The organism is Paenibacillus sp. GbtcB18, assembly GCF_019091125.1.
Lineage (GTDB): Bacteria > Bacillota > Bacilli > Paenibacillales > NBRC-103111 > Paenibacillus_F > Paenibacillus_F chitinolyticus.
In genome coordinates this window covers 57672-114314 of the sequence record NZ_JAGXJX010000011.1, presented here as the reverse complement: position 1 = coordinate 114314, position 56643 = coordinate 57672, and the positions used below count along the sequence as shown (strand labels likewise).

56 protein-coding genes and 1 riboswitch (2 of these 57 running past the window's edge) are annotated in these 56643 nt (G+C 54.9%); of the genes, 24 read left to right on the top strand and 32 right to left on the bottom strand.

Going from position 1 to position 56643, the window contains the following annotated elements; genetic code table 11:
• From KVT34_RS25585 to KVT34_RS25565, 5 genes are all read right to left on the bottom strand, one after another.
• Positions 1 to 1634, bottom strand: partial view of a leucyl aminopeptidase gene (locus tag KVT34_RS25585; protein WP_217562391.1) — the 5' portion only. The gene continues 109 nt to the left of window position 1, outside the view; 1634 of the gene's 1743 nt are visible here — the first part of the coding sequence; its start codon is at positions 1632 to 1634; the stop codon falls past the left edge of the window.
• A 169-nt stretch (positions 1635 to 1803) separates the two neighbouring features.
• Entirely contained in the window at positions 1804 to 3162 is a 1359-nt protein-coding gene (locus KVT34_RS25580; RefSeq protein WP_217562389.1) for an ATP-binding protein, read from the bottom strand.
• 354 nt (positions 3163 to 3516) lie between these two features.
• Positions 3517 to 4827, bottom strand: coding sequence for an anti-sigma factor domain-containing protein (locus KVT34_RS25575; protein ID WP_217562387.1), 1311 nt, complete (start codon positions 4825 to 4827; stop codon positions 3517 to 3519).
• On the bottom strand, positions 4820 to 5641 hold the full coding sequence (gene sigI, locus KVT34_RS25570) for an RNA polymerase sigma factor SigI (RefSeq protein WP_009672036.1): 822 nt from the start codon (positions 5639 to 5641) through the stop codon (positions 4820 to 4822). Before sigI ends, KVT34_RS25575 begins: the two co-directional genes overlap by 8 nt.
• Positions 5642 to 6012: 371 nt before the next feature.
• On the bottom strand, positions 6013 to 6438 hold the full coding sequence (locus tag KVT34_RS25565; protein WP_217562385.1) for a hypothetical protein: 426 nt from the start codon (positions 6436 to 6438) through the stop codon (positions 6013 to 6015).
• Positions 6439 to 6756: 318 nt separating this feature from the next.
• On the opposite strand from KVT34_RS25565, the gene KVT34_RS25560 reads away from it, so the two are divergent.
• The 4 genes from KVT34_RS25560 to KVT34_RS25545 all read left to right on the top strand — a co-directional run bounded on the left by KVT34_RS25560 (position 6757) and on the right by KVT34_RS25545 (position 13234).
• Positions 6757 to 6972: a hypothetical protein gene (locus KVT34_RS25560; RefSeq protein ID WP_217562383.1), complete on the top strand. Its 216-nt coding sequence runs from the start codon at positions 6757 to 6759 to the stop codon at positions 6970 to 6972.
• A 244-nt stretch (positions 6973 to 7216) separates the two neighbouring features.
• Entirely contained in the window at positions 7217 to 7666 is a 450-nt protein-coding gene (locus tag KVT34_RS25555; RefSeq protein ID WP_217562381.1) for a DUF4912 domain-containing protein, read from the top strand.
• Positions 7663 to 11196: a 1,4-alpha-glucan branching protein domain-containing protein gene (locus tag KVT34_RS25550; RefSeq protein ID WP_217562379.1), complete on the top strand. Its 3534-nt coding sequence runs from the start codon at positions 7663 to 7665 to the stop codon at positions 11194 to 11196. Before KVT34_RS25555 ends, KVT34_RS25550 begins: the two co-directional genes overlap by 4 nt.
• A gap of 73 nt (positions 11197 to 11269) precedes the next feature.
• Positions 11270 to 13234 (top strand): glycoside hydrolase family 15 protein, encoded by a 1965-nt coding sequence (locus KVT34_RS25545; RefSeq protein ID WP_217562377.1) that lies wholly within the window; start codon positions 11270 to 11272, stop codon positions 13232 to 13234.
• Between the two features lie 333 nt (positions 13235 to 13567).
• On the opposite strand, the gene gcvH is transcribed toward KVT34_RS25545, so the two are convergent.
• The 13 genes from gcvH to KVT34_RS25480 form a co-directional block, all read right to left on the bottom strand.
• Positions 13568 to 13954, bottom strand: coding sequence for a glycine cleavage system protein GcvH (gene gcvH / locus KVT34_RS25540; protein ID WP_217562375.1), 387 nt, complete (start codon positions 13952 to 13954; stop codon positions 13568 to 13570).
• A gap of 93 nt (positions 13955 to 14047) precedes the next feature.
• A complete protein-coding gene (locus tag KVT34_RS25535) occupies positions 14048 to 14596 on the bottom strand; it encodes a peroxiredoxin (protein ID WP_217562373.1) in 549 nt (182 codons plus the stop codon).
• A 305-nt stretch (positions 14597 to 14901) separates the two neighbouring features.
• Entirely contained in the window at positions 14902 to 15981 is a 1080-nt protein-coding gene (leuB, locus tag KVT34_RS25530) for a 3-isopropylmalate dehydrogenase (protein WP_103994369.1), read from the bottom strand.
• Between the two features lie 310 nt (positions 15982 to 16291).
• Positions 16292 to 17497 carry an aminotransferase-like domain-containing protein gene (locus KVT34_RS25525; protein WP_217562371.1) on the bottom strand — a complete coding sequence of 402 codons (1206 nt, stop codon included), beginning with the start codon at positions 17495 to 17497 and terminating at the stop codon, positions 16292 to 16294.
• A gap of 67 nt (positions 17498 to 17564) precedes the next feature.
• Complete coding sequence (locus KVT34_RS25520) at positions 17565 to 19112, bottom strand: 2-isopropylmalate synthase (RefSeq protein WP_217562369.1); 1548 nt, start codon at positions 19110 to 19112, stop codon at positions 17565 to 17567.
• A 50-nt stretch (positions 19113 to 19162) separates the two neighbouring features.
• A complete protein-coding gene (gene ilvC / locus KVT34_RS25515) occupies positions 19163 to 20155 on the bottom strand; it encodes a ketol-acid reductoisomerase (protein WP_009672081.1) in 993 nt (330 codons plus the stop codon).
• Between the two features lie 221 nt (positions 20156 to 20376).
• On the bottom strand, positions 20377 to 20865 hold the full coding sequence (gene ilvN / locus KVT34_RS25510; protein ID WP_042229780.1) for an acetolactate synthase small subunit: 489 nt from the start codon (positions 20863 to 20865) through the stop codon (positions 20377 to 20379).
• 1 nt (position 20866) lies between these two features.
• The gene (gene ilvB, locus KVT34_RS25505; RefSeq protein ID WP_217562368.1) at positions 20867 to 22609 is read right to left on the bottom strand and encodes a biosynthetic-type acetolactate synthase large subunit; all 1743 of its coding nucleotides are present in this window, start codon (positions 22607 to 22609) and stop codon (positions 20867 to 20869) included.
• Between the two features lie 565 nt (positions 22610 to 23174).
• On the bottom strand, positions 23175 to 23534 hold the full coding sequence (rplT, locus tag KVT34_RS25500) for a 50S ribosomal protein L20 (RefSeq protein WP_009672035.1): 360 nt from the start codon (positions 23532 to 23534) through the stop codon (positions 23175 to 23177).
• Between the two features lie 44 nt (positions 23535 to 23578).
• On the bottom strand, positions 23579 to 23779 hold the full coding sequence (rpmI, locus tag KVT34_RS25495; RefSeq protein WP_009672104.1) for a 50S ribosomal protein L35: 201 nt from the start codon (positions 23777 to 23779) through the stop codon (positions 23579 to 23581).
• Positions 23780 to 23838: 59 nt separating this feature from the next.
• A complete protein-coding gene (gene infC, locus KVT34_RS25490) occupies positions 23839 to 24339 on the bottom strand; it encodes a translation initiation factor IF-3 (RefSeq protein WP_217562506.1) in 501 nt (166 codons plus the stop codon).
• Positions 24340 to 24616: 277 nt separating this feature from the next.
• Entirely contained in the window at positions 24617 to 25846 is a 1230-nt protein-coding gene (locus KVT34_RS25485) for a glycosyltransferase family 2 protein (protein WP_217562366.1), read from the bottom strand.
• 412 nt (positions 25847 to 26258) lie between these two features.
• On the bottom strand, positions 26259 to 27431 hold the full coding sequence (locus tag KVT34_RS25480) for a glycosyltransferase family 4 protein (protein WP_217562364.1): 1173 nt from the start codon (positions 27429 to 27431) through the stop codon (positions 26259 to 26261).
• Positions 27432 to 27770: 339 nt separating this feature from the next.
• Between KVT34_RS25480 and KVT34_RS25475 the strand changes: the two genes are divergently transcribed.
• The gene (locus KVT34_RS25475; RefSeq protein ID WP_217562362.1) at positions 27771 to 28298 is read left to right on the top strand and encodes a phosphatase PAP2 family protein; all 528 of its coding nucleotides are present in this window, start codon (positions 27771 to 27773) and stop codon (positions 28296 to 28298) included.
• A gap of 55 nt (positions 28299 to 28353) precedes the next feature.
• Positions 28354 to 29490 carry an MGDG synthase family glycosyltransferase gene (locus KVT34_RS25470; protein ID WP_217562360.1) on the top strand — a complete coding sequence of 379 codons (1137 nt, stop codon included), beginning with the start codon at positions 28354 to 28356 and terminating at the stop codon, positions 29488 to 29490.
• Here KVT34_RS25470 and trmB read toward each other — a convergent pair.
• Complete coding sequence (gene trmB, locus KVT34_RS25465) at positions 29487 to 30218, bottom strand: tRNA (guanosine(46)-N7)-methyltransferase TrmB (RefSeq protein WP_042229790.1); 732 nt, start codon at positions 30216 to 30218, stop codon at positions 29487 to 29489. The two genes, KVT34_RS25470 and trmB, sit on opposite strands and share 4 nt — an antisense overlap.
• 345 nt (positions 30219 to 30563) lie before the next feature.
• The gene (locus tag KVT34_RS25460) at positions 30564 to 31160 is read right to left on the bottom strand and encodes a WGxxGxxG-CTERM domain-containing protein (RefSeq protein WP_217562358.1); all 597 of its coding nucleotides are present in this window, start codon (positions 31158 to 31160) and stop codon (positions 30564 to 30566) included.
• A 159-nt stretch (positions 31161 to 31319) separates the two neighbouring features.
• Between KVT34_RS25460 and mnmL the strand changes: the two genes are divergently transcribed.
• Genes mnmL through KVT34_RS25445 form a run of 3 tightly spaced genes read left to right on the top strand, consistent with a single transcriptional unit; the run spans position 31320 to position 33868 of the window.
• Positions 31320 to 32288 carry a tRNA modification radical SAM protein MnmL/YtqA gene (mnmL, locus tag KVT34_RS25455; protein ID WP_217562356.1) on the top strand — a complete coding sequence of 323 codons (969 nt, stop codon included), beginning with the start codon at positions 31320 to 31322 and terminating at the stop codon, positions 32286 to 32288.
• Between the two features lie 12 nt (positions 32289 to 32300).
• Complete coding sequence (gene mnmM, locus KVT34_RS25450; protein ID WP_217562354.1) at positions 32301 to 32906, top strand: tRNA 5-(aminomethyl)-2-thiouridylate-methyltransferase MnmM; 606 nt, start codon at positions 32301 to 32303, stop codon at positions 32904 to 32906.
• Positions 32903 to 33868: a type I phosphomannose isomerase catalytic subunit gene (locus tag KVT34_RS25445; protein WP_217562352.1), complete on the top strand. Its 966-nt coding sequence runs from the start codon at positions 32903 to 32905 to the stop codon at positions 33866 to 33868. The genes mnmM and KVT34_RS25445 overlap by 4 nt, the downstream gene beginning before the upstream one ends.
• A gap of 125 nt (positions 33869 to 33993) precedes the next feature.
• On the opposite strand, the gene KVT34_RS25440 is transcribed toward KVT34_RS25445, so the two are convergent.
• A complete protein-coding gene (locus KVT34_RS25440; protein ID WP_217562350.1) occupies positions 33994 to 34803 on the bottom strand; it encodes a Cof-type HAD-IIB family hydrolase in 810 nt (269 codons plus the stop codon).
• A gap of 237 nt (positions 34804 to 35040) precedes the next feature.
• On the opposite strand from KVT34_RS25440, the gene KVT34_RS25435 reads away from it, so the two are divergent.
• Complete coding sequence (locus KVT34_RS25435; protein ID WP_217562348.1) at positions 35041 to 36018, top strand: LacI family DNA-binding transcriptional regulator; 978 nt, start codon at positions 35041 to 35043, stop codon at positions 36016 to 36018.
• Positions 36019 to 36148: 130 nt separating this feature from the next.
• Here the strand turns inward: KVT34_RS25435 and KVT34_RS25430 are convergent, their stop codons facing one another.
• Together KVT34_RS25430 and KVT34_RS25425 are read right to left on the bottom strand one after the other, a co-directional pair.
• Positions 36149 to 37930, bottom strand: coding sequence for a B12-binding domain-containing radical SAM protein (locus KVT34_RS25430; RefSeq protein WP_217562346.1), 1782 nt, complete (start codon positions 37928 to 37930; stop codon positions 36149 to 36151).
• 103 nt (positions 37931 to 38033) lie between these two features.
• The gene (locus KVT34_RS25425; RefSeq protein ID WP_217562344.1) at positions 38034 to 38294 is read right to left on the bottom strand and encodes a hypothetical protein; all 261 of its coding nucleotides are present in this window, start codon (positions 38292 to 38294) and stop codon (positions 38034 to 38036) included.
• A gap of 216 nt (positions 38295 to 38510) precedes the next feature.
• Here KVT34_RS25425 and KVT34_RS25420 point away from each other — a divergent pair, with 216 nt between their 5' ends.
• Complete coding sequence (locus KVT34_RS25420) at positions 38511 to 39224, top strand: stalk domain-containing protein (protein ID WP_217562342.1); 714 nt, start codon at positions 38511 to 38513, stop codon at positions 39222 to 39224.
• Positions 39225 to 39314: 90 nt separating this feature from the next.
• Here KVT34_RS25420 and KVT34_RS25415 read toward each other — a convergent pair whose 3' ends face one another.
• Positions 39315 to 40415, bottom strand: coding sequence for an ABC transporter permease (locus KVT34_RS25415; RefSeq protein ID WP_217562340.1), 1101 nt, complete (start codon positions 40413 to 40415; stop codon positions 39315 to 39317).
• Complete coding sequence (locus tag KVT34_RS25410) at positions 40412 to 41383, bottom strand: ABC transporter ATP-binding protein (RefSeq protein ID WP_217562338.1); 972 nt, start codon at positions 41381 to 41383, stop codon at positions 40412 to 40414. The genes KVT34_RS25415 and KVT34_RS25410 overlap by 4 nt, the downstream gene beginning before the upstream one ends.
• A 206-nt stretch (positions 41384 to 41589) precedes the next feature.
• On the opposite strand from KVT34_RS25410, the gene KVT34_RS25405 reads away from it, so the two are divergent.
• From KVT34_RS25405 to KVT34_RS25385, 5 genes are all read left to right on the top strand, one after another.
• Complete coding sequence (locus KVT34_RS25405) at positions 41590 to 42543, top strand: RluA family pseudouridine synthase (protein ID WP_217562336.1); 954 nt, start codon at positions 41590 to 41592, stop codon at positions 42541 to 42543.
• A 12-nt stretch (positions 42544 to 42555) separates the two neighbouring features.
• On the top strand, positions 42556 to 42756 hold the full coding sequence (locus KVT34_RS25400) for a YwbE family protein (RefSeq protein ID WP_009672054.1): 201 nt from the start codon (positions 42556 to 42558) through the stop codon (positions 42754 to 42756).
• 67 nt (positions 42757 to 42823) lie between these two features.
• Positions 42824 to 43051, top strand: a complete 228-nt coding sequence (locus KVT34_RS25395; protein WP_217562334.1) for a hypothetical protein — start codon at positions 42824 to 42826, stop codon at positions 43049 to 43051.
• Positions 43052 to 43176: 125 nt separating this feature from the next.
• Entirely contained in the window at positions 43177 to 43569 is a 393-nt protein-coding gene (locus tag KVT34_RS25390) for a DnaJ family domain-containing protein (protein ID WP_217562332.1), read from the top strand.
• Between the two features lie 2 nt (positions 43570 to 43571).
• Positions 43572 to 43919: a cupin domain-containing protein gene (locus KVT34_RS25385; RefSeq protein WP_217562504.1), complete on the top strand. Its 348-nt coding sequence runs from the start codon at positions 43572 to 43574 to the stop codon at positions 43917 to 43919.
• A 156-nt stretch (positions 43920 to 44075) separates the two neighbouring features.
• On the opposite strand, the gene KVT34_RS25380 is transcribed toward KVT34_RS25385, so the two are convergent.
• Entirely contained in the window at positions 44076 to 44897 is an 822-nt protein-coding gene (locus KVT34_RS25380) for an SDR family oxidoreductase (RefSeq protein WP_254635138.1), read from the bottom strand.
• A gap of 244 nt (positions 44898 to 45141) precedes the next feature.
• Positions 45142 to 45185, top strand: a riboswitch (PreQ1 riboswitch).
• A 195-nt stretch (positions 45186 to 45380) separates the two neighbouring features.
• Here KVT34_RS25380 and queC point away from each other — a divergent pair.
• From queC to KVT34_RS25355, 5 genes are all read left to right on the top strand, one after another.
• Complete coding sequence (queC, locus tag KVT34_RS25375; RefSeq protein WP_217562330.1) at positions 45381 to 46046, top strand: 7-cyano-7-deazaguanine synthase QueC; 666 nt, start codon at positions 45381 to 45383, stop codon at positions 46044 to 46046.
• Complete coding sequence (gene queD / locus KVT34_RS25370) at positions 46043 to 46531, top strand: 6-carboxytetrahydropterin synthase QueD (RefSeq protein ID WP_217562328.1); 489 nt, start codon at positions 46043 to 46045, stop codon at positions 46529 to 46531. Before queC ends, queD begins: the two co-directional genes overlap by 4 nt.
• Entirely contained in the window at positions 46528 to 47355 is an 828-nt protein-coding gene (gene queE, locus KVT34_RS25365) for a 7-carboxy-7-deazaguanine synthase QueE (protein ID WP_254635137.1), read from the top strand. The genes queD and queE overlap by 4 nt, the downstream gene beginning before the upstream one ends.
• A 67-nt stretch (positions 47356 to 47422) precedes the next feature.
• Positions 47423 to 47917 carry a preQ(1) synthase gene (gene queF, locus KVT34_RS25360; RefSeq protein WP_217562326.1) on the top strand — a complete coding sequence of 165 codons (495 nt, stop codon included), beginning with the start codon at positions 47423 to 47425 and terminating at the stop codon, positions 47915 to 47917.
• Between the two features lie 219 nt (positions 47918 to 48136).
• A complete protein-coding gene (locus KVT34_RS25355; RefSeq protein ID WP_217562324.1) occupies positions 48137 to 49660 on the top strand; it encodes an ATP-binding protein in 1524 nt (507 codons plus the stop codon).
• A 422-nt stretch (positions 49661 to 50082) separates the two neighbouring features.
• Here KVT34_RS25355 and KVT34_RS25350 read toward each other — a convergent pair whose 3' ends face one another.
• Positions 50083 to 51582, bottom strand: coding sequence for a catalase (locus tag KVT34_RS25350; RefSeq protein ID WP_217562322.1), 1500 nt, complete (start codon positions 51580 to 51582; stop codon positions 50083 to 50085).
• 255 nt (positions 51583 to 51837) lie between these two features.
• On the opposite strand from KVT34_RS25350, the gene KVT34_RS25345 reads away from it, so the two are divergent.
• Together KVT34_RS25345 and KVT34_RS25340 are read left to right on the top strand one after the other, a co-directional pair.
• On the top strand, positions 51838 to 52854 hold the full coding sequence (locus KVT34_RS25345) for a glycosyltransferase family 2 protein (RefSeq protein ID WP_217562320.1): 1017 nt from the start codon (positions 51838 to 51840) through the stop codon (positions 52852 to 52854).
• A gap of 285 nt (positions 52855 to 53139) precedes the next feature.
• Complete coding sequence (locus KVT34_RS25340; RefSeq protein WP_217562318.1) at positions 53140 to 53430, top strand: alpha/beta-type small acid-soluble spore protein; 291 nt, start codon at positions 53140 to 53142, stop codon at positions 53428 to 53430.
• A gap of 77 nt (positions 53431 to 53507) precedes the next feature.
• Here KVT34_RS25340 and KVT34_RS25335 read toward each other — a convergent pair whose 3' ends face one another.
• From KVT34_RS25335 to KVT34_RS25325, 3 genes are all read right to left on the bottom strand, one after another.
• Entirely contained in the window at positions 53508 to 54194 is a 687-nt protein-coding gene (locus tag KVT34_RS25335; RefSeq protein WP_217562316.1) for a hypothetical protein, read from the bottom strand.
• 162 nt (positions 54195 to 54356) lie between these two features.
• Positions 54357 to 54644 carry a hypothetical protein gene (locus KVT34_RS25330; RefSeq protein WP_217562314.1) on the bottom strand — a complete coding sequence of 96 codons (288 nt, stop codon included), beginning with the start codon at positions 54642 to 54644 and terminating at the stop codon, positions 54357 to 54359.
• A gap of 238 nt (positions 54645 to 54882) precedes the next feature.
• On the bottom strand, positions 54883 to 55107 hold the full coding sequence (locus KVT34_RS25325; RefSeq protein WP_042229828.1) for a DUF1128 domain-containing protein: 225 nt from the start codon (positions 55105 to 55107) through the stop codon (positions 54883 to 54885).
• 204 nt (positions 55108 to 55311) lie between these two features.
• On the opposite strand from KVT34_RS25325, the gene KVT34_RS25320 reads away from it, so the two are divergent.
• Positions 55312 to 55713 carry a secondary thiamine-phosphate synthase enzyme YjbQ gene (locus tag KVT34_RS25320; protein WP_217562312.1) on the top strand — a complete coding sequence of 134 codons (402 nt, stop codon included), beginning with the start codon at positions 55312 to 55314 and terminating at the stop codon, positions 55711 to 55713.
• Here the strand turns inward: KVT34_RS25320 and KVT34_RS25315 are convergent.
• A complete protein-coding gene (locus tag KVT34_RS25315; protein WP_217562310.1) occupies positions 55694 to 56335 on the bottom strand; it encodes a TetR/AcrR family transcriptional regulator in 642 nt (213 codons plus the stop codon). The genes KVT34_RS25320 and KVT34_RS25315 overlap by 20 nt on opposite strands.
• 34 nt (positions 56336 to 56369) lie before the next feature.
• Positions 56370 to 56643, bottom strand: the 3' portion of a protein-coding gene (locus KVT34_RS25310) for a YigZ family protein (protein ID WP_217562308.1). 365 nt of this gene lie beyond the right edge of the window; 274 of the gene's 639 nt are visible here — the last part of the coding sequence; its start codon lies beyond the right edge, outside the window — the gene reads right to left on this strand; it ends in the stop codon at positions 56370 to 56372.

Here is a 56643-nt window from a genome sequence, read left to right as displayed (position 1 = left end):
CCCGTATCCAGATGAATCCACGGCTTATCTTCGATGAACGCCTCGATAAACGAGCCGCCCATAATCGCTCCCGCCCACTTATGAGCGGCAGCATTTTTGATATCGGCGACCGTACTGCGCAGCATTTCCCGGTATTCGGGGAAATTCGGGAGCTGCCACACCTTTTCTCCCGCTTGTATCGAGGCTTGCAGCACGGAAGCGAGGAAGGCGTCGTCGTTCGTCTGGGCGCTGGTGGCGACATCGGCGAAAGAGACGAGAACCGCGCCCGTCAGCGTGGCGATGTCGATCAGACGGGTTGCCCCTTTCTGAATCGCATACGTGACGCCGTCCGCAAGGATGAGACGCCCTTCCGCATCCGTGTTCAGCACTTCGACCGTGCGTCCGCTTAAGGTCGTGATCACATCTCCCGGGCGCATCGCCGTCCCGGACGGCATATTCTCGGCGGCCGGTATGACAATCCTCAGGTTGATGCGCGGCTTCAGGCGACCCACCACGATCAGCAGCCCGAGCAGCACCGCCGCTCCGCCCATGTCGCTGATCATCTCTTCCATCCCGCCCGCAGGCTTGATGGAAATGCCGCCGGTGTCAAAGGTGACGCCTTTGCCGACAAGCCCCAGCACCTCACCCGACGACGGATCGCCGTCGTAGCTCAGCGTAATCATGCGCGGCGGGTTCGCGCTGCCGAGGCCGACGGCCGCGAGCGCTCCCATGCCGCGCTCCACAATCGCCTGCTCATCCAGCACCTCGCAGGCGATTCCGAACTGCCCGGCCAGCTTCTCCGCTTCCTTCGCCAGATCGGAAGGAAGCAGCAGATTGCCGGGCAAGTTCGTCAGGTCGCGCGCATAATTCGTCGCGACCGCATACGCTTCGGCGGCAGCCACCGCCGCCTGCAGCGCTTCCCCGTTCAGCGCGTCCCGCTGAACGAACAACTGCGCCGCGGCCAGTTCCTGCCGCGGCTTCGCCTCCCGCGCGTACGTCGCGATGCGGTACGCGCCGAGCAGCAGCCCTTCCGCGACGGTGAACACCGCCTTCGCGGCAGAAGCCGCACCCGCAGGCCGCTCGTCTGCCGAGCCGATGCCTTGCGGTGCAGGCCGCGCGCCCGCCGCCATCCGTGCATCCGCTCCGCTCACGCCCTGCGGCTCGGCTTGCACGCCGTCAACGCTTGCGGCCTTCACCGAAGCGCCTCCCGCGGCACCGGCTCCTCCTGCGCCCTGCGCCGCACGCGGGGCCGCGTACGTCCCTCCGCGCGGAGGTTCAGCCGGGAAGGCCCCCTCCGGCAGCAGCACGGCCAGGCGGCCCAGCCCGAGCCGCTGTGCTTCGCGGGCCGCTTGTACCGCGGCAAGCCGCAGCGTGTCGCGGCCCGCCGGCGCCGCACCGAGACCGGCGGCGATCACGTACGGTGCGGCCAGGCGACCGTATGCCGGAAGCACGGTCACTTCGCCGGCGCTTCCTTTGAAGCGTCCGGCACGCTTCAGCCGGTCCAGCTCAGCCCGGAGCTCCTCCGGCAGATCCGGCAGGCTCCCCAGGTCTTCTCCCTCAGTCGTGAAGAACAGCAGGGCGTCCGCATCCGCCGAAGCCCAACCGCCGCTTTCCGTGATAGAAATTTTCGTATTCGTTGTATAGTCCGCTCTCATCTAAGAGTTCAGCCCCTCTCATGCCTCTGGCGGCAAGTCTTTCCTTCGATCCGCGTTTGCAGTATTCCCGTTCTAAATAGTCAAAACTCCCTCAGGCCGGCGAGTTTATCTTCAACATCGTCAGCGGGGAGCATATGGGTGTTCTTTTCTATTGTAATACACCGTGGCGTCAGTTTAAAGGGAGCTGAATCCGGAAGCTTGTCCCCTCTCCAACTTCGCTTTCCACATGAATGACGCCGCCATGGTTTTTGATAATACGGTAGCAGACGGAAAGCCCCAGGCCGGTCCCGTCTTCTTTCGTCGTAAAAAACGGATCGAACAGTTTTGAAAGCGTTTTCTGATCCATTCCTCTGCCGTTGTCTTCTATGTAAATCCATACTTGATGATCCACTTTAATCGTCCGAATGCGAATAAGCCCATGCTCTTTCTGTCCGTCGGACATCACTTCTATGGCATTTTTAACAATGTTGAGCAGCACCTGCTTGATCTGCTTCACGTCCACCCATACGTACAAATTCGGGTCGGATTCGCTTAACTGGATATCGCAGCCTTTTAACAAAGCCTCACTCTCGAACAGCAGCACGACTTCCTTAATAAGAGAGGCGATCTGGATCTTCTGCTTCACCGGAGCCGTAGGCTTGGACGAATTCAGAAATTCAAAAATGATATCGTTGGCGCGGTCGATTTCACTTAAAATAATATCAGCGTAATCCTGTTTGCCCAAACGAAGCAGTTCAGGCTGCAAAAGCTGAATAAACCCGCGGATCGAGGTAAGCGGATTACGGATTTCGTGAGCGATGGAAGCCGCGATTTTCCCCAGCATGGCCAGCTTGTCGTTATAATAGACGGATTGCTCGATCCGCTTGAAGTCGGTCACGTCCTTAACGGAAATGAGAATGTCCCCGTCCAGCTCCTCATCGTACTTGGCCGTTACCAGAAAGTGCTGGCCCTTCTCGTCCAGAACTTCCTGAAAGGGCAGCCGGTACACGAACATCTCGCGGTGAAGCTTGATCAGAAGTTTACGCATTCCTCTCGAAAGCTTCCGCAGCCTGACCAGCTCGTAGAACGTGCGTCCGATCATGCTTTTGCGAGGAAGTCCCAGGAATTGGCCGAGCTTTACGTTGGCAAACGAAAGAAAGCCTTCCTGGTCGAATAACGCTATTCCGCTGTCCATATGCTGGAGCACATTCTCATACTTGCTGTTGGACGGCGGGTAGGAAGAGTCCTGCATTAATCTGTCGGTAAATCGTCTTGACGGTTCTTTACCAACCTGCTCGGATTGTGACGTGCAAAAGGATATCGCTTCACTAAGTATTTGGAACGATTGCTGATAATACAGCACAGCATCTTCAGGTCTGGCAGGGCCGGTTAACTCCCGCATGCATCTATCATGCAGAAGAGTCACCTCTTGCGGCAGCATAGAGGAGATAAGCGGTTTGAGGGTGCTGGAATATGAGCGGGCTTCCTCCGGTCCGCTTTGCATCAATACTTGCAAAACTTGCAGATACATCGTTCGGATATCCGGCATGTGACTCCTCCTAGATTATGCGTGGGGTTGTGTACCCGGCACAACGACACTTTTCGTCAAAAATCAAGGGTTTTTCGTCATTTTCTTACATTTCCTCGCGAATTTGCTAATTATCGGAATCTCACTCATTGTAACATAGGAAGTTTAAAATTACGATACGATTTGGAGCGTAAAAAGAGGAAAATGTAAGATTCCGCCTTAAAACCGGCAGCGCCTGCCTGCTGCCGAAATTTCACTGTCCGGTCTGGATATGCGAGCTAAATAACCCCGCGGTCGGCGGGGTTATCTTTTTTCCTATTCGAGCCTGTTTGCAGATGGAGCGCTTATTCGTTCAAGCGTTGAACGTGTATCCGCTCAGCCGATGTTATAATAAACCGGGCCATCCTTGAATTCGATCCGGAAAGAATGTCCGCCTTTCCAGGAACCTTGGTCATCCCTGTCGTCGTTCTCCCGATTCTTGTCTTTCTTTTCTTTTTCTTTCTGCTGCTTCTCGCGTTCTTTCTCCCGTGCTTTTCTTTCTCTTTCTTCTTTTTCCTTCTCCGCTTCCTGTTTCCTCTTCATCTCTTCCTGGGCGCGCTTGTATTCCCGCTCCACTTTCTGACGAAGCCACTGTTCCCGCGCGTTGTCCGCGTTGCCGCTGCCCGTGTAGGTATTCTCCTTTTTCGGGGTGGGTGTGGGAACCGGCGTATTCTGGGTTCCGGAGGTTTTGCCGGACGTATTCGCCGTATTTCCTGACGCATTGTTCGAAGGCGTAGGCGTCGGAGTAGACTCCGGCGTCTTCGTAGACTCCGGCTGGTTCTTGTCTTCTTCATTCGGAAGAGCCACGTTGTCCTTGTTCCAGGAACCTTCTTTTTCCATGGCCAGCCAATTTGTGAGGTTATCTTTGTTGATGGGCTGTGTGCGGTTATACAGCTTACCCATTCCGCCCATCTGCTTGGCCAGTGTGTAAATGGACATATCACGCAGCTGATCAAGGCTGATTTCGGTCCCCATACTCTTCGCGTTCAAATAAATCGCGTACTTGCCCGTGGACAACTGATGCGTACCCGCTTCCTGCCGCAGTTCAGGCGGAGCCGCGAAAGCCGCGACCGCATATTTACTCAAGTCGGCATGATTCGCGAGCAGATGTTCCGTTACCTGCTTCTCCATTTTGTCGGCCAGGAGAACGTCGCTCACCTTGCGCTCGTTGCCTATAACCGTACTCGAGATAATAATATCCCCTTCGCCTTTGGCGAGCGGGCCTTGATCCAGCCATTCCAAAATAACGGACGCGGCCTGGGTCAACGGCTTGCCTTCCACATGAAGCGCCTTGGCCATCCGAGCGCCGTCCTGATTAAGCCCTCTGACCTCCCGTACGATCTCCTCATCGTCGAGCGCAAGCTCTACGCTCGGGTTAACGTCCATCGTCACATACGCCGCCACTTTGACCTGGCTGCCCATGTTTAACAAGCCGCCGATGAAAACAAAGCAAATAATCGCGGCAGCCGTAAGACCGGATGTCAGCACCAAAATCTGAGAACGCCCGAATCCCCTTGTCGATTTGTAACTGATTTCTTGTCCGACTTGGCAGTTTCGCCCTTTCTTAGAAATGCGCTCGAAACGCCCCTCCTCCGTCATGACAATAATGCTGTTTCCCTTCAGCTCCATGACGATGCCTTTACTCATATGCCTCTCTTCTTTCCTGGAAAGTTTGCTTTGATTGCTCTTTAATATGCAGATATTCTTTGAGATATGGATAGGAGCCGGTGTGTATGAGCGCTATGGCAATCAAATACTTTCGGTTTCGTTCCAGCGTTTTGCGGGAAACGCTAACCTTACCCAGAAGTTCCTTAATAGGAAGCTGCTTTTTGCTAAGCAGAAGACGCATCAGTTCAGGGTCTTCGGAGAGGAGCTTGCCGATCCCGAATAACATGATGCGAGAATCTTCGTGCTTGGGAGAGGCATCGACCAAATCGGTAAATTGAATGGAGAAAACGGCAAGATTGCGGTTAAATTCCACAATTTCTCCGCGGCGTTCTTCTATTCCCTTCTGTTTCTCATACTGTTCCAGCGCTTGATGAATCTCGATGGGATTTACGTAATGATCTTCTTCGTCCTCCTGGTCAAACGCACTGTACGGAATCTGTCCCTTGAACCGCTGCTCCTTTCTCAAATAATCGATCAGTCTGCGGCGCATAACCGTCTCGGCAAAACCGAGAAACGAACGCCCCATGTCATGGGAGAACTGATTAATGGCTTCGTTAAACGCGGCTAAAGCGATACTGAATTCATCGTCTCTGGCAGGATCAATATATCTTTTGCAAAAGCGGCTTGCCACCTTGATGACAAACGGCTGGTAATCCGAGATAAACTGATTGCGCAGACGCAGGTCTCCCTGCTGTATTTTCTTCACAACCTCTTCAGGCTGCGGTGCGTTTTTTTGGTGGTGGCTGGACTGACGTTTGCTGCCGAATAACTTCTTAAACAGTACCAGAATCACTGTTCCACCTCACTTATACAATTCGATTTCCAGCAATTTCTTCGGGGGGTCAATCTTTGCTATTATAGCACAAGCTTTATTATCGGCGAAAAAGTTAAGAGATTTCACAGAATTTTCTCAGAAAAAAGAGCGGAATACCCCCTATCTTCTCAAAAAACGCGGATGGAGCAAAATTGTATCCCAGAATTAGCAAACTAATGGTATTATCCGTAAACGAATCGATCAATAGTGACGCCTGTACTTATTAGAAAAAGCTGTACGAAAACCGATTCTTCCCGCACATTTGCATGAAACAAAAAAAACGGCCAGAGCACCCTCTGGCCGTTTTTATATGAGAATACCATCTATAATAAGTGCGATTGCTTTGAGGCTTACGGACTTTGAGGCGTACGCCCTTTAACAAGCTTGCTCCGGCGGCGGCTGAGCACCTGAAGACGTTTTTTGAGCTGGTCCTCCCACGCGGTGTCTCCGAGAGACTTAGCGACCGAAAGCAGATCCAGTCCCATGTCGATCTGATTCTGGACTACATCCATCGGCTCCTCATCCTCATGGTTCACGCAGTTCTCATAGATAGCCGGTCCCTGCTTGCCTTCCACATAATCGATGAAATCAACCTCGGCGGCACCGTCCCCGTGCGCGTATTCGGCGAGCAGCTCATACTCGTTTTCTATCAGATGATGAACCTCGATCCGGTGACACACCGGACAGAAAAGGATCGGGACATTGTGAATGCTTGTTCGTATATGTTTAAGGGTCCCCTTCGACCCGATCATACTTGCACCGCAGCAAAAACTCATAATACTTCCCTCCCAAGGATTGTCCTGCAGACCTTCCCGGCCTGCGGAAGTGAATTTACGCATGTCGTTTGCATGTGATGCTTTATTTTACAACATTCCTATTCACCGGCACAAAGGAAAATTCCTCTTTTTCTAGCAATATAGGCCTCGCCCGACACCGGTTTTTAACCTCTAATCGCAAGCTTATACCCTTCTGGGCCAAGCTTTGCCGCGCTTCTAACTCTAACACAGCCCGCATAAAATAAGAGGAACAGGACTTCCGGGAACTGCGCTAACGACGCCGGAGTCCGTTTTACCACCAGATCGGAGGGACGTGCAATGACGATTATTCCCATCATTTCTCGGCAGATTGCTTTTGCCAAATTCGAGAGCCAGACCGGTGAATTCTCGGTCTATTACCACACGGGAAAGGTGGAGAATTACACCGGTTTCGACCTGGAAGACATTCAAGCCCTGTGGGACTCGACGAACCGTTACGATACGCTGATGCGCTTGACGGAATCGCGGCGGCTTCCCCAGACCACCCCTACATGATGATGACGGACCGGAGGTAAAATAAGCGGCGGTAACCGACAACGGGAAGCGGGACACCCTGCCGTCGCTGCATTCTCCGGCTTCCTCCGCTCAAAGATTGGGAGCTTCCTTCCGCTGTGCTACAATAGAAGCATTCAAAAACGATACGGCATATGCCCGGCAAGGAAGAGAGGAATTTACTCTGCACGGTATTCGTTCAAACCATTCCCCGCTGCCGCAGCCCAAGCTCGGCAATGTGCATCTTATGATTCAACGGCAGACGGTTCTGTTTGTTTACTGGTCGCTTTCATCCCGCCTGGCTTCCATGATCGCCGAGTACGGAAACGAAGCCGAACAAGGTCTGGTATCCGTCCGCATAAACGGGTATGGTGAAGGTTCCGACGAGTCTGTCGTTTATGTGGTCCGAACCATGCCACCGGCCGAAAATGCCGGTTCCGCCTATATCCGCACGCAAGGCCGGAAGGGCCTATGGCAGGCGGAATTGGGAATCCTGAATGCCAACTGCGGCTTTCTTCCTTTATTGAGATCCGCTCCCGTTAGGACGGGTGACGGTTCCGGCGAAAATCCGTTCCCGGAAGAAGGGCGGCACAGCGGGAACAATCATCCAGCTTTTCCTCTTCTGCCGGTAGATTTTGGCTTCTATTCTACTTACACGATCTATCCGCCGCCCAAACAGGAAGGAGAAAAGCCGTGAGCGTATCCCAGCCCGTTCCCGCTCTGCTCGTTTTTCACGCGCATTTGCCTTACGTCTACCGGCCCGACGGCGGTCTCACTCTAGAAGAATATTGGTTCCATGAAGCGATGTGCGACGTCTATTTGCCCTTCGCGGATTGTATGGACCGTCTGCTAAACGACAAGATCTGCTCCCCGGTGACCTTGTCCGTAAGCCCCGTACTGCTGTCCATGTGGGAGAATCCCGACCTGCTGAAACGTACCCGGGAAATATTGAAACGGCGTGTGGAGCTGGGCCGCAAAGAACAAGAGCGGCTTGCAGACAAGCCCGGGCCGGCCTCCCTTGCCTCCCGCTATGCCGGAAGGTATGTGGACATGCTTGCTTTATTCGACAAAATAGACGGTAAAATCATCCCGCGGCTGCGCCTTTATGCCGACCGCGGCCTGATCCAGCTGATTCCCGCAGCCGCTACCCATCCTTTCCTCCCTTTGTTCAAAACGGAGGAAGCCGCGTTCGCGCAATTGCATACCGCCGTGACGGAGTTCCGGCGGTATTTCGGCTTCGCCCCCTCCGGGATCTGGCTGCCGGAATGCGGGTATACGCCCATGCTGGAGCCTATCCTGCTTAGGCTGGGGCTGCGCTTTACGATCCTGGAGGCGCCGGAAGACAAAGCCGGGGACTCCGGGCAGGGACCGTCCGCCCCGTATGTCACACCGGACGGCCTCCGGGTTTTCACCCGGGATGCGGCCGCCTCGGCTCTCGTGTGGAGCCGGGATAGCGGCTACCCCGGCCACCCCGATTATCGCGAATATTACCGCGATATCGGGTACGAGCTCGGCCGCGGCACTCCGGCCGAGCAAGCTTACATCCGGCCGTACGTGCTGCCGGATGGCACATCTGTTGCGACAGGCTACAAGTACTGTCGCATAACGGGCGCCGCCGAGGGCGGAGCCGGCGGCAAAGCCCCGTATGACGCCGACAGCGCCGCGGAGCTGGCCGCCGTTCATGCGAGACATTTCCTCGCATCCCTCGGCGCGGCTGAGCCTCCCGGCAGCGAAGCGGCAACGGGCGAAGCGGCCGTCGATGCCGCTGGCTCCGCTGCCGATTGGGATGCTGCCGTGCCGACCGCCCAGGCGGCAGCCGGGCTTGCCTCCCCCGCTTCGGCTGCCGCCAAACGCCAGCCTGCGGAGGCTCCCTCGGCTTCGGACCCTGCGGAGGCCTCGGCAAGGCCGACGCGAGCCGAACTCTCAGACGTTCGGCTCCACTGCGCAGCACCGGAAGCCGAGCCCATCCGTTTCTCCGGCAGCTATGCTGGAGAGAGCGGGGCCAGACCGCAGGCCGCTTCCGCCTCGGAGGCACGCCTGCTGCCGCCCCGGCCGATCGCCGTCTGCGCCTTCGACCTGGAGCTTTTCGGGCACTGGTGGCACGAAGGCCCCCTCTGGCTGGAAACCCTGCTGCGCGAAGGTGACCGTGAACAGCGGCGGCGGTATACCGCCAGCGGTTCGAACAGCGGCCCTTCACTGCCTGATTCGGAGAAGCAGCCCGTGTTTCTTACGCCTTCTCTATATGAGGAGCGCTACGCTTTCGGCAAAGGCACGGCCCCCGTTCTATCCAGTTGGGGACGGGGAGGCGATGCCAGAGTCTGGCTGAATCCCGCTACAGACTGGATGTATCCGCTTCTGCATGCCGCAGAAGAAGCCATGTCCCTGGCCGCTGCCCGGACAGACACCGCAGCGAGAAAAGCTCACCAAGCCCCCGCTGCGGAACTTGATGCTATTTTAAGCTCGGATCCTTCTTCCTTCTATTCCCCCTACTCCGGCCCGAATCGGCGCGATGACGAAAATTTTCCGCACACCGCTATCACCGATAAAATTTTGCGCCAGGCTGCCCGGGAGCTTATGCTCGCCCAAAGCAGCGATTGGGCGTTTATGATCGAGGCGGGAGAAATGGCGGGCTATGCCGCCGGAAGATTTCACGAACATAGGAATAACTTCTATCAGTTGCTACCGATACTGGATGATATAGATGAGAGACAACCCGCCGTTCTTTCACCCGAGAAGCTAGAATCGCTTCATAGAATGGAAAGAAGCGCTTCTCTTTTTCCCGATGTTAATTGGAGAGCCTACCTCCCGGGGTATCTTTCCGAAACGCCAACGGATAAAAAACGATCCCAGGCACCCGCCTTTGCTCCCGCCGATCCTTTGCCTGAAGATCAAACAGACGTCCAAGAGCGACAAACCGGCCAACCATCCGCCGGATGTTCACAGGCAAAACCGCCTGCCGCAAACAGCTTCACCGCCGTTCCGGATACCGGCAAAAAAGCCCCCCTCCGCGTTCTCGTGCTGGCCTGGGAATTCCCGCCTCATCTGATAGGTGGGCTGGGGCGAGCGGTTGGAGACCTTACGGCACAACTGGCCCGTGACGGGCATACTGTGCATGTGATAACATGCCGCCGGGATGGCGAGGCCGCAGACAGTCTATGGAACAGAGTGCACGTTCATCGCGTGGAAGTGCTGCAAAGCTCCGAATCTCCGGCTTTTCTCGACTGGGTGTTCAGCTTGAACATCGCCATGATTTTACGAGTGGAACGTCTGCTGGAGGAAAATCAGGGGCTTCGGTTCGATATCCTCCACGCGCATGACTGGCTGGTGTATTACGCCGCCCGTGACTGCCGGCAGGCTCTTCGCCTGCCGCTTGTCGCTACCCTGCATGCAACCGAACACGGACGCAAGCTGGGCCGGCTGGATGACCCCGTCTCCCGCAAAATTCACGCCGCGGAAAGCAGTCTGGCGGAGCTGGCCGACAAACTTATCGTTTGCAGCGATTCGATGGCGGAGGAAGTGACGTCGCTTTTCAACCGTAAAAAATCCGGCGTGACGGTCATTCCGAACGGTCTTCCTGCCGCTTCCGATGCGGAAATGAGCCGGGAGCCGCATCCGGTTCCGGCATGCGCCGGAGATTCCGGGCGTCCGCTGCGCTCGACGTTTGCAAAGCGCCGGATTCTATATCTCGGACGCCTCGTCCCCGAGAAGAATGTTCCGCTGCTTCTGGCAGCGTTCCCTTACGTCCTGGAGCAGTTCCCGGAGACGGAACTGCTCATTGCCGGAACGGGACCGGAGGCGGCTTCCCTCAGCAGGCTGGCCGCTCCCTTCGGAGACCGCGTAAGGTTTACGGGCTTCGCCGACGAAGCCGCCAAAGCCGGGCTTTTGGCGCAAGCCGATGTCTGCGCCATTCCGAGCCTATACGAGCCCTTCGGAATCGTGGCGCTTGAAGCGATGAGAGCCGGCGTCCCTCTCGTCGCTGCGGATACCGGCGGGCTTGCCGGACTTGTCGAAGACGGCGTAGACGGCTTCCGGCTCCCGCCGGCCGATCCCCGGGCTTGGGCAGGGAAGATTTGCCTTCTGCTGGGCGATCCGGAGCTCGCGGCTCTTTTTACGAAGCGCGCCTCCGCTAAATTACACACATGCTTTAATATGAAGGAAATCGGCGACGCCACCGCGAACGTTTACCAAAGCGCCATAAATTGCCAAAGATCGACAAAAACTTGTTGACCTCTTCTTCTGAAAACGGTAACCTTATGGCGAATAACCTGGATTTACCAGTAACCAGTAAGGAAGTGATTTTTTGCCCAGACATTTCGTTGTCGGTAACGGGAAGTTTCTCATCAATCTGGATGAACACTCTTACATGCGGGATTTGTACTACCCTTATGTAGGGCAGCTGAATCATATCGGCGGGTATCATTGTCGTGTCGGAATTTGGGTGGACGGTGCTTTTTCGTGGTTGGACGCGCCTGAATGGCAGTTTCAGCGTGCTTATGTGGAAGACTCCTTAGTGACCGACGTGAAGGCGACGCATCCCGGCCTCGGGGTAACGCTTCGCATTCAAGACGGCGTGCATCAGCGGGAGGATATTTTTCTGAAACGGATTCAAATCACCAACCATCACTCGGCGGTGAAGGAAGTACGGGTATTTTTTAACCAGGATCTCGTCATCAACGAGACGGAAGTCGGCGACACTGCCGCCTATTACCCGGCCAATCACACCGTTTTCCATTATAAAAAAGACAAATACTTCATGTTCAACGGAAGTACGGGAACGGACGGCATTTTTCAATACACAACCGGAATCAAGCGCTTTTACAATGCCGAAGGCACATGGCGTGACGCCGAGGACGGCCATCTGATGGGCAATCCGATCTCGCAGGGCTCGGTCGACAGCACCATCTCGTTCCGGATGTATGTGCCGCCTTCCGGCGACCATACCCTGTACTACTGGCTGAGTGCGGGACGCACGCTTGAGGACGTGAAAAAGCTCGACAAGTATGTCAAAGAAAGCCATCCCGGCAAGCTGCTCGACCGCGTTCAGATTTACTGGCAGCGCTGGGTCAACAAGACAGAGCGGTCGTTCGGCGATCTCAGCGGAGAAATTATCCGCTTGTTCAAACAGAGCCTGCTCCTTGTGCGCACCCAAACCGACGTGAACGGCGCGATTATCGCGGCCAATGATTCGGACATCATGCAGAGCAACCGCGACCATTACAGCTACATGTGGCCCCGCGACGGCGCTCTGGTCGCCTACTCCATGTCCATGGCCGGCCATCAGGCGATGATGGAGCCGTTCTATCGTTTCTGCGCCAACGTGATTTCTCCCGAGGGGTATTTGCACCACAAATACAACCCGGACGGTACCGTCGGATCAAGCTGGCATCCGTATGTACACAACGGCGGCGAGCAGCTGCCGATTCAGGAAGACGAAACGGCGCTCGTGCTGTTCGCTCTCTGGCAGGACTATAAGAAGCACGGCAATCTGGAGCTGGTACAGTCTCTCTACCGCGATCTGATCCGCAAGGCCGCACGCTTCATGTCCACTTATATCGACCAAGAGCTGAATCTGCCGAAGCCAAGCTACGATCTGTGGGAAGAACGATACGGTATCTATACGTTCACCGCTTCCGCGGTTTACGGAGGACTGATCGCCGCGGCTAACTTCTGCAACCTGTTCGGCGATGAGGAACGCAGCAGCCGCTACACCCATACGGCCGAGAAAATTAAAAACGGCATCCTCACTCATCTCTGGGATGAGAAAGAAGGCCGTTTCGCCCGCGGTTTGCATCAAAAGGACGGAACTTGGGTCCGCGACATGACGCTGGAAAGCTCGGTCTACGGAATATTCGAGTTCGGCGTTCTGCCGGCGGACGACGATCGTGTCGTGCGCACCATGCAGGCCAACAAGAACGGCCTGTCCATCAAAACCCCTGTCGGCGGCGTAGCCCGCTATCATCACGATTATTATTTCCAGCGGTCGCAGGATGTGAATCAGGTGCCGGGCAATCCCTGGATCATCTGTACGCTGTGGATCGCCGAATGGGAAATCGAATGCGCCAAGAAGCTGGAAGATCTCGAAGTACCGCGGCAGACGCTGGAATGGGTCGTGAAGCATCAAATGGAGAGCGGGATACTTCCCGAGCAGCTCGATCCGTATAACGGCGATCCCGTATCCGTCGCCCCTCTCACCTGGTCGCACGCTACCTTCGTTCTCGCCGTTGTCAAATACTTGAGCAAATATGAGCAGCTTGCGGGAAAATAACCCCGCCTGCTCCCGAAATAAACCGCAAGCCGTTCAAATTCGGCCTGCGGTTTTTTTCATCATCTTTCTCCTCTATCAGGCGGTGAGCCGTCCTGTCCCTTACAAAAAAGGCAGAAACCGCTCTCCACCCGAAAAAGCCAGCAGAGATGCTTTACGGCGCTTATACGGGCTTATACCGGCTTGTAAGGGATTTTTCCGGCCCTCCACGGGCGCGTGAAAGGCCCTTCTGTTTTTCCCCGCCGCTGCACACGCTTGGATGCCCCGAGCCGCCGCACGGGAAAGACGAAAGGTACCTGTCATGACCATACCGCGGCACCTCATGACCGGCGGCGTCTACAGCCGCTCTCCAAATACTTCGGCATATTTGTCCGCGCTCCACAAAGCCTCCAGCTCTTCCGGCTTGTTCATCTCAATCTGAATAAGCCATCCCGATCCGTAGGGAAAACGGTTGATATAATGGGAGTTCTTAACCAACTCCCGGTTAGTGGATACAATCGTTCCGGACAACGGCATAAACACATCCGTTTCCGCCGTAACGGACTCCATTATCCCCAGAAAATCGCCGGCCTGCAGCACCTCCCCTTCCTCCGGAAGCTCTGCAAACACAATCATTCCGATCTCCATTTGCGCGTAATCCGTCAATCCGATCGTAGCCCGGCTTCCGTCTACCCGGACCCACTCATGATTCGGGGTATACAACAGTTCCTGCGGGATATCCATCCTGCCCCTCCTTTCTGTCTCAATCGTAACAAAAGCTCCCCGCCCGCCGCCGTTAAGCGGAGAGTGAGGAGCTCCTATAATCAGTCCGTCAACTTACTTTACGGACAGGTTTTTGTCGCCAGGTTTCCAGTTCATCGGGCACAGGCCGCCGGACTGAAGAGCTTGCAGAACGCGAAGAGTTTCTTCTACGCTGCGACCTACGTCGTTGTGGTTAACGACTTGGTATTTCAGTTCGCCTTCCGGATCGATGATGAACAGGCCGCGCAGAGCTACGCCTTCTTCTTCGATCAGGACGCCGTAGTCGCGAGCTACGGATTTCGTCAGGTCAGCTGCCAGAGGGAAGTTCAACTTGCCCAGGCCGTTGTCCTCGCGAGCGGTGTTGATCCATGCACGGTGAGAGTGTTTGCTGTCCACAGAAACACCGAGAACTTCGGTTTTCAGATCCTTGAAAGTGGAAGCAGCTTCACTAAGCGCCGTAATTTCAGTCGGGCATACGAAAGTGAAATCAAGAGGATAGAAGAAAAGTACCAACCATTTGCCTTTGTAATCGGAAAGAGACGCTGTTCCAAAATCCGTTCCGTCTCCAAGTGCAGTTTCCATAGTGAAATCCGGAGCCGGTTTACCTACCAAACGTTCTGCCATGTCAAAAATTCCTCCTTTGATCTATTCCTTGTCGAATAATAAAATGGTATCATTCGCCCAAAAGAAAGTCAAGATTATAAAGTCTATTAAATAATAATTATTATAAAAATATGACCAATGTGCGAACATTTGCTGCCATTACGGCCTTCCGCTTCTTGATTTTTGTTCGCTAACGCGAAGATTTCAAACGAATCTCTACTATTATAATAGTGCGCATTTTGCATCCCGCCGCCTACATCTTTTCTTCACAAAAGAAAACACGCAGAAAGCAAATTCTCTTCTGCGTGTCGGTGTCAGGCATTCTTTTATTTACGGATGGCCGCGACGATCAGGTCGCCCATTTCTTTCGTGCCGATCGCTTTCGACTTATCGACCGCGATATCGCCCGTGCGGTGGCCCGCATCAAGCACTTCCTTCACGGCACGCTCGATCGCGTCCGCCGCTTCGTGGTAACCGAACGTCAGGCGGAACATCAGCGCTACCGAGAGGATTGTCGCGATCGGGTTGGAAATCCCTTGACCCGCGATATCCGGTGCGGAGCCGTGTACCGGCTCGTACAGGCCGAAGCTGCCTTCGCCCAGCGAGGCGGACGAGAGCATGCCGATCGATCCGGTCAGCATCGCCGCTTCGTCGCTCAGGATGTCTCCGAACATGTTCTCGGTGACGATCACGTCGAAGCTGGAAGGACGGCGCAGAAGCTGCATCGCGCAGTTGTCGACGAGCACGTGCTCAAGTTCGACATCCGGGTAATCCGCGGAAATGCGGATAACCGTCTCTCTCCACAATCGGGAAGTCTCCAGCACGTTCGCCTTGTCGACCGAAGCCAGCTTCTTGCTGCGGGTGCGGGCGATTTCGAACGCCTGGCGTGCGATGCGTTCCACTTCGCTTACGTTGTAAGCGCAGGTATCGACCGCTTCTTGTCCGTTCTCTGTCTCGCGGCGGAATTTCTCGCCGAAGTAAATGCCTCCTGTCAGCTCGCGGACCACGATAAGATCCGTACCGTCAAGCACTTCCGGCTTGAGAGTGGACGCGTCCTTCAGGCAGTCGAACACGACAGCCGGGCGGATGTTCGAGAACAAGCCGAGCGCTTTGCGAATACCGAGGAGACCCGTTTCCGGACGAAGCTCCTTCGGATTGTTGTCCCACTTCGGACCGCCTACGGCTCCGAGCAGTACCGCGTCCGCGCGCTGGCACAGTTCCAGCGTTTCCTGCGGCAGCGGCGTGCCTTTCTCGTCGATGGCGATTCCGCCGAACAAGCCATGCTCCGTCTCAAAGCGATGACCGAAAAGCTCCTCGGTTTTCTTGAGAACTTTCTCCGCTTCCGCAACGACTTCCGGGCCGATACCATCCCCCGCGATGACGGCGATTTTTTTCACGTCTGACATGTTCGTTCACTCCTTTGGATTGTCCGTAGCTGACAGGGCCGTGCTAATCCGATCCCTACTGCATCTCTACTTTCAGTTTTAACACATTTGGTAACGGATGACTAAGATATAAAAGCTATCAGTTTCATAGGTAAAACCTATAAATATCTTTTTGAGAAACCTCATCCTCTTTTTCACTCCATGACCCCATCCTCTCTTTCACCTTTCCTGTCGCGGCCTTAACGATATAAAAAAAAGACCCCGCACCGGTTTTATCTGACTCTAACGCTCAGACATAACCCGGCAGGGTCTCCTGTAACTCTTCAAAAAATTACACCCTCGGGGCAGCCGCCAGCAAAGGCTGCAGAACGGCATCCAGGCGGTCGAGGCCCAGCCTGATCTCCGCTTCTCCCGCGTGCGTGTAATTCAGCCGCATCGTGTTGCGCTCCGGCTCGTCGGCGAAGAAAGAAACACCGGGCACGAAGGCCACTCCCTGCTGGACGGCGGCGGCCAGCAGCACCTGCGTGTCAATGTGCGCCGGAAGCTCCAGCCACAGGAACATGCCGCCCTGCGGATCGTTCCAGTGGACGCCCGGCCAGTTCTTCTCCTGAAGCACCTGCACCATGGTGCGCATCCGCTTCTCGTACTCAACCGAGATCAGCCCGATATGGGCATCCATATCAAACTGCTCCATCAGTTGGTACAGCGTCATCTGATCGATGGTGCTCGAGTGCAGATCCGCCGCCTGCTTGGCCTGGGCCATGCTGCGGATAACGGAGCGGTCGCCCATGACCCAGCCGGTGCGCAGTGCGGGCGCCACGATTTTGGAGAACGTGCTCGTGTACACGACGCAGCTTCCCTCCGGGTGCTGATCGAGCGAGAAGATAGACGGCATGATTTCGGTCGTGCCGAATTTCAGCTCGCCGTAGGGATCGTCCTCAAGGATGAGCACATCGTTCTGACGGCAGGCCGCCAGAAGGCCTTGACGGCGTTCCAGACTCCACACACGGCCCGCCGGGTTGGAGAAGCTCGGATTCACATACACCATCTTCGGCCGGTGCTGTTTGATTTGAACGGCGAGATCCTCCAAATCCATCCCGTGCCGGTCGCTCCGGACCGACACGATTTTGGCGCCGCGCGCCTGGAATACCTGAATGGCCGCGAGATAGGTCGGACGCTCGACAAGAATAACGTCGCCTTCGTCGATATAGACGCGGGTAAGCAGATCAATCGACTGCTGGGAGCCCGTCGTCAGCAGCATATCGTCCGGCGTAACCTTCATGCCTTTCGTTGCCATGCGGTTGCAGATGCTCTGGCGCAGCGGAGTGTAGCCTTCCGTCAACCCGTACTGCAGGGCGGACTTGCCGCCTTCCATGACTCTTCCGATCGCTTCTTTGACGGCTTCTACCGGAAAAAATTCCTCCGCCGGAAGGCCCCCGGCAAAAGAGATGATGGACTTGCCCTGCGTAAGTTTGAGGATTTCACGTACAGCGGAGGAGGAAAAAGCCTCCAATGTTTTTGAGAACCGATAATTCATGGTGCCGCCCCTTTCGTGTTAACAAAACACCTCACTTCCGCGCTCGGCGGGAGTGAGGTGCTGCGTATTAAATCAACGTGACATTGCTGCGTTTGGCAGTCGGTGTTTTGCGCTTTTCGATCAGACGGTTCAAGGCATCGATATAGGCTTTGGCACTTGCCTCCAGAATATCCGTGGAAATTCCGCGGCCCTGTACGGAAACGCCTTTTTGGCCCAAAATGACATGAACTTCGCCGAGAGCGTCCTTGCCGTAGGAAACCGATTTGATCGTGTAATCCTCCAGCTCCACTTCCTCGCCGGTCGTTTTATCGATTGCGTTGTAGATGGCATCTACGGAACCGTTGCCGTCTGCCGATTCTTGCAGCACTTTGCCGTCCTCGGCATGAATACGCACCGAAGCGTTCGGAACGGCTTGGTTGCTGTAGGATACCTGCAGGGAATCCAGCACATATACTTCCGGCGTGCTGACCAGCTTCTCTTCGAGAAGAGCGCGGATGTCATCATCCAGCACGTTCTTCTTCTTGTCAGCCAGATCCTTGAATTTAGCGAACGCCGCGTTCACCTGCTCGTCGACGAGGTCGTACCCCATATCGACGAGCTTCTCGCGGAACGCGTGGCGGCCGGAATGCTTGCCGAGTACGAGCTTGCTTTCCTTGAGACCGATCGTCTCCGGAGACATGATCTCGTACGTCGTCTTCTCCTTCAGCATGCCATCCTGGTGGATACCCGATTCATGCGCGAAGGCATTGGCGCCGACGATCGCTTTATTGCCCGGCACATCCATGCCCGTCAATTTGCTGACGAGACGGCTTGTGCGGTAGATTTCGGAAAGCACCAGGGATGTCTTCGCCTGAAAGAACTCCTGGCGGGTTTCCAGCGCCATGGCGACTTCCTCGATCGACGTATTGCCGGCACGCTCGCCGATTCCGTTGATGGTGCCTTCGATTTGATCGGCACCGTTCAGAACCGCCGCCAGCGCGTTGGCCGTAGCCATGCCGAGGTCATCGTGACAGTGGGCGCTGAGCTGGATTTTCTCGATGCCCGGCACGTTTTCTTTCAGCGTTTTGAAAATGTTCCCGAATTCGCTCGGATTCAGAAATCCGACCGTATCCGGAATATTCACCACGGTAGCGCCTGCGCGGATCGCCATCTCGGTTACTTCGCAGAGGAAGTCGAGCTCGGTCCGTCCGGCATCTTCGGGGGAAAATTCGATTTTATCGAAATATTTTTTCGCATAGCGGATAGCGGCTTCAGCCGTCTCCAGCACCTGCTGCTTCTCCATCCGCAGCTTATGCTTGCGGTGAATCGGCGAAGTGGCCAAGAACAAATGCAGGCAAGGATCCTGAGCGTGCCTCAGTGCTTCGCGCGCCGCATCGATATCCTGTTCCCGTGAGCGGGAAAGACCGATAATCGTTGCGTTTCTCACGGCGCGGGCGACGGAAGAGACTCCTTCCAGATCTCCCGGAGAGGCGGCCGGAAACCCGGCCTCGATCCGGTCAACGCCCAGCTTCTCAAGCTGAAGCGCAATTTCGACCTTCTCCTGCATGTTGAGATTGACCCCCGGTGACTGTTCTCCGTCCCGGAGCGTCGTATCAAACACATAGATTTTTCTCACTTGCGTTCACCTCCTGAAGCTTGAGTTTTGGTTATCTATTCGGGCTCCGCTTACTTCTTGATCCAGTGCATCAGTTCACGCAGCTGGGAACCGACTTGCTCCAGCGGGTGCTCGGCTTCGTTTCTGCGTGTCGCGTTCATGAACGCGTTGTTGGATTGGTTCTCAAGGATGAAGTCGCGTGCGAATTTACCTTGTTGGATATCCGTCAGCACGTCTTTCATCGCTTTTTTCGTTTCAGCCGTGATGATGCGAGGGCCCGTTACATAGTCGCCGTACTCCGCCGTGTTGGAGATGGAGCTGCGCATGGAAGACAGACCGCCTTCATACATCATATCAACGATCAGCTTCAGTTCGTGCAGGCACTCGAAGTAAGCCATTTCAGGCGCATAACCTGCTTCAACCAGCGTTTCAAAACCGGCTTTAACGAGCTCGCTTGCACCGCCGCAAAGAACGGCTTGCTCACCGAACAGATCCGTTTCGGTTTCTTCTTTGAAGGTTGTTTCGATAACTCCCGCGCGTGTACAGCCGATACCTTTGGCATAAGCGAGACCGATTTGCTTCGCGTTGCCGGTTGCGTCCTGCTCGATCGCGATCAGGCCGGGAACGCCGAAACCTTCCACATACGTACGGCGAACCATGTGGCCCGGGGATTTTGGCGCTACGAGGAATACGTCTGCGTCTGCAGGCGCTTTAATTTGTCCGAAGTGAATGTTGAAGCCGTGGGAGAACATGAGCGCTACGCCTTTTTTCATGTTCGGCTCGATCGCTTCTTTGTATACGCGTGCTTGCGTTTCGTCCGGCATAAGGATTTGGATCACGTCTGCGCGTGCAGCCGCTTCTTCAACCGTGAATACTTCGAAACCATCGTTTTGCGCCGTGTTCCAGGATTTACCTTGGCGAAGACCGATGATTACATTCAGTCCGCTGTCGCGAAGGTTTTGCGCTTGAGCGTGACCTTGGGAACCGTAACCTACGATTGCGATCGTTTTGCCTTGAAGGGATGCGAAGTCTGCGTCTTTTTCATAGTACATAGTAGCTGCCATTGGATAATATCCTCCTTAAATTAAATAACCGTGTATGATTTCCCCATTGAATGGGCCTTTCAGCTTTCAACCGTCAATGAATTACTGATTTGCAGCAGCAAAGAGTTAAGGGCTGAAAGTCCCATTCAAGGGGACTTAGCTGATGAATCGGCTTTTCTGATTTCCGTAAAGAACGAAGAATGAAGGTAGTAGGTTAAAAAGTCCGGCGGTATCGGGCCGCTTTACTTGATAGCGCCACGGATCATCGCCGTAACTCCCGTTCTGGAAAGCTCGCGTATTCCGTAAGGACGGAGCAGTTCAATCATCGCGTCGATTTTCTCGGAGTCGCCGATTGTCTGGACAATTAGGGAGCTTGGACCGATATCGACTACAGCGGCCCGGAACGTCTCTACGATGCCGAGAATCTCAGGGCGCTGGGCGGGCTCCGAATTGACCTTGATCAAAGCGAGCTCCCGGGCGACCATCGGATTTTTGCTGAGATCGATTACTTTGATCACATCGATCAATTTGTACAGCTGCTTAGAAATCTGCTCCAGCGTATTGTCGTCGCCTTCGGTGACGATCACCATCCGGGAGAGTCCGACTTCTTCGGACTCTCCCACAGTGATGCTTTCGATGTTGTATCCTCTGCGGCCGAACAAGCCGGATACCCGCTGGAGGACGCCGGGCTGATTGTTAACCAGAATGGATATGGTGTGTTTCGTGATCATATTAGTCGTCCTCCCCCATCAACATCTCGCTGATCGTGCTGCCTTGCGTGACCATCGGGAACACATTCTCGTGCTTGGCAACCACGAAATCGATTAGAACCGGCCCCGGAGTATCCAAAGCTTCCTGCCAAGCCTTTTGGGCTTCCTCTTTGTTCGTGGCTCGCAGACCTTTCACGCCGTATGCCTCCGCCAGTTTGACGAAGTCCGGGCTTCCTGCCAGGTCGATGTGGCTGTAGCGATTGTCGTAAATAATTTCCTGCCACTGCCGGACCATGCCGAGCACCTGATTGTTGATGACAACGATTTTGACCGGAATGTTGTTAATGGCGCAGATGGCAAGTTCCTGGGAACACATCTGCATGCCGCCGTCTCCGTTGATCGAGACGACCAGCTTATCCGGATTACCCATTTGCGCTCCGATGGCGGAAGGGAAACCGAAGCCCATCGTGCCCAGGCCGCCCGAGGAGATCCAGGAGCGCGGATGCTGGAATTTATAGTACTGGGCTACCCACATTTGATGCTGGCCGACATCCGTCGTCACGATCGCTTCGCCTTTGGTCGTTTCGTTGATCATTTCGATCACGTACTGCGGCTTGAGCACCGTGTCGGAGTCTTTATACTTCAGCGGGAAGTTCCGCTTGCTCTCTTGAAGCCGTTCGATCCATTTCTCCGACTTGGCCGGCTTCGCTTTCGTGTTGGCGTATTCCAGCACGGAGCGGATATCGCCGACAACCGGAATGTCCGTCTTCACGTTCTTGCCGATCTCGGCGGGGTCGATGTCGATGTGGGCGATTTTCTTCGCTTTCGGCGCGAAGCCGTCCAGCTTCATCGTCACCCGGTCGTCGAAGCGGGAGCCGATCGAGATCAGCAGATCCGCATTCTGGATCGCCTGGTTTGCCGTGTACGTGCCGTGCATGCCGGGCATTCCCACCCACAGTTCGTGAGCGCTTGGGAATCCGCCAAGACCGAGAAGCGTCGTCGTGACCGGAATCCGCGTCTTGTTGATAAACTCCAGCAGCTCTTTGGATGCGTTGGAGTAAACGACTCCGCCGCCGGCGATGATAAGCGGCTGCTCCGCCTCTTCGATCGCCTTGATCAGCTTCTCTACCTGCAGCTTGTTCGGATGAACCGTCGGGTTGTACCCGCGGATGTTAACTTCGCTTGCCGGGTGGAACATGGCCGTCTGTGCCGATACGTCCTTCGGAATATCGATCAGTACCGGGCCTTTGCGTCCTGTATTTGCAATGAAGAAGGCCTCGTGAATGATCCGCGGCAGGTCGTTCACATCGCGTACCAGGTAGCTGTGCTTCGTAATCGGCATCGTGATTCCCGTGATATCCGCTTCCTGGAAAGCATCCGTACCAATCGCCGTCGTCGCCACGTTGCCGGTGATGACAACGAGCGGTACGGAGTCCATGAACGCCGTTGCGATTCCGGTTACCAGGTTGGTTGCCCCCGGCCCCGACGTCGCGATGCAAACTCCCACGTTGCCAGTCGATCTCGCATAACCGTCCGCCGCATGAATCGCGCCTTGCTCGTGCCGCGTCAGCAGGTGGTTAAAATCGGAGAATCCATGCATGGCGTCGTAAATATAAAGTACCGAGCCTCCGGGATAACCGAAGACGCATTCCACACCTTCGAGCACCAGGCTCCGCAGCAAGATTTCCGAACCGTTAATCAGTTCCGGCTTGCGCATCGCTTCCATCAATTCCTCTTTAGACCTTTTGGCTGTCCCCACATTCATGAGAATCCTCCTCTCGTTTCTTTTCCATTTTTTTAAAATCAACGCATGGCAGCATGCAAAAAACCCCAATCCTCCCGGCGCCGGATTTCCGGCGTCATACGGGACGAAAGGGGTTTGAATTCTTCCGTGGTACCACCCTAGTTTGTCGTGCGCCTCGCGGCACAGGACCTTAACAGGTTACATTATGTCAGACATAATGCACACTTGGCACGGTAACGTGTGCCGCTCCGATTCTCCCTAATCACCAAGCGTTAAGGCTTAACCAGCCCGCTTGCTTTTCAGGAAAACAGCTCCGAGGTGAGCTCGTACAAAGGGATTATGGCGATGGTTTCAGCGTTTCCGATCGCTCTCTGAGCATAAGGGCCCTTATAACTTCGTCCTCTTCATAGCCGATTTCTGATGAGTCTTACAATTTAGAATATTGATTTAGAGATAATTATATGCACGCCGCTCCCTATAGTCAACAACTTTTCTTTAAAATAATTGTAAGACCCTTTTACAAGCTCTGACAAAAAAAGAATCGCCATGCGCAGTTATCACGCATGACGATTCGGAAAACGCCGGTTTAGGCGTTCACTTTTTGCTTGGCAGCCGTTGCAAGATCAGCGAAGCCTTTAGCATCGTTGACAGCCAGATCAGCCAGGATTTTACGGTTAACTTCGATACCGGCCAGTTTCAGACCATGCATCAGTTTGCTGTAGCTAAGTCCGTTTACGCGAGCAGCCGCGTTAATACGCACGATCCACAGTCTGCGGAAATCGCGTTTTTTCGTACGACGGTCACGGTATGCGTAAAGCAGGGATTTCATTACCTGCTCATTAGCTGTTTTAAACAGACGGTGTTTGGAACCGAAATAACCTTTTGCGAGTTTCAGAACTTTTTTATGACGACGACGGGATGTGAATCCGCCCTTGACTCTTGCCATAGTGATGACCTCCTAAACGATTTTGGGTAATGGAAACGAAGTGATTACTTAATTTGTGCAAGACCTTGCTTCAGGCGTCTAACATCGCCAGGAGCCATAACCGGGTTTGTAGCGAGTACGCGCTTTTGACGGCCGGATTTGCCGCTGAGCAGGTGGTTTCTGTAAGCTTTGTATCTTTTCACTTTACCGGTACCGGTAATTTTAAAACGGCCTTTCAAGCTGCTGTGGGTTTTCATCTTAGGCATCTGGAAGTCCTCCTCAAATAAAATTCATAGGCAGGGCGCGTTTGCACGCGCCCAGAAATTTAGGTTGTTGCTTTCGGTGTCAAGATCATGATCATGCTGCGTCCTTCGAGCTTAGGAGCGCGCTCCATGCTGGAGATCTCCTCGGTTTCGGCTGCAAGACGCTGCAGTACTTTTCTTCCGTTCTCGGCGTGAGCAATCTCACGGCCGCGGAAACGGACGGAAGCTTTCACTTTGTCACCGTCGTTCAAAAATTTAACCGCATTGCGCAGCTTCGTTTGGAAATCATGTTCGTCGATCGTAGCGCTCAGGCGAATTTCTTTGATGTCCACGATTTTCTGGTTCTTGCGGGCTTCTTTTTCTTTCTTCTGCATTTCGTAACGGTATTTCCCATAGTCCATGATGCGGCATACCGGCGGCTTAGCCGTTGGCGCTACGTTCACCAGATCCAAGTTGGCGTCAATCGCCATTTGGAGCGCTTCACGAATCGGTTTAATGCCGAGCTGTTCGCTGTCGGGCCCGATCAAACGGACTTCTTTCGCGCGAATCTCATCGTTAACCATGTGATCTTTACTAATATTCTCCACCTCCAACCATTGTTTCCAAGCTTGTTGCCAGGATATAAAAAGGGGATGCAGGCTAACAGCCCACATCCCCACGGTTCGTTTGTTCACAAAAAAACAAAACGTTGACGTTATTCATCGTAACCAGCCGACGGAATCGGTCAGGTGAGAAGCGGGCGCCTCTTCTTTCAAAGATATGCAGTTTTGCAATCACTCGTACTACTATACCACTCCGGAGAAGACAAGTCAACTATATTCTGCTCGAATCTCCCGTAAGTTAGCTGACCTGCTTGCTCTGCACTTCTTCCAGGCGGATAACACGCGTATGCTTCGTATGGCTCCACTGCTTGTTGTTCTGCGTGAAGAACGCGTATACGGTAATCGGCCACCAGGACAGCATGAAGATCGGATAAGCGATCAGGTACTTGTATGTTTTGCCGGACGCCTTCTCGATAAACAACGAGATCGGCAGCATCACATAAATCGAGATGGCCAAGACGTTGACAATCGGAGCCAATTCGTACAGATTCATGTCCGTTCCGCCCGGCACGATGGCTTTGATCCAAATCGCCACGCTCAGGATGGAACCGAAGAAATAGTTATATACGTTAGCCGAATAGAAAGCGGCGTCGATTTTGGTCCAGCTGCGCTCTTTAAGTCCCTGCCACAGAAGCGGGAACAGATAGCGGCGGCAGACGTCGAAGTGTCCCTGCATCCAGCGCAGGCGCTGTTTGACGGACGCTCTGAACGTCAGCGGCTTCTCGTCGTAGACTTTCGCGTAATAGTTCATCGTCGGCTTGATGCCAAGCTTGACGCAGCGCATCGAAAACTCAAGGTCTTCGACGAGGCTCGTCGCGCCCCAGCCGATCTGCTTCAGCAGGTTCGACTCAAAGCACATGCCTGTACCGCCAAGATAGTTGGCAAGGCCCAGATTCGTACGCGGAACCTGCCAGAAGCGGTTCGCGAAATAATACGAAATGGCGTAGGAAGCGGTAACCCAGGAATCGTTCGGATTCTTGGTGTCCAGATAAGCCTGGATCACTTTGGAGCCGCTGCACAGATCGTCGTTCATGTGACGCAGGTAGTCGTGACCGACCAGGTTGTCGGCGTCAAACATGACGACGGCGTCATACTGGCGCGGACGCTTCCACAGCTCTTTGAGCATCCATTCGATGGCGTACCCTTTGCCCCGCAGATTCGGGTTGTTGCGCTCGCACGCATACAGTCCGTGGCTGCGCACAATATCGGCGGTGCTGTCCGTACAGTTGTCGCAAATGACGAAAACGTCGTACAGCTCTTTCGGGTAGTCCAACTGCTTCAGGTTTTCGAGCAAGGCCCCTACTACTTCTTCTTCGTTATGCGCCGCTACCAGAACTGCGAATGATTTCTGCGGCGGATGCTGCGTTTTCTTTTTCGGACGCTTCCAGCCAAAGAATGTTAGAAACAACTGATAAGCCCCGAATAACACCAATACAATTTGCAAGACCAGCAAAATTGTATCCAGCATCGTAAACCCCCCTTTTAATGTTCACAACAAAGTCTGTTTTTATATTTATCGCTTTGTATGTAACCCATTTTGTTCCACTTGAAGCCATTGTAATCATTTTTTTGCGAAGCCAATGCAATCGTTCTTGATTGTGACGGGTTTCCATGCTTTTGTCAAAACCCTATTAATGGACTATTTGGTCGGTTCGAACATTTTAGCGCGAAAAGACCCCAGTAAAGTAATCGGCGCTCGTTCTCGTGTGCGATTGCGGCTTCTTCCCCCGGTTTTCTGCTTTTTTGTGACTTTGGCCTCTATAAAATTTCATGTTTGCCAGCCTTTTTTTAGTTTTAATTTGCGCGGGCCGGGCCGTCTGCTCCATTATAATCGAGCCGCAGAGCCAAAACAACTTGGACGGACTGTCCCGGCGCGGCGCTTACTTCACGATACCTGCCGCCCTTCGGGCTCCGCCGCCGGCGTCTCCCGCAACCTCCCTATAGCTTTCGTAGAGGGTTGCGAAAATTGAGTCCCAACTCCTGGTAAGCGCCTGCGAACGGCCCTCAAGCGCCAGTTTTCGACGCAGTTCGGGCGCTTCGTAAAGCCTCTGCACCGCCGCGGCCAAAGCGGACGCATCGTCAGGCGGACAAAGCAGGCCGGTATACCCATGCCTGACGTTATCCGCCACTCCGCCGGCGTTCACGCCGACGACGGCCGTTCCGGACGCCATCGCCTCCAGCACCACGTTGCCGAACGTTTCCGAGGCGGACGGGAACACGAATACGTCGGCGGCCCCGTAGAGCTCCGCCAGCTCCCTGCCCTCCACGAAGCCGCAGAAGCGTACGTCCGGGTACGGAGCAAGCCGCTTCTCCAGCTCCGCCCGCATGGGGCCGTCTCCCGCAAGGATCAGCGCGCACTTCGCGCGGAAAGCTTCGGGCAGACTGGCGAAGGCGCGCACCAGCGCATCCAAACCTTTTTCGGGCGCGAGGCGTCCTACATAAAGTAATACGAACTTGCCGGGCAAAAGGTTGTGCTTGTTCAAAACTTTTCGCCTGTCCGTATGAGGGCGGAATTCGGCGGTATCGATGCCCCGCCCCCATAATTCGATACCTGTCAGCCCTTTTGTATGAAGTATTCTACCGGTCGAAGGCGAGGGTACATATACTTTTACACAGTTTTGATGAAACCAAAGCAGATATTTCCAGAGCATCGGCTCCATCCATTGGAGGCGGTAATGCGTCAAATACTGGTCGAAATGCGTGTGATAGGAGGCGACCAGGGGGATGCGGTGCTTTTTTCCGTAGTGGAGGCCCGTCAGGCCGAGGTTAAACGGCGTCGCCAGATGGATGAGGGTCGGGCGGAATTCCTTAAGCATCCTGCCGACCAGCAGGGGATTGGGTATCGCCATTCTGCAATCCGGATACAATGAGAAAGGAATGCTGTAAAATCGTTCCACACTCCGGATGCCCGAAGTTCCGGCCTCTCCGGCCGCAGGCGCAAATACGCGGCACACCACACCGCGGGATTCGAGGTAGCGGACCCAGCGTCCCAGCGTTTTGGCGACCCCGTTGACATCGGGAAGAAACGTATCCGTAAATAACGCGACTCTCATAAGACAGCCCTCCGTTTCCACAGCTCGGATGACCTCCCGGAAGGTGCAATCCGCTGCGCTCCGGGAAGTTTCTCTTCTCGATTGTATAGGGCGTTTGTTAACGAGAGAGCTTTGAAAAATCATAACCCGGTTAATAACTTGTAAATATCCGGCGGCGAACTCCGTTGATACTGCGCTAACAAAATGCTTTTATACTGAAGGTGTCCGAAGGAATTCCTCGTCAAACTAAGAAACGAAGATAATCCATGAAAAATTAAACCTTTCTTAAGAATTAGCACTCGTTCTCCTTAAGAATTAACAGCTAAACTACCGTTAGCTATCAGGGAAGGAGGCATCATCATGAGCAAAGTCGTTCATTGGATGCACCGGCACGAAACACGCATGTTTCTCTATGTCAACCAGCGGTTCCGGCACACCATACTGGATGGTATTCTCGGGACGCTTACTCATCTCGGGGGAGCGACCGCAACCATTGCGGTCACACTGCTCCTGTCCCTATTCGGAAAAGGAGTCTGGCAAATTGCCGGCATTCAGGCGCTTGCCGCCCTTGCTATAAGCCATATTCCGGTAGCCATCGTCAAAAAGCTGTATCCCCGCAGACGCCCGTATCTGGTTGTGCCCAATACGAGAACCGGCCGAAACCCGCTTCAGGACCACAGCTTTCCGTCCGGACACACGACGGCCATTTTCTCCGTGATCGTCCCGTTCGTCGCCCACATGCCCGTTCTGGGTTTCGTCCTTATTCCGCTCGCCCTGCTGGTCGCTCTATCCCGCATGTACCTCGGGCTTCATTATCCCAGCGATTGCCTGGCCGGCGCGGTAATCGGCTCGGGAGCGGCGGCTGCCTCCGTTGCGCTGTGGCCTTGAATTGAGTATGGTAATAGGATGGAAATTCATGGATAAGAAGGAAAGGTGAATAAACTTGCGCAAAAAAAGAGTACTGCTGTTATCCGAAGGCTTCGGTGCCGGACATACCCAGGCCGCTTACGCCCTTTCCGAAAATATGCGGCAGCTGTATCCAGGCATCCAGACGCGCGTTCTGGAACTCGGCGCTTTCCTTCACCCAACATTAGCCAGATGGATTTTTTCCGCCTATCGTAAAACGCTTCATTCCCAGCCGAAATTATACGGAAAGCTTTATCGCTTCCAATACAAAAAATCATTGAATCCCATCACGCAAATGGCGCTTCACCGAATTTTTTACGCCCAGACGGCCCAGATCATCACCCAACTGCGTCCGGACGCCATCGTCTGCACGCACCCGTTCCCCAGCATCGTCGTATCCCGTCTTAAACGGGCCGGACTGTCTGTGCCTTTATGCACGGTCATAACGGACTATGACGTGCACGGCACCTGGATTTCGCCGGAAGTCAACAAATATCTCGTGTCTTCCGACAAAGTCAAAACCAAGCTGCTCCACCGCGGAGTGGCCGGCGACAAGATCGAAATCACCGGCATTCCGGTGCATCCCGGTTTCCGCCAGCCTCACGACAAGACGGAAATCCGCCGCCGGTTCGAGCTGGCCTCCATTCCTACGGTACTCGTCATGGGAGGGGGCTGGGGACTCATCGGAGGAGACACCGTGCTTGACGAAATGCTCCGCTGGCGCGACCGGGTCCAGCTTATTTTCTGCTTCGGCAGCAATCAGAAAGCATTGGCGAAATGCCAGGAGGACCCGCGGTTCCTTCATCCGCACGTGAAGCTGCTCGGCTTTACGAACGAAGTCGATAAGCTGATGGAAGTTTCGGATCTGCTGGTGACCAAGCCGGGCGGAATGACCTGCACCGAAGGCCTGGCCAAAGGTATTCCGATGCTCTTTCACAAGCCTATCCCGGGACAAGAAGAGGAAAATCTGCTGTTTTTCACGGAAAACGGCTTCGGGGAATCCATTTTGTCGGAAGAAACCATCCACTTGTGGTTCAAAGGGTTGTCGGAACGCGGAAACGAAATGCGGCGGATGCGGGAAGATATCCGGGAAAGCTGCCGCAATATGTTCCAGACGGACTACTCTCAAGTCATCATGACGCTTATACACAAAGAAGAACAGCAGTCCGTTTAGGACTGCTGTTCTTCTTGCAGGCGTTCCACGTGTTCGGCAAGAGCCCGGGACCCGAGCACTACTTCCACACGGTGTATATTCATGCCCTGCTTGGCAAATTTCGTTTCGTACTCCGTCATCACGTGATCCGGGTTAAACCCTTCCTCGAAACCGCCGTGCAGATCGAGGGAGATGTTCCGCATTCTCAAATCCAGATCCGCAAAAGAGTTCAACGAAAATTCGAACAAGGATCTGGAGTCCGTTTTGAAGTGAATTTCGCCGCGCTCGTTAAGCGCGTGTTTGTATTTATGGACGAAGCCCGCATGCGTCAGGCGGCGTCTGGCATGTTTCTTCTTGGGCCACGGATCGCTGAAATTCAGATAAATCCGCTCCAGTTCATTCTCGTCGAAAACTTCTTCCAGCCGTTCGATATTAAACAAAGCAAGCCGGATGTTCTCAAGCGATACATCCACGGCCGATTCCTCGATGCCGTGCGCGATCCGGACTTTCTCGCTCGCTCTGCGGATCAGTTCATCGTACATATCTACCCCGATGAAATTGATCCCTGGATTGCGCCGGCTCATTTCGCTGATGAACTGGCCTTTCCCCATCCCGAGCTCAACATGGATCGGATTGCCGTTTCCGAACACTTCCGCCCACTTTCCTTTATATAAAGCCGGTTCCAGAACAATGAGATCGCGCTGCTTCTCGATTGCTTCCCGGATTCCTTTTCTTCCTCTTAAACGCATTGCTTACCTCCCCTAATCCTTATCCGGTCCCCTACAGCTATTCCCTGAGGGATCACGGAAACATGCTTCAAATAATAGACGATTCCCCCGGAAAATGCAAAGGAAAATAAGCATCCGGCAAGCCCCGGAAACGTTCAAAATCAACGCTCTATCCACCCAAAAGCGTCAACGGTTAATCGAAACCGCCTCCGGTTCGCAGCGTACTTTGCGGCGCGCTTCGGCCGGCCCGGGCGTGGCAAGCAAAATTTGCGGCATCGGCCAGGATCGTGGCTTTTTTGGGGCAGCATATATTCCGAAGACGGGAAAGGACATCTCCCAAAGAGATGCCCTTCTGTTTCCCGTGGATTAACGGTTATGAATTTCGTTCTCTCTTTTGTTGCGTCCGCCCAGACCGGCCAGACCGATGAGGCCGAGAAGTCCAAGCCAACCCCAGTTCGTATTGTTGCGGGTCGTTCCGTACGTACGGTAAGTGGACGTGTCGTAAGCACCGCGGTTGTTGGTGCCCGTCGTGGTCATGCGGTCCATCATACGGTTGCCGTTGGTACCGACCGTACCGGTTGTTCCGTACGTGCCTGTAGTACCGTATGCGCCTGTGGTACCGTACGTGCCCGTGTTGGCGTTAGTGCCTGTGCCGTAGGCGTTCACGCCGTTGGCCGCACCGTTGACCGCACCGCTGACAGCTCCACCCACACCGCCGGTTACGGCGCCGGCTGCACCGGATACGACACCGCGGCCGGTGTTGTATGCCTGGTTAAGCTGGTTGCCGAGCGTACCGTTCGGGTTCGTACCGTTCATGGTTGTCCCCGGAGTCGTCGTGCCGGTCACCGTCGTGTTGGTCGTTCCTGTTGTCGAACTTGTTCCCAACGTGCTGGCGTGCGCGGCACCCACCGTAAGCATAGAAGTCAGGGCAACAGCAAGCGTAGCATAGCGAAGCTTTTTCATGGACAGTCCCCTTTCAAAGCAGTTGTTTTATTGCTCCCTTAGGATGTCCGGCCCGGGATGCTTTAAACGGGGTACATACTGGCAGAGGAAGGGGTGCATTCCCTTTTGTTTTGGGCTACAATAGGAAAAGTCAGATTGAAAAAGGAGTACTGAAACCTCATGAACGCACTTACAACCGAGCCTCTCCTGTGGGGGGATAAACGGTTTCATACATGGAATTACGAGATGCGCCGCCAGTTCGGCGAGAAGGTATTTAAAGTCATGCTGGACGCGGGTTTCACATGCCCGAATAGGGACGGCAAAATCGCTACCGGAGGCTGCACGTTCTGCAGCGCGAGAGGGTCCGGCGACTTTGCGGGGAGACGCCGCGACGACCTGGTGACGCAGTTTAACACGATCCGGGACCGCCAGCACCAGAAATGGCCGGACGCGAAGTACATCGGTTATTTTCAGGCCTACACCAACACTTACGCGCCCGTGGACGAACTCCGAGAGTATTACGAAGTCATTCTTCAGCAGCCCGGCGTTGTAGGGCTCTCCATCGCCACGCGGCCGGACTGCTTGCCCGACGATGTCGTGGAATATCTGGCCGAACTCAATGAGCGCACCTACCTATGGGTTGAAATGGGCCTTCAGACGATTCACGAAAGCACGTCGACCCTCATTAACCGGGCTCACGATACGCAGTGTTACACGGAAGCGGTCGCCAAGCTGAGAAAACACAACATCCGCACGTGTGCGCATATTATTTACGGACTGCCTCAGGAAACCGATGATATGATGATCGAGACCGGGAAAGCCGTCGCCGCCATGGATGTGCAGGGCATCAAAATCCATCTGCTCCACCTGATGCGCAAAACGCCGATGGTGAAGCAGTACGAAGCGGGCCTGCTGCGCTTCCTGGAGCAGGACGAATACATCAAGCTCATCGTCGATACGCTTGAACTGCTCCCGCCGGAAATGATCGTTCACCGGCTGACCGGCGATGCGCCGCGCGACCTGCTCATCGGCCCCATGTGGAGCCTGAAGAAATGGGAAGTGCTGAACGCGATCGACGCCGAGCTGAAACGCCGGGATACTTGGCAGGGGAAGCTGTGGACACCCGCCTCCCCCGCCGGACAGCTTTAAGCGGAGGCCGCCATGGGATTTCTCTCCATTCTGAGCTGCGCGCATAAATGGATCCAGGAACGTGTCCGCCCCGGCGATACGGTGATCGACGCCACCGTAGGCAACGGGGTGGACACCCTCTTCCTCGCCAGGCTCGTCGGCAGCCGCGGCCGCGTGTACGGCTTCGATATCCAGCCGCAGGCGCTGGAAACGGCCCGTATGCGGCTGGAACGCGAGCTGGACGGCTCCGGCGGTGCGCAGCGGGTCTCGCTTCTGCTGCGCAGCCATGCCGACATGGCGGCCGCCGTTCCGGGTGATTGCCTGGGACGGACGGCCGCCGTTATGTTCAACCTCGGGTATCTGCCCGGCGCAGATCCCGGGGTTATTACCGTGCCGGCTTCCACGCTGCCCGCTCTGGAAGCCGCGCTCCTTCTTCTGCGCGAAGGCGGCATCCTCACCATCGCCCTGTACCCGGGCCACGATGGCGGAGCTTCCGAAGCGCAGGCGGTCGAAAGCTGGGCCGCCGGGCTTCCCCAGGAGAAGTGGAGCGTGCTCTGCTACCGGTTTATCAACAGTGCGGCACGGTCGCCTTACCTGATTGGTATAGAGAAAAAGAAACCGAGAGGAGTACTGAAATGAAACCTTACCCGATTCATTTTCAACCCGATTTTAAACACCGTGTATGGGGCGGCCGCGCCCTGGAGGAATTCGGCTACGAGATTCCCGAAGGCCATGTCGGCGAAGGCTGGATGATCGCGGATCATGCGAACGGCACCTCTACCGTTACGAATGGAGAACTGAAAGGCCTCGGCCTGGACGAAGTCCGGGAAAAGCTGGGCGCCGAATGGTTCGGCGCGAAAGGCGCTTCCGCCGGAAACGGACGTTTTCCTCTGCTCGTCAAGCTGCTTGACTGCAACGACGACCTGTCCGTTCAGGTACACCCCGGCAATGACTACGAGAACCTCGCGCAGGGCGAGCTCGGAAAGACCGAGATGTGGTACGTGCTGGACGCTAAGCCCGGCGCCAAGATCATCTACGGGCTGAAGGACGGAATCACGCGTTCCGAATTCGAAGCCGCCGTTCAAGAGGACCGCATTCTGGACACCATGATGTCCGTGGAAGCCGAGAAGGGCGACAGCTTCTATATTCCTTCGGGTACGGTCCATGCGCTGGGTTCCGGCGTGCTCGTAGCGGAAATCCAGCAAAACTCGGATACGACTTACCGCCTGTACGACTATAACCGCCCCGGACTCGACGGCAAGCCGCGGGAGCTTCATATCGAAGACTCGCTGAATGTCATCGGCTTCGGTAAGGCCGGCGCCACTTTCATGAAAACGATGGACGCTGCGCCGAACGAATGGCTGGAGCTGGCCGCTTCCCCTTATTTCGTGGTGGAAAAAGGCGTCGTAACCGCTCCTTGGAACCTGTCCACAACGCCGGATAGTTTCACGCTGCTGATCGCCTGCGAAGGCAGCGGCTCGCTGGAATGGGCGGACGGCTCCCTCGCGATGAAGCCGGGCGACTGCTTCCTGCTGCCGGCCACGCTGGGCGGTTATACGCTAAGCGGCAGCCAGACGGTGCTGCGCTCTTATCTGCCTTAGATCCAAGGCAGTAGGCTCTTATTCTACAGATAGGCCCTGCGGCCGAATATAAAAAAGCCTTCTTCCCTTCGTGCCGAAGCACGTAAAGGAAGAAGGCTTTTTAACGTTGTAGGAGACGGGTTGTCTCAACGGGCATGCTCGCCCAGTTCTTCTAGGGCCTCTTCGGGAAGCAGGCCTACCCGGACGAGTCCCTTGAGGATGCCGTCTTCTGAGCACGAGGCGGTGATCAGATCGGCCGCGGCTTTCGCTTCGGGAGCCGCATTGCCCATCGCGATTCCCATTCCTGCGCTGGTAAGCATCTGTATATCGTTCAACCCGTCGCCAAAAGCGTAACAATTCTCGTTCGGAATTCCGACGGCTTTGAGCATTTCCTGAATGCCGATCGCTTTGGAGCTTCCGGCAGGCAAAACGTCAAGAGCATGCTCGTGCCAGCGGATGAACTGAAAATACGGATACCGCTCCGCGTACAGTTTCTCGGATTCGGCGTCGCAGAATAAATGTCCCTGAAAAACCGCAGAATGTTTGTAAAACTCCGCATCGGTTTCCGGACACGGAAGCTTGAGGTTGTCGTAGCTTTCCTTCACATGCGGATGCGAGCTGCTTACGCGGATCTCGGGGTGGCCGCAGTACGCCAGGGGATGGCCCTGCTCGTCCGCCGCTCGGACCAGTTCCGCCAGCTTCTCGGGATCCATCGGATTCGTATAAATTTCACGGCCTTCGAACAGCACGTACTGTCCGTTAATGGACACGTAGGACGTAATGCCGAGTTCTTCCCTTATGTCCTTAAACATGGACGGTACGCGCCCGGTCGCTATGGCCGTATACACGCCCCGTTCCTGCAGCAGCCTGACGGCTTTGCGGGTGGATGCGGGAATCTGTTTATTTTCATCCAGCAATGTTCCGTCGATATCAAAAAATACGATCGCTCTCTCCATCTCTCTGTACCCCTTCCGGTATAAGTTCGTTCTGAGATCTGCCGAGGTAACAAGGTCTTGATCGGAAGCCCTCCGCCTCGTCCGTAACGCCCCGGAGGTTACGCCGGACGAAAGACGTGAAGACTTGCAAATTAAGCGTAAAGTATGAAATGCTTTTCACGTCAAGTCTCTCTTCCGAAATTTTTGACGCGAATGATCGGGCTGCATTAAACTGAGGACAGAAAGGAGGCCGGACCTATGGCCAACATCAAGGACATTGCCAGACTGGCCGGAGTCTCCGTAGCGACCGTTTCCCGCGTGCTCAACGATCATCCTTACGTCAGCGAAGCCAAGCGCGCGGCTGTACAGGAAGTCGTACAACGCCTTAACTATTCCCGCAATGTGAATGCGGTTCATCTTATCACCGGCAAAACGAACATGGTCGGGGTCGTTATCCCCTATCTTAATCTGCCCTACTTCAACAGCATTATGGAAGGCATCGCGCAGGAGGCGCTGGAAGCCAATGTGCATCTCCTCGTCAGCCAGACCAACTATGCGGCGGATAAAGAAACCGAGCTGCTGAACATGCTGAAAATCAAACAAATCGACGGCCTGCTGATCTGTTCCCGTTCCCTGAAATGGGAAGTCATCGAGGCTTACTCGCAGTTCGGGCCGATCATTGCCTGCGAATATATCGAGAGCGACCGGATCTCGTCGGTCCATATCGACCATTATGGCAGCTTTCGGCTGGCTATGCAGCTTCTTCTGGAAAAAGGGCATACCCGCATCGGCTACTGCCTGGGACGGGGGCACAGCTTTAACAGCCGGAACCGGCGGCGCGCTTTTTCCGACGCCCTCTCTTCGGCGGGCGTTCCCGTCCGAGAGGAGTGGATGTTCTACCAGATCTACTCCATCGAAGACGGCGCGGAGGTAGTCCGCAGCATCCTGGATATGGAGGAGCGTCCGACCGCTCTACTCGTGGCGGGCGATCAGGTAGCCGCCGGCGTCATCAGCGAGGCGGTCAAAAACGGCCTCCGCGTCCCGGAGGATCTGGCGATCGTCTCTTTCGACAACCACCCGATTGCGCAGTTGTTCGATATCACCACGATCGACAACCGGCTCGTCGAAATCGGGCGTACGGCCTTCTCCCTGCTGCTGAAGCGGCTGCAGGACCCCGCCAGCCCCGTGGAACACCGGGAGCTGCCGTTCCGCCTCATTGAACGCGCGACCGTGTAGCGCTCGCTTCAAGCGTGCCGGACTTGGCATGGAGCCGAACGCATCGTCGTCACGACGAAGCACGAGCACGAACAAAAAAGGCTCCCGCCCCCTGTAACGAGGGGCGGGAGCCTTTCTGCCGTGCGCCTGCTCAGTTCCCGGCAGGCACGGATGCCGCCGATGCGCGGCCCAGCGGCATCGAATACACGGTCGGACGACCGCCCGCTTCCGGCCGGTAGACGGCCAGCAGCAGCGATTCCGCCGAAGTGTCGAGCGAGCCGTCCTGCAGGTAGCGCTGCAAGTCGAACGGGACCACTTCGATGACGGCGTGCTTGTGCAGGTCCTTTTCGCTCATGCGCAGCTCGCTGAAATCGCCGGATACCTCGTCCGGACGATCCGCGGCTCTTTTTAGATAATCGCTTTGTCCGGCTTTGTCCAGCTTGAAATCCCACCAGATTTTACGCGGCTTGTATTTGTGATTCAGGAAATAATCGAGCTTCATCAGCCCTTCGATGACGCCCATTCCCTTCGTGCCTCGCCAGGTCAGGAAAGCATGCAGCCGGGTGAATAAATCCTCCAGCTGGTGGCCGATTTTCTGCCAGCCTCTTTCCTCCCAGTAATCACCGAACTCCTGGAAGAAATCGAAAGCCGATGGAAATTCCGAGGCAATCAGGTAGTTCACGGTATGATCGGTACGGTGGGCGTTCCAGTATTTCTCCAGCACGTCTTCCACCCGCTTGATCCGGATCAGATCGGTAAAAGGCAGAATATCATTGCCCAGAATCTCATACGGCGCCTGATCCATGAAAATATAGCCGTACTTGGCCGCATCAATGCGCAGACCGGTTCCCCGGAGCATTTTCAGGAACCCGAGCTGAAGTTCCTCAGGGCCCAGCGCGAAGACGTCGTTGAACGTTTTGCGGAAAGAGTCGTAGTTCTCTTCGGGAAGGCCGGCAATCAGATCCAGATGCTGGTCGATTTTGCCGCTCTCCTTCACCTTCGTCACCGTGCGGGTAAGCTTGGCGAAATTTTGGCGGCGCTTCACCAGATTGTTCGTCTCATCGTTCGTGGACTGGACGCCGATCTCGAAGCGGAAAATTCCCGGAGGCGCGTTCTCCGCGAGGAAATCCAGCACTTCGGGCCGCATAATATCGGCCGTGATCTCGAACTGGAACACGCAGCCCTGATGATTGTCAATCAGGAACTGGAAAATTTCCAGGGCGTAATCCCGCTTAATGTTAAACGTCCGGTCGACAAACTTGATAAGTTTGGCTCCGTTCGCAATGAGGTACAGGATCTCGGACTTCGTCCGCTCCATATCAAAATAGCGCACCCCCACTTCGATGGAGGACAGGCAGAACTGGCATGAAAACGGGCAGCCCCGGCTCGTTTCGAAGTAAACGACCCGGTTCCCGAGGTCTTTAAGATCTTCCTCGAACCGGTGTGGGGAAGGAATCGCATTCAGGTCCAGTTTCGGACGGCCGGGGGTTAAAATAATTTCTTCCCCTTTGCGGTACGCGATCCCGTACACGAAATGAAACTTCCGCGTGGTTGAAAGCTCTTGGAGGAAATGCTTGAACGTCTCCTCTCCCTCGCCCATCACGATGAAGTCCACCTCCGGTACCGTGCGCATCCATTCCTCCGTATCGTAGGAGACCTCCGGTCCGCCGAGTACGATGGTCAAATCGGGACGGATTTTTTTGATCATGCGGATGACGCGGAGTGTTTCTTCAATGTTCCAGATGTAGCACGAAAAACCGAGCACGTCGGGATTTTTGCCGTATAAGTCCGAAACGATGTTCATCGCCGGATCTTTGATCGTGTACTCCACGATATCAATCGGAAATTCGGGCTCGCTGAATGCCTTCAGGTACCGCAGAGCCAGCGAAGTATGAATGTATTTGGCGTTCAATGTGGCAAGAACGATATTCATGGTCGTTTACAACCTCTTTTATCAATAAAATCAAGGATCGTTCTTATTCTACACGAACCCCGCCGAGTTGACAAAGCGGGCGGACAAGGGCGCATGAGCCCCGTCAGCGCGGCGTGTCGAATTCCGGCTCCCCGTCCTCCCACCCGGCGCCCGGCTCGGAAGACCAGGAAGGAAACTGATCGGCGGCAGGCAGGGCAGGCACATCGGCGTACACGTTCCTCCACCGCTCCGCCTGTTCCATCAGCTGCCGCTCCACCTGTTCTTTGCGCTGCATGAGTTCGCCGGGGTCCCCCGCCTCCTGCCGAATCGCCTTGCGGATGCTGGTATGCTCCTGAAGCCACTGGGTAAGCTGGTACAAAATCATAGGTGTTTCCTCCTTTTAAAGCGCTGTCATTTAAGTATCAGGTTGCCCTTTTAGCCGCCGGGTCATACCGTTTGGAGGAAAACGTAAATCGCCATACTTACATTTTTTTCTTTTAATGAAACTTTTCTCCTGTTCCTGCAGTCTAGAATTTCAAAGCGGCCGGACCTAGTTCACGGAGAAACCGGACGGACCGAACATTCAGGAGGGATTCATTATATGAAAAGCAAAAAGCCGGCTCTTTATTTAACGGGAGGCATTCTGATCGGAACGCTCTTCTCCCAGACAGATGTGTGGGCCAAGCCTGCGATCGACTACCTTCTTCAAGCGGCGACCTATCCGGTAACCGTTGACGGGCAGACGTACAGCTCTCCCGATCTTCCCCTGCTAAATTACAAGGGCAGCACATATGTCCCCCTGAAATCTCTAGGTGATTTGCTCGGAGCTTCCGTGACCTGGAACGATTCGCTCCAACAAGCGGAAATTCTCAAGACCAAGTCATCGGCCGCAAAAGCAGATCTCTCCGTCGCAACCAAAGATTATTACGGCGCCGTGGAGCAATGGACGTTCGACACCCTTTATCAGCCGGGTAAAGAAACCTTGGATGAGAAGGGCCGCGGAGAACTGTTGAAACAGCTCGAAACCGTCTACGGACCGAATCTGGCCGCCCGCTTTTTCGACTACGGCTATATGAAAGAAAGCGACGGCAGCTATCTCTCGCGTCCGGGAGACCATATCCCCCTGCGGAAGCTGGACCGTAACATCGTTGCAACTCATGAAATCGCAGGCGGTAAAACCATCGTTACCATCAAGGGAGAAATCGAACATAACCTGGACGGAAAAACATTCACCGACCGGTACAAACAGCAGTATACAATCGATCCTCTTACGTTAAAGATTATCGATATTGCTTATCTGGCTCTTCCGATTTGAATGTTAGGAGGCCTTTATCCAAACAATAAAAAGAACCGCTTCCTATCATGGAAACGGTTCTTTGCTCTATGTTCAGACGTCTACTCTACCTTACTCCCATTTGAAGGTAAAGCTCGCGATCGCGAAAGCCACCACCATCCAGCCGCCGAGGATAAGGGCCTGCGGCCACAGCACGGTTAAATCCGCCCCCACGTTCATGACCTGCCGCATAGCCGTTGACAGATGCGTGATCGGGATCAGGTTCACGACCGGCTGGAGGAAGGACGGGATGTTGTCCGCCGAGAAGAAGACTCCTCCCAGAAAGAGCATCGGGAACGAGATAAATCCCGCGATCGGTCCGGCGCTTTCCGGTGTTTTCGCCAGCGATGCGACGATAAAGCCGATCGACATAAACGCCAGCGTACCGAGAATAACGAAAAGCAGAAGCAGCCCCCACGAACCGTTCACCTTCGTTCCGAAGATGACGGACGCGATGAGCAGAACGATCACCGCTTGCAGTCCGTTCAGCAAGAGCCTCGCCGTAATTTGCGAGGCGATGAACGTGGACGACTTGAGCGTGGTGCTCTGCATCCGGCGAAGAATGCCTCTCTCCCTCCAGGAGGCGATCTGTCCCGCCACACCGTTGAGATTATTGGACATGATCATCATGGACACGATGCCGGGAACGAGGAAGTCGATATAAGACAGCTTCAGCGCCTGAACGCCTTCCGCTTTGACCGTTATCGCCGGCTTGTAGGCCGTTTTCTCTTTGGAGATGCCGTCCGCCACCTGGGCCACGACGGTTTTGCCGAGCTCGGCGGTCATCATGTTCGTCTGGTCATAGTAAACGTTGACGGAGGAGGCTTCTCCCCCCTTGACGGCGGCATCGAGTTTGTTCCCGTATCCGGCGGGGATGATGACCACCATCTGAAGACCGCCGTCTTTGAGTTTTTGGAGTCCCGGAGCCGTATGCTCCTCCTGTTTGAGCTTCATGGCAGGCGTCTTCATCAGAGCGCCGACCAATTGAGCCGACTGGGCCGACCGGTCCTGGTCGATGACGACTCCGTTGATGGACATGCTGCTGCCCCCTCCGAAGAACGTGCCGAACATGACCATGAAGAAGACAGGGAACAGAAATGACCAGAGAAGCACCTGTTTGTTCCGGATAAAAATCCGGAGCTGTGCGAGCGTCAATTGAATGTACGCTTTCATTCTTCCCTCAGGCTCCTTCCCGTCATGTGAATGAACACGTCTTCCAGCGTGGCTGTCCGTGTCAGCAGATCCGTCAGCTTCCAGCCCCGCAGCTCCGCCTCCCGGATCAGACCCGTAAGCGACTGCTGGAGGTGGTCGGTGTACAGCACGAGCGTATCGCGGGCAAGCTCCACCTGCTTCACGCCCTGGACCTTGCGCAGCGTGTCCGTCAGCTCCGTCCGCTCCCGCGGGGAAGCCGAATCCGCCTGGGGCAGCCGGAATTCAATCGCGTTCTCCGATTGAAGGCTGCGCACCAGGTTCGCCGGCGTATCCAGCGCGACGACCTGCCCCTTGTCGATCAGGCAGATCCGGTCGCACAGCACATGCGCCTCGTCCATGTAATGCGTGGACAGGACGATGGTCTTGCCCTTCTCCTTCAGGCGCAGGATAATGTCCCAAAGCGTGCGCCGCGCCTGCGGGTCGAGACCCGTGGTCGGCTCGTCCAGGAACAGCACCTGCGGATCGTTGACCAGCGCGATCGCGATGGCAAGCCGCTGCTTCTGTCCGCCGGACAGGTGCTTCACGCGGTCACCCGCTTTCTCTTCCAGCGTCATATCCGCGAGCAGCGGGCCGACAGGCACCGATTTCGGATAGAAGCTGGCGTACATCTCCACGATCTCGCGCACCTTCAGCAGATCGAACAGGGAGGTCGATTGCAGCTGAACGCCGATCACTTCCTTGACCTTGCGGAGATCCCGGATGGTGTCGTAACCCGCAATACTCGCCGTTCCCCCGTCGGGCTTGCGCAGCCCTTCCATCATTTCGATGGTCGTGGTCTTGCCCGCACCGTTAGGACCGAGCAGTCCGAACACCTCTCCCTTGCGCACTTGGAAGCGCACGCCGTTTACGGCCGTGAAGCTTCCGTATGTTTTGACCAGCCCGTCCACATCAATGAGAATTTCGTCAGATAATCCGTCCGTCTGCGGCATTCCCAGCCTCCTTTTTTCCATTTTTATGTACGTTTTGTTCCAGCGGATACCGAACCCGGTACGAGTTTCTCGTTCATTTTCCCAAAAGGAATTCCAGCTTTTCCATTATATCACTCGATCAGGCACTTATCACAAGCCCGGGCGGGATGAAATTAAATCCCCAATGCGCTATAGTAAATGGATAGAAGATCCGAAGGAGCCAACCTATGCGAAAACAGCGTCCCCCTTATAATCCCAAAACGAAAACGGCCAGGCCGGCCACTCCCAAAACGGATAAAGAACCCGCTCAATTCGAAATCGGGCAGCCGGCCGAGCTGATGAAATTTTTGCTTGAAAAGCTTGCAAGTAAAGGAAGAAACACCGTTAAGGGCATTCTATCCAGAGGCCAAGTGTCGGTGAACGGCAAAAAAACGACCCGCCACGACCATCCTCTGCAGCCCGGCGACCGCGTTACGGTTCAGTGGAGTGTCATTACCGAAGAGGAGAAACCGATCGGACTGCACATCCTGCATGAAGACGAGGATCTTCTGGTTATCAATAAAGAAACGGGCCTGCTTTCGATTTCCGGCGGAGACGAGAAAGAATTGACCGCTTATTGGCAGCTCACTGAGCATGTCCGCCGAAAAGACCCGAAGGGCCGTATTTTCGTCGTTCACCGTCTGGACCGGGATACATCGGGCGTCATGCTGTTCGCCAAGAACGAGAAAACCCAGCAGGCGCTTCAAAACGCCTGGCAGGAAGCCGTGCAGGAGCGTTCCTATGTGGCGCTCGTCGAAAGAAAGGTCAAGAAGCCCGAAGACACGATCGTGTCGTGGCTGAAAGAAAGCAAAACGCTGCTGATGTATTCCAGCCCGGTTGACAACGGCGGTCAGAAGGCAGTCACGCATTATAAAGTGCTGCAGGCTTCCTCCGATTACTCCCTGCTTGAAGTTCAGCTCGAAACGGGCCGTAAAAACCAGATCCGCGTCCACATGCAGGACATCGGCCATCCGGTTGTCGGCGACAAGAAGTACGGCTCCGTGAAAAATACGATCGGCCGGCTCGGTTTACACGCCCGGGTCATCGCGTTCGAACATCCCTCCACGGGAAAACCGATGAGGTTCGAGACCCAAATTCCGGGCAAGTTTTTGCGGGTTTTCGCCGGCAAGCCCACATCATAAAAGGAGAATCCCATGAACGGACAATCGAGAAAAAATATCCATGCCGGGCTGACCGTCGACATTGTGCTTAAGCAGGATCAGCGTACGGGCAAGCGGACGCGCGGAGTCGTGAAAGATATTTTGACCAATTCGCCGAATCACCCCCACGGCATCAAAGTCAGGCTGACCGACGGCCAGGTCGGACGGGTGCAGGAAATTGTACAAGAGCCCTGAAACCCTATTGTAAAGCGGCCTGAAAACCAATAAACTAAAAGCAATGAAACGCAGTGAGGTGATACGAATGTCAGAGAATCAACAGACACCGCAATCCGCAGAAACTCAACCGGCCGAAGGGGCCGAACCGCGCAAAATTTCGCTCGCGGAAGCCATGAAACAGAAAATGGCCCAGAAGAAAGCGGCGCAAGCCCAGGCCAACTCCCAGCAGAAGCACCAGGTATCCGGCAATCAGATGATGAAAAGCCAGCAGACCAAGAAACAAAACAATCAAAGAAGACGTATGGGTGTCTAACCTTTGAACGTCATAAGCAGTAGGCAAAGACATGAGGGTTCCGCTTCATGTCTTTATTTTTGCAGGAACCGGCAGTAAATCCGTCTAAACTCCCGCTTCAACATACTTGAAGGAGGCGTTTACCTATGAGTTTTCTCGACAGTCTGGTAGAGCAGCGTATCCAGGAAGCGATTCGCAACGGCGATTTCGACAATCTGCCCGGCAAAGGCAAACCGCTCGTTCTCGAAGATTGGTCCGCTGTTCCGGAAGAGCTTCGTTTGTCCTATAAAATCATGAAAAATTCAGGATTCCTTCCCGAAGAAATGCAGCTCCGCAAAGACATGATCACACTGGAGGAACTCCTTGCATGCTGTCATGACGAGGAGGAACGAGGCACGCTGAAGAAAACGCTCAACGCCAAGAAGCTCCGCTTCAATATGTTAATGGAAGAGCGGAGTATGAACCTCTCGCCCGCGCTTGCCCGGTACCGGGACCGGATCGAAACGAAGTTGTCCGAAGAACAGGAGAAACCGAGATGAACCTGACTACTCAAAATTTGCTTGAACTTACCCGGGACATCCAAGAGCGGCACGTCAATTTTGTCGTAGCGGACGTAAACTCGCATGTGCTCCGCATCGCGGTCATGACCGGCAATTACCGCTGGCATTATCATCCCGATTCGGATGAACTGTTTATGGTGCTAGAAGGAGAACTCTTCATAGACTTCGAGGACGGAACGACTGCCTCGCTGAAAGCGAACGACACGCTTACGATTCCGGCGGGCACGGTCCACCGGACGAGGGCGGACGTGCGCACCGTCAATCTCTGCTTCGAAGGCAAAGATGCGGAAACGGTTTTCGTGGACGAACCTGCGGGGCAGGCAAAATAAAACGAGCTCTGCAGAGTAGTCTGCAGAGCTCGTTTTTATTTCTTCATCCAATTTGGCCTTGGGCGAATCGGATGTTGCCCCGTTCAAATGGGCCCAGTAAAGGAGCACGGGTCATCCAAAGGGAATGTTACACGCCTGTAAAAACAGAGAGAACGTTTAGCTCAGCCGGAATCCGCCCTCCGAATGGAGGATCTGGCCCGTAATCCACTCCGCTTCTTCGCCCGCGAGAAACGAGATAAGCCGTGCGGCGTCTTCGGGCCTGCCGGTCCGGCCAAACGGGGACTGATCTGCGAGCACGTTCCGGAGTTCTTCCGTCATCCAGCCGGTGTCGGTCGGACCGGGATTGACCGCGTTGACGGTAATCCCTTTCGGAGCCAGCTCGGCAGCCAATGTGACGGTCATCGCTTCGACAGCGGCCTTTGTAGCCGCATAAGCGATCTCTCCTCGCATCGGACCCAAAGACTGACCGGATGTCAGGTTAATAATCCGGCCGCCGGAGCCCCGGTTAAAGCGGCGGCCGAATTCCACGCTCAGCAGGGCGGTGCCCCTCATGTTCACGGCGTAATGGGCATCCAGAGTCGCCGCATCAAGCTTCTCGTACCCGTCATTCACCGAGTAGGCCGCATTATTGACGAGGACTGACGGAAATCCGAGCCGTTTCTCCGTTTCATCCACAATTCGCTTCGCCGCTTCCGGATCGGACTGGTCGATCTCCAGTCTTTCGCAGCGTGCTCCCGATTCGGCCAGCTCCCGCAGAATCGCGTCGGGCCCTTCTTCATCCGCTCCCCACGGCATTCCCTTATCGAATGCGGTCCAGGATGTGAACATCACATCCATTCCTTTGGCCGCCAGCGCCCGGCATATCGCGGCGCCGATCCCGATCCGGCGGGAAACTCCCGTAACGATGGCAACGGGAGTACGGCCTTCCTCGCCGCGTTCAGCAGCCTTATTTACCGAATCCGGCCTATTTTCGTGCATGAGTACCTCCATCCGCCTCCTGCTAACGTTGGTTAGGGAGGGCTTTTTTTTACTTTCAGTATAGAACGGCACCACAATTTCCTGCACAGATTGTTCGATTATAAAGGAAATTTCCACCGCTCTCTTACACGAGCGTGGCAAATGCGTTATAATGAGACGGTTCCGATGCGCGGCACGGCTTGGAACGTAACGATGAAGGTGCCGGATTCATAACCCAATAAGAAAATCCATATGCCCCGCGCATATGGGAGAGGTTCGCGAACTCCCTCTATAAAAAACTAAGGAAAAACAATATCCCTGGATATTCGGGCACAGCTGCTTACAAAGCGGGCGTTAGATGTGCGTTTTTTTGACGTTCACTTCCGGTTCGCTTTTTGATTGCGCTGTGTCCTTCCTTGAGGCATTGTTTTTGTTTTGTTTAAAATGACGGATCAAGAACTCTCTCCATCACCTATTTTTTTATTAAAAGGAGACGGAAGAGCGATGAAACAAGAAAAAGCGGTTGTCGTATTCAGCGGCGGACAAGACAGCACAACGTGCCTGTTCTGGGCCCTGAAGCATTTTGGCGAGGTCGAGACACTCACGTTCGATTACGGACAGCGCCATAAACTCGAAATCGAGTGCGCGGCGCGGATTGCGCGCGAGCTCGGCGTAAAGAACACCGTACTGGATATGAGCCTGTTGAACCAGCTCGCACCCAATGCGCTGACTCGCGGCGATATCGAGATTGAAGAAAAAGAAGGCGAGCTTCCTTCCACGTTCGTAGAGGGACGCAACCTGCTGTTTCTTTCTTTTGCAGGCGTATACGCCAAAGTGGCCGGGTCCAGACACCTCGTTACCGGCGTGTGCGAGACGGATTTCAGCGGCTACCCGGACTGCCGGGACGCTTTCGTAAAGTCCCTTAACGTGACCCTGAACTTATCCATGGATTATCCATTCGTTATCCATACGCCGCTGATGTGGCTGAATAAAGCGGAAACGTGGAAGCTTTCCGACGAGCTGGGAGCTTTCGATTTTGTGCGCACCAAGACGCTTACATGCTATAACGGCATCGTCGGGGACGGCTGCGGCGAGTGCCCGGCATGCAAGCTCCGTTCGGCCGGTCTGCAGAACTATCTTCTGGAGCGCGAAGGAGCGGATGCCCGATGAAGACGCCAGGCGAATTCCGCATCGTAGAGAACCTTCAGCAGTACGGGCAGGACATCCGGCACGAACAGCTCCGTTACCATACCAAACGCGTCCTCGTATCCAAAGAATTCACGTTCGATGCGGCGCATCATCTTCACGCTTACGAAGGCAAGTGCAAAAACCTTCACGGCCATACGTACAAAGCCGTTTACGGAATCAGCGGCTATGTCAACGAGATCGGCCTCACGCTTGATTTCGGAGAGATCAAAGACATCTGGAAAGCCCGGATCGAGCCTTATCTCGATCACCGGTATCTGAACGAAACGCTCCCGCCCATGAACACCACCGCCGAGAATATGGTCGTCTGGCTGTACGAGCAGATGGAGACGGCTTTGCAGTCGGATGAAATGCAGGCGAAATCCCGGGGCGGACGGGTCGAATTCGTTCGTCTGTACGAAACGCCGACGAGTTACGCCGAAGCAAGACGGGAGTGGATGTCCGAATGAGCGCAAACCAAACAAATGCTGCGGTCCCGTCCCCTCCGCGGACTATGCCTGCAGCGGGCAAAACGGCAGTGTCTGCCGTGACCCCTTCGGGCACAGCGGCTGCGGGTGAAGCAACCATCCCCGTGCTCGAAATCTTCGGCCCGACAGTCCAGGGCGAGGGCATGGTCATCGGGCGCAAGACAATGTTCGTGCGCACCGCCGGCTGCGATTACCGCTGCTCCTGGTGCGATTCCGCGTTTACATGGGACGGATCGGGCGCAGCCGATATCCGTCCGCTCACCGCGGAAGCGGTCTGGGAGGAGCTCGTCCGCACCGGCGGCTCCCGCTTCTCCCACGTGACCTTGTCGGGCGGCAATCCCGCCCTTCTGCGCAGCCTGGGCCCGCTCGTGAAGCTGCTGCGGGCCCAAGGCATCCGCACCGCCGTCGAGACGCAGGGCTCCCGCTGGCAGGACTGGCTGACCGAGATCGACGAGGTCACGCTCTCTCCCAAGCCGCCAAGCTCCGGCATGGAGACGGACTTCGCCAAGCTGGACGATATCGTCCGGCGGCTAAACCCGGACGGCGTCAGCCTCAAGGTGGTCGTGTTCGACGAACGCGATTTCGCGTTCGCCCGGGAAGTCCACCGCCGCTACCCTGCCGTCCCGTTCTACCTGCAGGCGGGCAATGAGGACGTCCGTCTTGCGGACGACGACCTGCTTCGCGGGCAGCTGCTGCGCAAATACGAGTGGCTCGTCGACCTGACGATGGCATCCGAGGATTTGAACGACGTGCGTGTGCTGCCTCAGCTTCACGCCCTGTTGTGGGGCAACAAGCGGGGCGTCTGATCCCCGCGGACGGCAGCGGACCGTAGCGGACCGCAACTTTTACAACTTTATAACCGGAGGTGCCTTTATGGCCGGAAGAAACCAGGAAGATCTTGATCTCACCCTGCTGGGCAACCAGCAGACACAATATCCGTTTAATTATGCGCCACAGGTACTTGAATCGTTTGATAATAAACACCCTTACCGCGATTATTTCGTCAAATTCAACTGCCCCGAGTTTACGAGCCTGTGCCCGATCACGGGACAGCCCGATTTTGCCACCATTTATATCAGCTATATGCCGGACGCCAAAATGGTTGAAAGCAAATCGCTCAAACTGTACCTGTTCAGCTTCCGCAATCACGGCGATTTCCATGAGGACTGCATGAACATCATTATGAACGATCTGATCAAGCTCATGGACCCGAAATACATCGAGGTCTGGGGCAAATTCACCCCGCGGGGCGGGATCTCCATCGATCCTTACTGCAACTACGGCCGTCCCGGAACCAAGTACGAACAGATGGCGGAGTACCGCCTGATGAACCACGACCTTTATCCCGAAAAAGTCGATAACCGCTAAGCCGCCGACTCCATTTAACCGGCTATAAACAGCTTAGCCCCTATCCGCACCTGACCGAAAATGAGTTCCGTTATGTTCAATATATCGCCCGGTGATATGCCTAAAGACCCCTTAAGGGTCTTTTTTTCTGCCGATGGAATGCCGATAACTTTGGTATACTAGGAAAGAACATCTAATTGGAGCTGAGTGAAGGGCTTTCGAAATGGGAAAGGAAAAGAGATGGATCATTTAGGGGATTATTTCAAATCGTTTTTTGCCAATATAAGCACCTTGCTCACATTTACCTATTTAGGCAGTCTGGCTTATAAATATATTTTGTACCGGGTGCCCGTCAACCGGATGAAAGTGCTGTACATCCTGCTTTCGATAGCGGCCGGCTGGCTCTCCATGGCGTACGGGGCTCGGCTGACCCCGTCGGTCATCTTCGATTTAAGATTCGTTCCCATCCTCGCGGCTCCCTTGTTTCTGTCGCGTCCCTCCCACATTATGCTCATCGGACTCGGAATCGGACTGACGCGCTTATCGTTCGGCTTGGACCACGCCGCTTGGGCGGGCTTCGGCAATATGGTCATCCTCGGCGTCGTAACCGCGCTGGCCAGTGAACTGCTCAAACGCACGTCTCTGCGTCAGACCGTCCGGATTTTACTGCTGATTCTTATCGTAAATCTGTTCAACGTGGCGAATATCGCCATTCTAGGAGTATATCCGGCCGCTACATATCTGATCGAGCTTGCTCCGCTGTCCGGCACGGCGGGCCTGTTTTTCAGCTTTTTCTTTACGTTCATCCTGCATGATTTCAAAGCGGATTTTCTCCGGCGGGAAGCGCTGAACAAGTCCAATCGGGAATTGGCCGAACAGTTCCGGCTGGCCGAAGAAAGAACCGCGGAGCTTCAGCAAATTCACGACGAGCTGGAAGTGAAAAACGAAGAGCTGGTGGCCGCTTCCCGTTACAAATCCGAATTTCTGGCGAACATGTCTCACGAGCTCCGCACTCCGCTGAACAGCATGCTGATTCTGTCCCAGTTCCTGGCCGAAAATCAGAACGGGACGCTTTCGGAAGAAGAGATTGAATTTGCCGGGATTATTCACAGCTCCGGCCAGGATCTGCTTACGCTGATTAACGATATTCTGGATTTGTCCAAAATCGAAGCGGGTCATATGTCCATCACGCCGGGAGAAGTGAACGTCAGCGAAGTCGTCGAAGCGATGACCCGCACGTTCGAACCCGTTGCCGCCCAGAAGGGCCTGTACTTTCACATCCGTTCAACCGGCGTTCCCGACATCATTCATACAGACGAACAGCGGCTTCAGCAGATTTTGAAAAATCTGTTGTCCAACGCGTTCAAATTTACCCAGCGGGGCGGTATTACGCTTACCTTCTACATCGAATTGGACGCCAAAGGCATTCAGCATCCCGCCGCCGCCATCCGTGATACCGGCATCGGCATCCCGGCGGACAAGCGGGAGCAGATCTTCGAGGCCTTCTACCAGGCGGACGGCACGACCAGCCGCAAATTCGGCGGAACCGGACTCGGCCTCTCTATTTCACGTCAGTTTGCCCGGCTGCTGGGCGGAGAAATCCGGCTGACCAGCGAAGAAGGGACCGGGAGCACGTTTACCCTCCTCCTTCCTTCCAGCAGCTTGAGCGGTCAAGAGCGGGAGCTTCGGCAGCTCGTGGACGAGGCCAAGCTTCCCCGGCTTACGCCGCTTTCCTCTCCGCTTCCGGGGGAAAGCAACCGGTAATCGCGCTGACCGCCCGGGCCCTTCCCGGCGACACGGGAAGTCTGCATCGAAGGCGGCGCATCGAACTGCATCACGAAACCGGCCGGTACCATGGCGCTCATGATGCCGATGAAGCAGCAGAGCCTCTAGCTCGGCTAAGCTCAAAAAAAAGAGGCTGTCCCCCAAGTCACTTTCGTGACTTGGGGGACAGCCTCTTTTTTTAGTATCGGCCCTTGAAGACACGGCCTACGGCATCTTTGTTTGAGCCGATGGACCGCAGGGCCATCTATCTTAAAAACCTCGCGCCGGAAACGGCAGCGCAGCCGGAGCCCTCCAACATCCGTGAGCGCGGGCATCGTGACACCATGCGGGAAGGGGGGGATTCTTCCTGCATGGCGGCGAGCCGCTTGGCCCGATGCCGCTGTTCCGCCCCGGGTGACAAATTAACGCGGAGGCATTTGTCCGGAACCGGAACCCGCTCCCTGCGGAATAAAACCGCCGAGATCGATTCCGAGTCCTTCCGCAAGCCGTGTCCCGTATTCCACATCGGCACGGAAGAAGTTGCAGACGGCGCGAAGCTGGATTTGCATGTCCGTTTGTTTGAGATCGTTCACGAGGTTATCGATCAGGTTTGCGCGCTCTTCCGGCGTAAACCGGCGGTAACGCTCGCCTGCCTGCGTGAAATCGTCCGTTTTCTGGATTTTGCGGCGTGTAGTGGAGCCCGTCAGCGGATTTTCGCTCTCCGCATAGGCGCTTCCCGCTTCTTTCGGCGAATGGTCGTAGGAATTCGGCTCGTAATTGATCGGCGAATGGTCTTGGCGAACCGCCATTTGACCGTCCCGCTGATAATTGCGGACCGGCGCATAAGGGCAGTTTACCGGAATCTGCATGTAGTTCGGTCCCAATCGGTGGCGCTGTGTGTCCGGGTAGGAGAACAGACGGCCCTGCAGAAGTTTGTCTTCGGAAGGTTCGATCCCCGGCACAAGCACGCTAGGTGCAAAAGCGGACTGCTCGACTTCGGCGAAGAAATTTTTAGGATTCTCGTTCAAGGTCATCCGTCCCACTTTAACGAACGGAACGAGGTCTTCCGGCCACTCCTTCGTCGGATCGAGGGGATCGAAGCTGAATGAGTCCAAACGCTCCGGTTCCAGCATCTGCACATTCAGTTCCCATTCCGGGTAACTGCCCGCCTCGATAGCGTCATACAAGTCGCGCGTCGCGTGATTGTGGTCGCGGCCTCCCTGCTCCTGCGCTTCTTTGCGGCTCAACGAGCGGACACCTTGCAGCGATTTCCAGGTGTATTTGACGTAAACGACCTTGCCTTCCGCGTTCACCCATTTGAAGGCGTGTACCCCGAATCCGTCCATTTCCCGGTAATTGGCGGGAGTACCGAGGTCGGAGAAAACCCAGGTCAGCATGTGAGTCGATTCGGGAGAAAGCGACATGAAATCCCACAAGTGATTAGGCGTTTGGACATTTGTATGCGGAGCCGGCTTCAGTGAATGCACCATGTCTGGAAATTTGAGCGCATCGCGGATAAAGAATACGGGCAAATTGTTGCCGACAAGATCATAATTTCCTTCGGACGTGTAGAATTTGACGGCAAAACCGCGCGGGTCACGAAGCGTCTCCGGCGAGCCGCTCGGATGAATAACCGTCGAGAAGCGGACAAACACTTTCGTTTCAACGGAAGGGTCCTGCAAAAAAGCGGCTCTCGTATACTCGCTCATACTGGCATAAGGCCGGAAGACTCCGAACGCCCCCGCACCCCGCGCATGAACGACACGTTCCGGAATACGTTCACGGTCAAAATGAGCCAGTTTCTCCAAAAGGTGATAATCTTCGAGCAGCGTCGGTCCGTGAGTACCGGCTGTCTTCGAATTCTGATTGTCGGCAACGGGCACGCCTTGATTCGTTGTGAGATAAGGACGATGGGGATTCATTCTGCACCTCTTTATAATTATTATTAGTTGAAAATGATTATCAATGTCATGACGGTAGTATAGCATCGTCTTCTTGTCCCCGTCAATAGAATGACTACAAAATTGTAATTATTTTAATCTAGAAAAAATCGCCTGATTTCTACACGTTCCGACGAGAAGGCAATTGCTTTATCCGGCCGTGCTTGTTTACAATAAGAATAATCCGGTGGGATGCAGCAATGTCCAGTCCAGGATAAGAAAGGAAGATTTTACGGGATGTCGAGCCCAATTTTAACCATCGTGGTGCCTTGCTATAACGAAGAAGAAGTTCTCCCGGAAACGGTAAGCCGGTTAAGCGCGGTTCTGGACCGCCTCATCCAAGAAAAACTTGTCGCAAGAGAAAGTGTGATGATGCTTGTCGATGACGGCAGCAAAGACCGGACCTGGGAGCTTATCGATCAATACAGCCGTTCCCATGACTATGTAACAGGCATTAAGCTCGCACGGAATGCGGGCCATCAGAATGCCCTGCTTGCAGGCTTGATGACGGCGCGGCATACATCGGACATCGTGATTTCCATCGATGCGGACCTGCAGGACGATACGGACGCGATACGCGAATTTGTACGGAAGTATCTGGAGGGGGCCGAGATCGTTTACGGAATCCGCAGCGACCGGACGACCGACACCTGGTTCAAAAAAACGACCGCCGAATCCTTCTATAAATTAATGCTACGTCTGGGCGTCCAGATTAAGAACAACCATGCGGATTACCGGCTTATGAGCAAACGCGCTCTGGATTATTTATCCCAGTACAAGGAAGTCAACGTGTTTCTGAGAGGGATTGTCCCGCTCCTGGGACTTCGTACGGCCGAGGTTATGTACGAGAGGAAAGAACGTTTTGCCGGGGAATCGAAGTATCCGCTGCGCAAAATGCTGTCGTTTGCACTGGACGGCATCACTTCGTTCAGCGTTAAACCGATCCGGATGGTGACGGTTACCGGTTTTCTGTTCTCCATTATCAGCCTGCTGGCGGGCGCTTATGCCATTATTTCGAAATTATGGGGAACGACGGCTTCCGGTTGGACTTCTCTTATTTTATCCGTCTGGTTTATCGGCGGGGTGCAGCTTCTTGCCCTGGGGCTGATCGGAGAATATATCGGCAAAATCTACCGGGAGGTCAAACACCGTCCCTTGTATCTCATCGAAAAGTCAATCCCGGCGCAGCAGGACTATGAAGGCCCGGCAGACTTTGACCGAATTCCGGTAGGGGCGGAACGAGCGGGGCGTTAGCTTTGTGACGGCAACCGGCTTTCAGTGAAATGACGGGCATCCGCCCTTTTGCCGGAATTCCGGGGGCGTGATATCCTCACGGCCGGCTTCAGCACGAAGCTCAGCCTTTTTGCCGCGAACTTTATGCTCGCAGCTTCTCATCACACCGTGTGCTTACTGCGCACGGTTTTTTCTATATGGACTGACTCAGGCTCCGGACTTACGACTATCTTGCCGGACCCGATATCGCCGGACCCATTGATACTCCGGGCACTCTTGGGCATCCTAACCGCAGGAGGTGATAACATGGCAAGAAGACGAAGCCGCAGAGCTGCTGTTCCCGGAAGCGAACGCAGTCTGGATAAGCTCAAGGGCCAGGTTATGAGAGACGCGGGCTACAACGTGTCCGCCGATCAGCCGAACCTGGTTAAATACGAAGTCGCCCGCACCCTCGGAGTGCCTCTCGAGCCGGGCAACAACGGTCAGCTCCGCACCGAGGATGCCGGTAAAATCGGCGGCGAAATCGGCGGCCGCATGGTGCGGGAGCTTGTCCGGATGGCGCAGAAGCAGCTGGCGGAACGCGGCGGACCGACGTGACGCCGGGACGCAGCCTGCCGGGAGTGCCCGCAAGTTCGCGCTCTGCGCGGCGGAGCATAGAGCTGCGGCTCCGTCCGTCACCGGCGGGCCAAATCGGCCCGGATGACCAGAGAGCCGTCTTCGCTGGTCATCCGGCATGATCCCCGCCGGATAGGCCTGAACAGGCGAATGGTCCGCTTCCCGCCGATCGCGCTGCCGCTAAGCCGGATGCTCCACCTGTCCGCCGCCAGTTCAATCTCTCCCGGGCGTATCCCCGAAGGCTGCTGCACGGTTACCACCAGCCGGCTTCCGTCCTCGGTTATCGAGTAGGCAAAAGAATCCGCTGCCTTAACCTTGGCGGTTTCCCGCTTCTTGCTTCCCGCAGCGAGGCCTTTAACAGGCTTTAGGCCGGGGATGGGAATCGCCGCGGGAAGCTTGGCGGCGGCAGGCTGAACTCCGCTTGCCCGGCGTTTCTCCCCGTCGCGGAACAGCGCGCTTCCCTGCGTGTTCGGGCCCGCCGGTTCCCCGGCCGGCTCGTTTTCCCAATCGGTTCCCATCCACTCCGGAATCCGGTAGCCCGGCATCGCCTGCCGGAGAAGCTTATCCAGCCATTGGTCCAGCCACGCCGTGTTTTCCGGGTCTTCCGAAATCCGTTTGGACAGCTCGGTAAACAAAGTCTCTCCGCCTCCGAATATGGAGGAAAACGAAGGAATCTCGCCGGAACGAAAACCGAATTTTCGTTCCCACTCTTTTTCATAGTCGAACTCGTTCTTTCCTCTGTTCATCTTCTTCCCCTCTTTCCGCTTCTTGCCAGAAACACAACGTCGTTTCCCCCCGCCTTATACACACCAGCCTATTCCGCAGCCGGACCTTTAGTGTTGGGTCAAGCCCGCCCGCAAATAAAAAAACAGGTCCCGTAACCGGAACCTGAAGTACTGTCTCGTTATTTACCAGAAAAACCCGGGACCGCCAAAACCGCCGCCGTAACCGAAGCCGCCGCCGAAACCGTAAGGTCCGAATCCGTTGACAAACGGGGATGTGCCGATGGCAAGCAAATCAAACAAGACGAGAGGAACGAACGCTTTTGTTTGAGCGGTTCCCTCCTGAGGCTCGAGAATCAGCTCGTTACCTTGAATACGTACCAGTTTGCCTCTAACCATGGACCCATCCTTACGGACGGCCACGATGTTCTGCCCGACCAGCTTGGACGCGTCATTACGAAGCTTGGAACTCATACCGTCTACCTCCCTTTTCAGCGAATCATGCATGCTACCCTACAACATATGCGGCCGGCTAACGGCCCGATTGGATAGCTGTCCCTTCTTCTTTTTTTAGGGGGTCAAGGTATTCTTTCCGAGAGAACGCAAGGAGTGCGAGTTGAAGGAAGGTGTCTTTTTTTTCATAGAAAAAAGCCCTCTGCCGGAAGATTTCATCTCCATGCAGAAAGGCTTTTCGCAAAAGGGCTAGCAGGCTTCAGGCCTTGCGGAGCTTGCCCAGTTCCGTTGTGATCGCGTCAATTTCGCTAATGCTGAAATTGGGCTTGCTCATCACCAGATCGTACAAATCCTTAAGATCTTCATATTGTTCCTGGCTAAAGTTGGACGCTTTAATCGAACCGCCTGTCGCCATTCTAAGTTTCGTTTTGATTTCGTCGAACATATACTCTACATTCTGTTCCGACCATACCGCCAAATCCAATGCGTTTCATCCTCTCGTTATCCGGTTATGCTTTCATTGTAACACGTTTTGACACCGGAAATCCCGTCCGTTACGATAGAATCTGACCCAGGTCCGGGCTTGACCATGCCGTGCATATAAGAGGATGCGCAGCCTGCTCGGCTTCCTATGCATCCGATCTTTAATGCACGCCGGGTACAAACGCCGCAAGGAGGAAATTCGCTTATGCTGCATACCTACGATCTTGTTACCCGCAAACGGGACGAAATGGTTGAAATTACAGACATCGTGGCTAGGCTGGTTCAGGACAGCAGTCTGGAAGACGGCACCGCCATCATATACTGCCCTCATACGACGGCAGGGATTACGATCAACGAGAATGCCGATCCCGATGTAAAAAGAGATGTGCTCATGCGCCTGGATGAAGTATTTCCCTGGGAGCATCCCCGCGACCGTCATGCGGAAGGCAATACGGCCGCTCATCTGAAAGCCATGACCGTCGGAACCTCGCAAACCGTATTTATCCGTGGAGGCCGCCTTCAGTTGGGCCGCTGGCAGGGAATCTACTTCTGCGAATTTGACGGCCCTCGCAGCCGTACGTTTACCGTTAAGCTGATTCGTGATTGACCAGACTGACTTTGGAAGATTCGGAACGGGCCGCCGTAGAGACCATGTTGCCGCACAACAGCTGTACATGCTCTTCGGCAAGCTGTTCCACCAGCTCGTACGTCTGTCCGTAATGAATGGAATGCGAGATGAATCCGTGCATGGACATGAACAAGTTCCACGGGAGCCGGTATTCCTGATCTTCCTTGTCCGGCATTCCCGAAATGACCTGACGTACGACCGTGGCAAACAGATCGAAACATTTCGCCTGCTCGGTACGAGAGTACTGACGCAGCTCCTCGTCCCGGATCATAAACATGATTTCGTAGTGATTCGGGTTCTCCAACCCGAACCGGATAAACTCCATCATCAGTTTCTGCAGCAGGGGAACCCCGAGAACAGCGGATTCGACGATGATTTGCCGCTGCCGCTGCAGAAGTATGCTGAAATCCTCCAGAATGAGCGCATTGAACAGCTCTGCTTTTTCTCTAAAATGATAGTATAACGCGCCATGGCTGTAACCCATTGCTTTAGCGATGCTTCGCATCGTTAAAGCGCGATAACCGCGAGTTACGAATAACTCCCTGGCCTCTTCAAGAATCCGCTCTCTGCTAAGTTCCTGAGCGACTGCCTTCCTCGCCATAAGAATCCCTCCGCTTCGGTGGTGTATGAAATTGTTAGGGTAGCTCGCTATGTTCGATATATGTATGTTCGCCGCGTATGATGTTTCCTTGACCTTGGGTCAAATCGGTAAACCAGTCGGCAAAAGAATCCGCTTCGGCAGATAAGGGATAGCACCGGAGGATTACCTTGTCGGTAAATTCCGTATCGCCCATCCGCATGTTGCGGTTCCGCAGCTCATTCTCCACTTTACCCAGCCAAGTATAATCGATTTCAGCGAGCAGTTCCTGATGACTTACTTTGTAAACGGGCACCGCGGCCTGTATTCCC

Excerpts from the sequence above, each read along its gene's own strand:
- KVT34_RS25340 (WP_217562318.1), top strand. The coding sequence starts at position 53,140 with ATGGCAAGAAGACGAAGCCGCAGAGCTGCTGTTCCCGGAAGCGAACGC.
- KVT34_RS25425 (WP_217562344.1), bottom strand. The coding sequence starts at position 38,294 with ATGATTTTGTACCAGCTTACCCAGTGGCTTCAGGAGCATACCAGCATC.
- infC (WP_217562506.1), bottom strand. The coding sequence starts at position 24,339 with ATGGTTAACGATGAGATTCGCGCGAAAGAAGTCCGTTTGATCGGGCCC.
- ilvB (WP_217562368.1), bottom strand. The coding sequence starts at position 22,609 with ATGAATGTGGGGACAGCCAAAAGGTCTAAAGAGGAATTGATGGAAGCG.
- KVT34_RS25330 (WP_217562314.1), bottom strand. The coding sequence starts at position 54,644 with ATGAGTTCCAAGCTTCGTAATGACGCGTCCAAGCTGGTCGGGCAGAAC.
- KVT34_RS25560 (WP_217562383.1), top strand. The coding sequence starts at position 6,757 with ATGACGATTATTCCCATCATTTCTCGGCAGATTGCTTTTGCCAAATTC.
- KVT34_RS25390 (WP_217562332.1), top strand. The coding sequence starts at position 43,177 with ATGAGTTTTCTCGACAGTCTGGTAGAGCAGCGTATCCAGGAAGCGATT.
- KVT34_RS25380 (WP_254635138.1), bottom strand. The coding sequence starts at position 44,897 with ATGCACGAAAATAGGCCGGATTCGGTAAATAAGGCTGCTGAACGCGGC.
- leuB (WP_103994369.1), bottom strand. The coding sequence starts at position 15,981 with ATGTCAGACGTGAAAAAAATCGCCGTCATCGCGGGGGATGGTATCGGC.
- KVT34_RS25410 (WP_217562338.1), bottom strand. The coding sequence starts at position 41,383 with ATGCCGCAGACGGACGGATTATCTGACGAAATTCTCATTGATGTGGAC.
- KVT34_RS25445 (WP_217562352.1), top strand. The coding sequence starts at position 32,903 with ATGAAACCTTACCCGATTCATTTTCAACCCGATTTTAAACACCGTGTA.
- KVT34_RS25315 (WP_217562310.1), bottom strand. The coding sequence starts at position 56,335 with ATGGCGAGGAAGGCAGTCGCTCAGGAACTTAGCAGAGAGCGGATTCTT.
- KVT34_RS25320 (WP_217562312.1), top strand. The coding sequence starts at position 55,312 with ATGCTGCATACCTACGATCTTGTTACCCGCAAACGGGACGAAATGGTT.
- KVT34_RS25400 (WP_009672054.1), top strand. The coding sequence starts at position 42,556 with ATGAACGGACAATCGAGAAAAAATATCCATGCCGGGCTGACCGTCGAC.
- rplT (WP_009672035.1), bottom strand. The coding sequence starts at position 23,534 with ATGGCAAGAGTCAAGGGCGGATTCACATCCCGTCGTCGTCATAAAAAA.
- queC (WP_217562330.1), top strand. The coding sequence starts at position 45,381 with ATGAAACAAGAAAAAGCGGTTGTCGTATTCAGCGGCGGACAAGACAGC.
- KVT34_RS25345 (WP_217562320.1), top strand. The coding sequence starts at position 51,838 with ATGTCGAGCCCAATTTTAACCATCGTGGTGCCTTGCTATAACGAAGAA.
- KVT34_RS25405 (WP_217562336.1), top strand. The coding sequence starts at position 41,590 with ATGCGAAAACAGCGTCCCCCTTATAATCCCAAAACGAAAACGGCCAGG.
- rpmI (WP_009672104.1), bottom strand. The coding sequence starts at position 23,779 with ATGCCTAAGATGAAAACCCACAGCAGCTTGAAAGGCCGTTTTAAAATT.
- ilvC (WP_009672081.1), bottom strand. The coding sequence starts at position 20,155 with ATGGCAGCTACTATGTACTATGAAAAAGACGCAGACTTCGCATCCCTT.
- KVT34_RS25440 (WP_217562350.1), bottom strand. The coding sequence starts at position 34,803 with ATGGAGAGAGCGATCGTATTTTTTGATATCGACGGAACATTGCTGGAT.
- KVT34_RS25395 (WP_217562334.1), top strand. The coding sequence starts at position 42,824 with ATGTCAGAGAATCAACAGACACCGCAATCCGCAGAAACTCAACCGGCC.
- KVT34_RS25420 (WP_217562342.1), top strand. The coding sequence starts at position 38,511 with ATGAAAAGCAAAAAGCCGGCTCTTTATTTAACGGGAGGCATTCTGATC.
- mnmM (WP_217562354.1), top strand. The coding sequence starts at position 32,301 with ATGGGATTTCTCTCCATTCTGAGCTGCGCGCATAAATGGATCCAGGAA.
- KVT34_RS25435 (WP_217562348.1), top strand. The coding sequence starts at position 35,041 with ATGGCCAACATCAAGGACATTGCCAGACTGGCCGGAGTCTCCGTAGCG.
- KVT34_RS25350 (WP_217562322.1), bottom strand. The coding sequence starts at position 51,582 with ATGAATCCCCATCGTCCTTATCTCACAACGAATCAAGGCGTGCCCGTT.
- trmB (WP_042229790.1), bottom strand. The coding sequence starts at position 30,218 with ATGCGTTTAAGAGGAAGAAAAGGAATCCGGGAAGCAATCGAGAAGCAG.
- KVT34_RS25430 (WP_217562346.1), bottom strand. The coding sequence starts at position 37,930 with ATGAATATCGTTCTTGCCACATTGAACGCCAAATACATTCATACTTCG.
- queD (WP_217562328.1), top strand. The coding sequence starts at position 46,043 with ATGAAGACGCCAGGCGAATTCCGCATCGTAGAGAACCTTCAGCAGTAC.
- KVT34_RS25415 (WP_217562340.1), bottom strand. The coding sequence starts at position 40,415 with ATGAAAGCGTACATTCAATTGACGCTCGCACAGCTCCGGATTTTTATC.
- KVT34_RS25555 (WP_217562381.1), top strand. The coding sequence starts at position 7,217 with ATGATTCAACGGCAGACGGTTCTGTTTGTTTACTGGTCGCTTTCATCC.
- KVT34_RS25335 (WP_217562316.1), bottom strand. The coding sequence starts at position 54,194 with ATGAACAGAGGAAAGAACGAGTTCGACTATGAAAAAGAGTGGGAACGA.
- ilvN (WP_042229780.1), bottom strand. The coding sequence starts at position 20,865 with ATGATCACGAAACACACCATATCCATTCTGGTTAACAATCAGCCCGGC.
- KVT34_RS25575 (WP_217562387.1), bottom strand. The coding sequence starts at position 4,827 with ATGAGTAAAGGCATCGTCATGGAGCTGAAGGGAAACAGCATTATTGTC.
- queE (WP_254635137.1), top strand. The coding sequence starts at position 46,528 with ATGAGCGCAAACCAAACAAATGCTGCGGTCCCGTCCCCTCCGCGGACT.
- KVT34_RS25475 (WP_217562362.1), top strand. The coding sequence starts at position 27,771 with ATGAGCAAAGTCGTTCATTGGATGCACCGGCACGAAACACGCATGTTT.
- KVT34_RS25480 (WP_217562364.1), bottom strand. The coding sequence starts at position 27,431 with ATGAGAGTCGCGTTATTTACGGATACGTTTCTTCCCGATGTCAACGGG.
- KVT34_RS25355 (WP_217562324.1), top strand. The coding sequence starts at position 48,137 with ATGGATCATTTAGGGGATTATTTCAAATCGTTTTTTGCCAATATAAGC.
- queF (WP_217562326.1), top strand. The coding sequence starts at position 47,423 with ATGGCCGGAAGAAACCAGGAAGATCTTGATCTCACCCTGCTGGGCAAC.
- gcvH (WP_217562375.1), bottom strand. The coding sequence starts at position 13,954 with ATGGATATCCCGCAGGAACTGTTGTATACCCCGAATCATGAGTGGGTC.
- mnmL (WP_217562356.1), top strand. The coding sequence starts at position 31,320 with ATGAACGCACTTACAACCGAGCCTCTCCTGTGGGGGGATAAACGGTTT.
- KVT34_RS25460 (WP_217562358.1), bottom strand. The coding sequence starts at position 31,160 with ATGAAAAAGCTTCGCTATGCTACGCTTGCTGTTGCCCTGACTTCTATG.
- KVT34_RS25565 (WP_217562385.1), bottom strand. The coding sequence starts at position 6,438 with ATGAGTTTTTGCTGCGGTGCAAGTATGATCGGGTCGAAGGGGACCCTT.
- KVT34_RS25580 (WP_217562389.1), bottom strand. The coding sequence starts at position 3,162 with ATGCCGGATATCCGAACGATGTATCTGCAAGTTTTGCAAGTATTGATG.
- KVT34_RS25525 (WP_217562371.1), bottom strand. The coding sequence starts at position 17,497 with ATGAATTATCGGTTCTCAAAAACATTGGAGGCTTTTTCCTCCTCCGCT.
- KVT34_RS25485 (WP_217562366.1), bottom strand. The coding sequence starts at position 25,846 with ATGCTGGATACAATTTTGCTGGTCTTGCAAATTGTATTGGTGTTATTC.
- KVT34_RS25535 (WP_217562373.1), bottom strand. The coding sequence starts at position 14,596 with ATGGCAGAACGTTTGGTAGGTAAACCGGCTCCGGATTTCACTATGGAA.